Source organism: Paraburkholderia phymatum (genome assembly GCF_040965635.1).
In the GTDB taxonomy this organism is placed as follows: Bacteria; Pseudomonadota; Gammaproteobacteria; order Burkholderiales; family Burkholderiaceae; genus Paraburkholderia; species Paraburkholderia phymatum_B.
In genome coordinates, this window is the sequence record NZ_JBFRCH010000051.1 from 1 (window position 1) to 41,453 (window position 41,453).

Here is a 41,453-nt window from a genome sequence, read left to right on the forward strand (position 1 = left end):
CGCCGCACCGGCCGGCCGACGAGCCGTTCTGAAACGACAACGGGGGCATCATCGCCCCCGTTTTACTTGATTCCTTCAACATCATTTATCTTGATCATTGCCCCATCGATTTACGTGCTCACGCTCAAGTTGGTCGGGCGCGTCCCCATAGCCGGCGCACTGAAGGAACCACGCCATGTAAGTCGCGCGGGTGAGTTCGTTGACCATGCGGCGGTTGCCGTGGCCGCGACGCCAGCCGTCGAGCGCAACGTGATAGGAGAGTGACGAGTCACGCACCAGTGCCGCGTTCATTGGCAGCAGCTTCGTTTTGGTGAGCGGCTTGCGCGCCATCTTTTTGTCTCGTGCGCGCTTCCGGCTTGACGCCATCTTATCCATTAGCTCCGTTGAAAGGCCCGCCATCAAGGGACGGGCTTCGCGCAATGGTATCAGCATGGAGCATGCTGCCCCGGCGTGCTACCGGCGACGTGACGCAATCGTCGCGAGCTCTGCCTTGAGTTTAAGGTAACTCGACATGTTGCTTTTCCTATGCGCTCGTCTGCAGACGATGCTGGGCCTGCGCCGCTTCGAGGCTATTAAACTTGCCCCGGTGGTCGCGACCCTGCCACAGCATGAAGTGAGATCGTATCGCCCGATGGTCCAGCCGCTAGGGTGCGACCAGCCATAGGGCGAATCCTGCTTCCATTCGGTCTGTGAGGACTACGTCAGACATGGTTAGTTTCGCGGGCGGGTTGCTCGAATGATGAACTACCCGCGAGACGCGAGCGCGCGCTCAATCTTGCGGTCGGTTTTATACTGGCTCAGCGCATAGACCGACCATATCGCGGCCGGAATCCAGCCAATGATCGTAATCTGCAAAATCAGGCAGATGGTTCCTGCGAGGGGGCGGCCGATTGTGAAAAATTGAAGCCACGGAAAAACGAGAGCAAGCAACAGACGCATTTTGATCCTTGTTTGGTTGAGTAGAGTAAGCCGCCAGCGATTTGCTGACGATTGAGGCGAACGCTCGCCGCAAATTCGGTCATTGATGAAGGTTGTTGACATCCTCCCCTCCCTCGACGACCCTGCGGTCGCGCCTATCGGCGGAAAGTGAGGGGGTTCCTACGGCGCTACGCGATGATCAGCGTAGCCGCTTCAGAGGGTTCCTGCTTCGCCGAGTGGCCTGACTGCGCCTTCTCTCCACAGGCTAGAACGGCGTGCCCCGCCGCTAGAACATTGATCGCGCCGACGTGATCGGCGTTGGCCGTGTGCTCACATTTGATGCAGGTGAACAATGCCTGAGTCCTGCGATTTTCGACCGACACATGGCCGCAGCATGGACACGTGCGGCTCGTGTTGTGCGGCGGCACTGCGACGAAGTACCCGCCGCGCCACGCCGACTTATACTCCAGCTGCCGGCGAAACTCGCCCCACCCCTGGTCTAGAATCGCCTTGTTGAGGCCTGATTTCGCGTGGACATTACGACCGGGCGCAGCTGCCGTGCCCCTGGCAGACTTGCTCATGTTGCGTACCCGCAAGTCCTCGACGGCGATCATTGCGTGGTTTTTGCTGATCGTGTTCGATGCCTTGTGCAGGAAGTCTGCTCGCGCGTTTGCGATGCGCGCGTGAATGCGTTGGATGCCGGCCTTCGCCTTCTTCCAGTTGCTGCTGCCCTTGACCTTGCGAGCCATGCGGCGCTGATATTTCGCGAGCCGTTGCTCGTGCTTCCTGAAGCTGGCGAGCGGCGGGATGAATGTGCCGTCGCTCAGGGTCGCGAACCGCGCCACACCGACATCGATACCGACGGCTGGGCCTTGCGGAACCGGTTGGTCTACTTCGCGCGCTGTGAGAATGCTGACGTACCACCTGCCGGCGCGCAACGATACCGTCGCGCTGCGAACATCACCAAGCACCACACGACTGTTCCGGTAGCGCAGCCAGCCGAGCTTGGGCAGGAAGATGCGGCTATTGGCCTGATCGAGCTTGATCTGTTTCGGGTCGGGGTAGCGGAAGCTGTCGTGCTGGCCTCGCTTCTTGAACTTCGGGAAGTCCGCCCGCCTGGCGAAGAAGTTCGCGTAGGCCCGCTCGAGATCCTTGAGCGTCTGTTGCAGCGGATGAACCGGAGCCTCAGCCAGCCACGCGGTTTCAGTGCAGTTGCGCCATTCGGTGAGCAATTTGCACAGTCCGGCATAGCCGAGCTTCTTCTCGCCTAGCCCGTAGCTCGCCTTCTGCAACGCCAGCGCCTTGTTGAAGACGAACCGGCACGAGCCAGCGAAGCGATGCATGTTGCGCCGCTGTTCGCCGTTGGGCATCAGTTCGAATTTGAAGGCTTGGAGTCGCTGCATAGGAGAAAGCTTACCAGTGATCACGCGCTTTCAAGGACGCCTTCTGCGTCCGCGCTTTCCTTCCCCGCCATGAATGACTGATCTTTACCCACAAGTGCAGTCATTCGTCTTGCCTGAAGATGCGATACATCTCGGTGATTTCATACAAGGCAAGAAAGCCGCGCCACATGACGGTGGGACCGGGCGGAGGATCATTCCGGCGATTCAGGTAACCGCCGAGGCTCGCGATCCAGAGCGCGGCCTGAGCCAACGATGGCACTCTGTCCGGTGGTCTCGTCGAGCGATGCACGCGGCAATACAACGCCCGCCATTCGACAGCTTGAAGTACTACTTCGCAAGGCAGCTCGCCATCGAGGCGAGCCAGCAGCGTCGTGTAGAGGATGCGCCAGGCGACTACGGCAAACAGCGCTGTAGCTCTCACGAACCGGTCGAGGGTACCGAACTGGCGTGCCTCGATACTGCAGCCGCTTTTTAGGACGCGGTGCCACGTTTCGATCGTCCAGCGCCGCGCATACCACGCCAGCCTCTCGAAGGCTTGCTGGGGTGATGTCGTGGGCACGGAACTCAGGAGCATCCATTCGAGCGCCTCGACACCGGCAGGAGGATCTTCCTCGATGACGTGAATCGCAAAGACATCCAGCTCGCATAGCTGGCTAGCCCGTGCCTTCGGTGGGCGCAGACGCACCGGCGCGTATCGCAGCGTCAGCCGCGCCGTACGTTGCACACGGGCACCTCTGGCCGGCACTTGCAGCTCGGTATGGCCCGCTGGTGACGTAGCCAGCACGACCTGCCACAGATACCCCTGCGGGTGGCGCGCGCGGCGATTCCACGCTGCCCGGATCAGCCAGTCCACTCCGGCTGGACGCTCAGCCGCAAAAAACTCATATACGTCGCTTTCGCGATCACCGATGCCGACCAGCTGGGTCCCGGGACAACGCGATTTGAGCGCCGCCAGATGCTCAATGCCTTCGATCCACTTGATGCTTTCCTTGTCGTGAATCGCCCGGGATTTGCGCTGGTACTTGCTGCCGAGCTTCTCATTGGGCCGCGCCCAGGTCTTCATCCCAAGCACACCCAGCGGCAAACCCTCAGGTGTCACCGCTAGCAGGCTATGCATCAGGAAGCCACGCCCGTTATCACCCGTCACGTAACCCAATCCTTCTGTGGCGCGCAGATGCGACAGGTTGAATTCGGTCGTGTCCTGTATCGCCAGCACCACCGGTACCTGGTTCATGCGCCCCAAGGTTTGCGTGATATGCGGCGCAAGCACGCTGTTGGTGTCAATCTGCTCGTTATCGAAGAAGCGGTACGCCGCTTTCAGCTCGGCCGGACGCAACGACTGAGGCAACGACACCTGCGGGCTGCTCGCCAGCCGGCGAGCCAGCACGACCAGGCGCCGCGACAGACGCGCATCACCCAGATTTGCGTCGCCGAATTCGTCACTCGCCCAGTCGTCTGCATCGTGCTCGCTGCCCAATCCCGGCCGCCGTCACATGTACAGGATGGACCAAAGTTAACACCGCCCTGGCGCGTTTACAACCGCAACCTACCTTCTTATTTCAAAAGATGTGGGTAATCCTGAGCCATGAATGACGGGGCTTGACGCGCATCCCGGTCAACTCGGCGCGCCATTGTTGTCGCGTACAAAGCGGAAATGCTGTGGATCGTCATTTTCAAGCCGCTCCAGTTTTCCGGTAGCGGCAAGTACGGTCTGTAGCGGCACCTGGTGCATCATTCGGTCATACTCGTTGACGATCGCCATAAGGGCATCGCGCAACGCGTCGGGTAACGCCCATTCGTGTTTGACCCGGGCTTGTTCGCGAAAAATTGCGACGCCCCGGCCGGTGTCGCGGACCATATCTAACGGCAAGGTGCCGCGACCTTCCTCAGTCAGTAGTTCGGTGAGCATGACCACCGAATGCAGAAGTAGCAACGCTGTGCCGTCGCTGCGTCCGGAACGGATTGCTTCGAGGGCGACCCGGATTTGCAGAATGATCCGGTCTGCCTCTGCCCGTGCGAGGGGCGATGTCAGCAGACGTTTCCTGGTGGCCTGTTCTGCGCTTGCGTTGGCCAACTTCCTGCGCTTTTTTGATACGGGCATTGTGTTGCGTGGTGGACTTAAATACTGTTCTCGCAGGTGCCAGCCGCCGGCGCCGGCGAAGCGAGCGTAGCGATCAACGTATAGCCAGGATACTGTTTCCGCGCCGTGCCCGTAAACATCGCGATGGCGGCGTTCTCATCGTCGGCAGTGACGATCGCGTGGATTGGCTTGATGACATCCTTGGTCCCGTCCTGCCGCAAGACGCCCGAGACAATGAACCGGGCAGGCTGCCGGACGTGCCAGCCGATGTGCGCGCCGCGCTCTCCTGCCGAGGCCGGTGCTGCGACTTCCAGGCAGGCGGTACCGATGAAAGAGCCAATGATCAGCGCTTTGATTGCTGTGATTTTTAGTTGCTTGCTCATGCTTCCAGATGTGATGCGGTCGTGTCGCGCCATATTTGCCCCGATAGATTTGCTTCCATCGTACTTGCGCGGACGGGTTGTCAAGCTCGCTCCGCGGTTCCGCCGGGGGTGCGGCACAGATTGTGGCTCACTGGTTATCGGCGTAAAGCGCGTGGAACTGAACGGTGACCGGGCGCACAGGGAACGGAACTGACCTTGGGCGCCAGCGGGGGCGGGGGCAGCGGGGACTGAGGAAAATCCACCTCAATTGGAACGGTCATGCCCGGTGCGTCTCGACTACCCGCTTCCCATATACCGTCCGCGTGAACTATAAAGACAGCTGACGCGCGGAGGCCGCCATGTGGATATGCACCGGCTGTCGGATGATGGTGACGCTGCAGGTCGCCTTGCCAGAGATGGACGAGGAGGGCGTTTATTTCATCTGTCCGGTCTGTCGCCGCCGCAATCCCTTGGCAGCCCTTCCTCGCAAGGATCCAGACGATCCCCTGGAACTTCGAGCCCGCGCCAGTACGGCGCTGACCGCGCCTGGTATCAGCGCGGACGCCAGATACGCGGCGAGACGTCCCGTCACGCTGCGCGCCGGGGCGCTCTGTCACTTGTCGCCGCTGCCGAGTTCGCTGTGCTTGTGCGAATGCGTCGCACCGTGCACAAGCTCATAGACCGCGCCTTTGCCGGTACGTGTCGGCGGGAAATGTTCACCCTCGACGCATGTCACTTCGAACGCTGCCTTGCTGTCGCCTTCGTGAACGACCTTGTAGATCCCGGACGTTTTCACGATCTCGCCGGGTTTGTGCTGCTCTGCCATAACTTGCCTCACTGGTCAAATCGGACGCAAAAAGGGGACAGCAAGCCTGATGCCCGACGGGCTCGGGGAGCCCCTCAACCGTCGCGGTTCAATGTCCGGTAGGCGTTGTAGTGGCGGATCGCATGTGTCTGCTGGCCCAGTTCCTCATGGATGCGCGCCGCGTTGAAATGCGCGTCCGCGAAGTCGTGTTTCAGTTCGATGCTGCGTCGGTATGCGATGAGGGCTTGTTCGAGGCGGCCAGAGTCTTCCAGCGCCACGCCGAGATTGAAGTGAAGCAGGTGATGGTCCGGGTTTTCCAGCAGGGCGTTACGCCATACCTCGATAGCATCATCGTAGCGGCCGCACTCCGATAGCAGGCATCCAAGGTTCAGGTACGCGTCGAGATAGGTCCGGTCCGATTCAATGGCGCGCCGGTAGCCGGCTTCGGCGCCGTCCACATCGCCCTCAGCCTCCCTTGCGGCAGCGTCAGCGAATTCGTCGGGCGCGCGGCGCTTTTGAATCTCCGTGACGATGCCGGTACCGCCGCATGCGGGCGTCGGCTCAAAATCCAGCAGTAGCTGGCCAGTTTGGGCGTCCCACGGTCCGTCGCGGTCCTGCACGGCCACGTCGGCGCCGACGGCAGTGATCCGGATCGCCGTGAGGTCCTTGTCGGGCGACCAGGTCGCGCGCAGGTTTTCCAGTGCTCGCACGATCTTGCGCGGCGGGATGCCCGCCTTTCTCAACGAATGGGCGGTGCGCAGCATGACGACGTCGCGAAACGAAAACAGTGTCTCTCTGCCGTGGCCGCGCGCCGGCTGGACGAAGCCGCCTGCGACGAGCTGGGTGATCACGGTTCGCGAGACGCCCAGCATCCGCTGCACGTCACGCATGCGAAAGCGTTCTTCGCGGGTCATGCTATTTGCGGGTTCCTGTCTTTCGGGCCGGTGCGGGGGCGGCGGGTACTTCTGGAGTTGCAGCACGGCGCGCCGACTTGCGCTGCTTCGGCGCGGCCGGCTCGGCGATAGGTGCGGCGGCCTCGGGTTTTTGCTTCACGGCCGCCGTACCTTGTCCCTTCAGGCTCGCCCGCAGAGCCTCGACGAGGTCGATGATCTCCGCGCCCTCGGGCTGCGCGGCGGGCTGCAAGGTGATCTTCTTGCCCGCGATTTTCTGGTCGATGGCGGCGAGCAGGCGCTCCTTTTCCTCGTCCTTGAACTGCGTCGGGTCGTACGAATCGACGCGGTACTGCTCGATAAGCTGTTCGGCGAGCTTCAGTTCCGCCAGCTGCACCTCCGGCTTGTCAATGCCGATCGCCGACTGCGCCCGTACCTCATCGGCGTAAAGAAGCTGCTGGAGGATGAGCCCGTCCGGTCCGGCACGCACCTGCGCGACGTTCTGCTTTCCCTTCATCACGAACTTGGCGAGCGCGCAGGTGCCGGTCTCGGTCATCGCCTGCGCGAGTAGCTGGTAGGGCTTCGCACCGCGCTTGTCGGGGCCGAGATAGTAAGCCTTGTCGAAATAGATCGGATCGATTGCGTCGGCCGGAAGGAAGGCGACGATGTCGATGCTGTGGCTGGCGGTCGCCTCGAACGCCTCGAGCTCGGACGGCTCGAAAACGACGTACTTGTCCTTCTCGAACTCGTATCCTTTGACGGTATCAGAACGCTCAATGACGGCCTGATGGGCGGGGCAGTAGAGCTGCTGACGCACACGGGCGCCGCAATCCTTGTGCAGCATGTTAAAGCTGACGGCAGACTTGGATTCCGTTGCCGAGAACATGCGGCATGGAATCGACACAAGCCCGAAGCTGATCGTCATCGAAGCGATCGAACGCGGAGCGGCCATGACATTCTCCCGTTGGCAGGCGCTCACGGAAGCAGCAATTTCCCGGCCAGCGCGCCCGCCGGGAATGGTCAGTGCGACGCCGGTAGATTTCTGGAGGTGCAACAGGTGGCGCGTAGAACGAGAGTAGCCGATCGGGCGGGCGAGGGCCAGTTGGACCGCCTGCCGGAGATCATCCGGCCGCAGCTCGCAACGCTGGTCGATCGCCCGCCAGTGGGTCCGAACTGGTCGTACGAAATCAAGTTCGACGGCTATCGCATGCTGTGCCGTATCGACAACGGCTCGGTGACACTGTTCACGCGCAACGGCCACGACTGGACAGGGAAGATGCCTGTCCTGGCGGAAGCATTCGCCCGCTTGCCAGTCAGCCAGGCGTGGATCGATGGCGAGGTGGTGGCGCTCAATAAAGCCGACGTCCCCGACTTCTCGGCTTTGCAAAATGCCTTCTCCACGTGCCGCACGGCAGGCCTGACGTTTTTCGCTTTCGACATGATGTTTCTGGATGGTGTCGACCTGCGCCAGGCCCCACTCCGCGACCGGCAGGCCGCACTGCGGCAGTTGCTTTCCGGCGTCGACGACGCACGCATACGGCTTAGCAACACATTCAACGAGGGCGTCGAATCGTTGCTCGACTCCGCCTGTCGTATGGGTCTTGAAGGGCTCATCGGCAAGCGGATGGATCGTCCCCATACGGAAGGCCGCTCGCCCGACTGGGCCAAGGTCAAATGCCTGCAACGGCAAGAGTTCGTCGTCGGCGGTATCAGCCGCAGCGCGGGAGCGACAGCAGGCATTCGCTCGTTGCTGCTCGGCGTGTATGAACGCGACGGCGGTTTTCGCTTCGCCGGTTCGGTTAAGGCGACGTTGCGGCCCGCACAGATGCGCGCGCTGCGCGAGCGTCTGGAACCGGGCGCCGAATCGCCATTCTTTAACCCGCCGAAGCCTGAGCGGGGACGGGAGCTCGTCTGGATGCGGCCACATGTAGTTGTCGAAGTGTCGTTCCTCGAATGGACTTCGTCTGGGGAGATCCGACACGGCGTCCTGAAGGCGCTGCGCGACGATAAGGAGGCAGACGAAGTCCATGAAGAAAAGCCGGTTGCTCCGCCCGCGACGAGTAGTCGTCGCGGTGCGAGTTCGAGCGTGGCCGGAACGACAATCACCAACGCTTCCCGCATCGTTGATCCATCGGCGGGCCTCACCAAGGCGGACGTCGCACGGTACTTTGACGCGGTCGCCGATTACCTCTTGCCGTACATCAAGGACAGGCCCCTAATGATCGTACGCGCGCCTGATGGTATCGATGGCGAGATGTTCTATCAGAAGCACGCAGAAGGGCAGCGCTTCAAAGCAGTTGCCCAGTTGCCACCGTCGATGCACCCCGGCCATGCGCCGCTGCTCGTTGCGAACACACGGGAAGCACTGCTGGAACTCGCTCAGCTCAACACGGTCGAGATCCATGCTTGGAACGCGATCGCTCCTGATCTCGACCATCCCGACCGCTTCATTCTGGACCTCGACCCCGACCCGCAGCTCGACTGGAGCGTGATGGTTGAGGCCGCAACGCTTACGCGGGTCGTGCTGGACGAACTCGGGCTACAGTCGTTTTGCAAGACCAGCGGAGGGAAGGGTGTTCACATCATTGTGCCGCTCGCGCCAGTCCATACGTGGCGGGACGTCAAGGGATTCAGTCACGCGATCGCGCGCCATCTCGCAAAGGTAATCCCGCAACGCTTTTCGGCCGTGTCTGGGCCTCGAAATCGCATCGGAAAAATATTTGTGGATTACCTTCGAAACGGCAAAGGCGCAACGACGGCCGTCGCTCTGTCTCCGCGCGCCAGGCGCGGCCTCCCAGTATCGATGCCGGTCGCGTGGAATCGACTGCACGGACTCGGCGGTGCCGCCGATTGGAATGTGCTGACGGGGATCGCCGAAGCACGGTCGCGGTTGGAAGGCGGCGCTGCTTATGCGGTCGAGCAGCAAATCACCGACAGAATGCGGCGAGCCGTTCGCGCGACGGACTGACGACACAGATTGAGCGTCGGCGACCGGCCACAATCGGCCGTTCGGCAAACTCTGAAACCTGTCGTTTGATTGGCTGCATTACCTCTGGAACCCGACGGACGAGCTACCCGCCAACGAGGTGCCCTTCGGGACGGGCTGATTGCATCCGCTAATTAAAGTGAGGCGACCACGGGGCGGTTCGACCTCGGACTCGATACATCGACTGGACGCCGTGATTATCACGCCGTGGGCCACGCGCAGGAATACAGGCGCACTCGTCGGGCATGCCGTGACAGCAGGACGGCGCCGCAGACGGATAGATAGGTGCTGCACCGGCCACGCGGGCGTTTGTCTGCGTTACCGCTCGACGCCAGTTGGATCGCAGATGGCACAGACCTTCGAGAACGAACGACCCGGCTTGCCATGTTTAGAAGCGTGCTGACGCGCATAACCCGCGAGCGTTTCAACATCCGAAGCGCAGATCTTTATGTATCCGCGCTCAGTGAATCCGCCCGCGCGCGCATTTCCCGATAACTGACTAACGAGACGACAGGTTGCCCGGTGTAGGACCAGGTACGACGCCGAGTTTTCGTTTCGATAGCGATTGAGGACGAAACCTTGGGGGTTCGCCGCCAACCATGCAAGGTAGCCGCGTTCATCCTTGCGGAAAGTTTCTGCGATCATTTGGCACCTATGGCGGTAAGTCTCAATTCGATCCTGCTCCCGTGTCGGCATTCAGAATGGCATTAGAAAGCAGCTTGCAATGGTGCTTACCGAAAAAGGTCGGCCGCTTTCGCATGACTCGTAGCGCCAAAGTTGCCGCTGCTCTCATGACACAGGAATCAGCCATCAATTGGAAAAAGTCCTGATCATCAGCCTCAAGACGGATCTGGAATTGTCCGGCATCCCGGTAAGGTCTTGCAGTGGAAAACCTGATACCTGGAAACGCTGCTATTAGCTCTCGCGCATTACCGTATTTTTCTGCCAGGGCATCGGTAGCCACGTTGACGAATCCCCAAAGCTTCCAGGGGGCATCCTTGTAATGGCCTAGCACGAACACTTCCATACCGCCGACATTAATACACGCAAGCCGCGGCCACGTAGCCGCATTGGTGCTGGGCATACAGCTAAGGGACCAGAACGAGTATTCAGTTCGTTGTGGCGCAGGAAGGCATTCGTGAATGTACGTCGTCAGGAGTCGGATTACGTTGGCACTCTGAGGCTGGTCCAAAAACCGTCTGTAGTGGTGGCGGAATTTTTCAACCTGCCCTGACGGCAGTTCCATGAGCGATGCTGGATCCCGTTTGTTAAACTGCTTCGGCGATGCCAGCCATGCGTCCTGCTCTTCCGGGGCCAGGATCAGATCAAGGTCAGTGTCCCCAACAACGATTGATGTGTGCAGCCTGTTGCGAATGACCATGCCGAGTTCCTCGGCGTCGCGAATGAGGCGCTCTTCAACGTCGTTGAGCTGCGATTGCCTGACCGGCAGAAATGAAAACCCGACTAGGTCGTCCCATTCTTGTCTATGCTGAGAGAATCTGCTGACGACGTTAACGGACTGACCGATATAGAACTGGTGATCCCGGAATGCCAACAGATAAATGCCGCAGCGGCTTTTGCTGGATCCAAACAGGTGTGCGATTGATCGCAGGGTTTCAACAGGCTCTGGTGGTTGGAAACCAAGCTTTTCGCAGTTTGATGTCGTGTGCCGAAGTGCCTCCATTTCGGAGCGTGTTCTGGCTTGATTTGCTGATTTACGAAGCATTGCTCGTCCCCGTCAGCGATCTCAATATGTCAATCTTTCAAATAAATGCAACTTGATGTCGCCCCGCATTATTGATTGAACACGCGCCGAGAACTGCGGCCTAGCCAACGTTACTGCTGTGCGTTCGGCGAGATTAGGACAAGTTGGCTCAGTGCGGGATGGACGGCAAGTCGCCCCATGAGCGAACGACTGTTAAGGTATTCAGAGCTGTCATTGCCTGGCGACCGCCCGTATGGCTGAAATGGGTCGCGTGTTGCCGTTCGCGCAATGATTTCGTTGATTGCGCACCGATTGGCAATTAACGGCCAATTGCTGCCGCTCGCCCATCGCACAAACTCGTCATTCGAACGGCTGGTCCACTCCGGTTAGGTAAAAGCCGCGATTTGGACTTTCGTCGCAAGGGCCCCTTTGCCCAAAGTTGCGCGCTTATTTCAACTTCGCTCGAATGTGTGGTGCGCAACATAGCACCGCCGCGAATTAACCTAGGCTTTTTGAGTGATCTTCTCTGCGAAGTTGCCAGTATGCCGTCAGATCACGCCCAAGACTCGACCGGGTTGCATTCTATCCATGTCCCTTTATTGCAACGCAATTAAATAAATTTTGCGGTTTTGTCTGACGTTATCGGAGGGAGCTGTCACATGCCGAGGATTTATTATTTTGCGACCTCCGAACTATTTCTCTCTAATTTTCGCGCTCTTGCTATAAAACGAGCCGATACGACCCTCGTAGTGTCGGAACGACTGTACCAACGTGAGCGCGCTAAACTTTTAATCGGCAAAAAATTGTTCGACCGTCTGATCGAACGTACGCAAGCGATGGGTTACGTTCGCGTGTTGAAAGTAACGCAGTCTGTCACGGATTTGGCTCTGGAGCAGGAGGTCTATCGGTTGTTGATTGAAGCATCAGGGCCGCCGATTATTGATAAATTATTCAGAGGGAAAATCCTTGCCGGTTGTCAGACGATACATAAACGCATTCTCGATGACATATATGAAATTCGCGGCGGGGCACAATCCCTTAACGTTTCACCTAACGGATTGTTAAGGAAGTTGAGTTTGAATCACCCTCTCCGCTCAATGTATTCATCCGCGGTCGACATCAAATGGGAGGACGAAGAGAATTATGAAAAGGACGCGACGATTGTGAGGTCAATTGCCTGGCGGGCCGTATTGCTAAAAGAATTGAATGACGGCCTGTATCTAGGACTAGCTCTCGTAACAGGAATCGGCGGTGCGTACCCTATAGCCATTTTTGTTCGCTGGGTGGCGCCAACGGTTCCGAAGCTAGGAGACTTTCTTGCGAATTATTTGCTTACCTTCCCCGTATTGGGGATAGCGGCCATCTTGGCTGTGGCGGGCGTTGCTCTGTATGCGATTCGCAGTCGCTTCCGCTTGTTTTACGGCTTGGTGGAGACTTGGATTGGCATTTACGTGACCTGGCTTGCGATACCGCATGTCGATGCTGGCCGAGCACTGTCCGCTGTTGGCGGCCCAGGATTGGACTGGGTTAAGGTTGTCACAGGTTTGTACGTAATTGTCCGCGGTCTCGATAACATTGGAAAACAGATCAAGGAGCGGCACAGCGCCAAGTTTTTGGGCCAGGTATGGGGACGGCTGTTTGGCGAACGATATTGACGCACCATTTGATGCCCGCAGTCGCCCGACAGCCACTACTTACTACAGCAAGTTTCGTCGCAGGTTCTACACTAGCGAAGCGTAGCCTCGGTGCACCCACGGTGAATGGCGATGTCATGAGCAATGGGCGGGCGGTCAGCCCCGGATTTGACCGTCGCCATCCTGCTGATGGTCACCGACGCGCCGGGCTAGAACGATTGTTTGACCAGTCGCCGTTTGAACTCGGGCGGCAAGTTCGGCCGCAGGTACACGCCGCCCGGCAGTCGGCCGGCGTGGTCAGATGTCCGCTAGACTCTGATACCTGTCGTTGCACCGCTGACGGCTTGACCGGCGGAAGTGGGTCGATCTCGCCTTTCGATCTCTATCGTGGCCGTTGATTAATCCTTGCGGGTTCCCACTGCGCCGAAATCCGCGTTGGCTAAATGGCCGATCGGGCACTATCGCATTTCGTGAAGCGATGGTGCCTGGTCTCCAGCGATGCGACGCTCGCAGCCAACCCGAGCGCCACTTCGGCCATGCGCTCATAGTCGAGCGTTGTCGGGACATCCTGCGCGGTGTGGTAGTGCGGATTGCGCAGGTACGCGGTGTCCGTCACCATGACGGCGGGATAACCGTAGCGCCAGAAAGACGAGTGATCGCTCAATGCGACACCCGGCACCCACCACGGCAGCGCCGCTCTTTGCAGCGGAAAACTGGACGAGGCCTCGAACGCGTCCACGATCCACCGCAGCTGACGCGCAGAGCGAAGATTCGATACAAAGCCGATAAAGTTGCCTTGCGCCGGATAGAAATAACGCAGCAGAGGAGGATACCTTTGTGTGCCCGGCTCGTCCCGGTAGTAGCCAAGCATCTCGAGCGAGAGCATCAGACGAATGCGATCCCCGCGCTTGCGCGCCGCGCCCGCGTATCTGAGGCTGCCCATGTCGCCGCGGAAGAAAAACGGCGCCTCTTCGTTCACGAACGCCACGCAGCGCACGGTATATCGGGGCAGGAGCGTCCGCAGTATCCCGGCGATCTCGAGCAGCGCAGCGATGCCGCTGGCGTTATCGTCGGCTCCGGGGCTATGTCGCACGGTATCGTAATGCGCCCCCAGCACAATTAGTTCGTCCGACTGCACGCGGCCCGCGACCTCAACTTCGATATTGGCGCAGAGGACTCCGTAGACCTGATAGTCCTGACGCGTCACTGTGCAGCCGTGCGCCATCCATTGCCGCTCGATATAGTCGGCTGCCGCGTGCAGCGCACCCGGCCGGAACACATTGCGTTCGCCGATTTCGCCGGCCAGTACCCTTACGTGGCGCTCCAGTGCCGCAGGCAAGTCGGAGACAGTCGAAGTCCGCATGCGTCTCACTCCACCCGTTCACGCATGAATTTCGCCACTGAAGCATCGGGCGTTCCCACTGGGAGTAACCCTCAAGCCCGGATCGAACCCGGCATTCGGATGAACGGGCCTCGGATGCCGGCTTTGTTGACGATGCTGCCGCGCTCGTATCGCTTGGCGACGACACCTCTGGTCGCCGCCGGCCGGCGAGCTGCCGGGTTCGGCCAATAGTTGCCGTTCGCGCAACACTCGAAGCCGTCATTCCAACGACCGGTTCACTTCGGCACCTGCCGGATGCACGATGGAAGCAAGTCGGCCGATCCGGTCGTCGGCATCGTACCGACCATCACGCTGCGCGAATGACCGCTTCGTGTGGATTCTGTTGAAAAACTCGCTCATCGCCGCAGCGTGACCGTGTCGCGAAAAATCGGCCTCTCAGATCGCTCTACAAGCCGCTCGTGAGCATCGGTTAGGGGTAAGCGGACCCGGCAGAGCACCCGATCAGAGTTTTTCAACACTATCTGTGACGCTCACGCCCTTGAGTCAAAAGCTCCCCGGCCCGGAACCGCATAACCGCTTCTAAAAGGCGGTAGCCGTTCTAGGCGGGGAGCGGGTTTGCAGTCGTTACGAAGGCAGCGCGGAACGCAAACGAGACTCTAGGAGCGTAGAAAGGCGCCCGCCGCTCCGTTTTCGTTCCGTTCGTGGCCCGCTCGGCGCGACGGCTAAAAGTATTGTGCCTCGCCCGCCTAGTTCACCGCCTAAGACGTCTCATCGGGCAGTCTACGTTTGCTCTAGCAACCTTGCGCGCATCGGGTTTATGTTCCGTCCCTAGCAGTTGTGCTCAGGATGTACTAAAAATTCGAAAGGCAGGTCCTCGCTCGCAGGGCACTACTCCGCTGAATAAGGAATACGCAATGAAACGCGAAGCAACGGCCTCGAGCTCCACGAACAGTGACTCCGTCTACACCACCATCCTAGCCAATTCGAAACGGCGGGTACTCGCACTTGGAGCAATTCTTTTTGGTGTTCTTTTTATTTTTGGGCTAATTCTTTCGAATTCGGAAGGCGGCTCCAATGTTTGGTTTTCAATATTTGATAATGCTCACAAAGCTCGATTGGCGAGTTCGATAGTTTTTGTAGCGTCACTATTTTCACTTCTCGTTTCGTTCGGCTTAGGCGCTCTTCTGTACCTTCAAACGGGTTTTAGAAGACCTTCGATATCAATCCTTGGAACCACAGTTGAAATCCCTTCATCAATTGAATCTGAAACCTATAACCGTTCTTTAGGGCAAGCTTATGCTGCGGACGTAATCGACGATTTTGGGAACGTAGTCTCCACGCCTATCGCAGGATCCGATCGAAGCCTTGACTCGCACTTGGCGGTTGACCAGCCGCAGGTTTCAACACTGAAAGATAAGGTCGTAGAGCGGCAATTTGAGCAATCCCGTGCGAGACTATCACGAGAAATAGCTAGTCTACAGTGGCGCGGGAATCTGAACTTAGTGCTCGGAATCCTTGTATCAGTTTCGGGGATGAGCATCCTAGGAATATTTCTGTTATCAAGTAATCTCCAAATAGGTAGTATTTCCGCTGGCGGAAACGTCACTATTGCGCCAAACGGCGCAAAAGCGTTTGATGAGGCCATATCCTTCCTCATTCATTTCCTTCCTCGTCTGACCTTTGTACTTTTAATAGAACTGTTCGCCTACTTTTTTCTAAAGCTTTATAAAAATTCACTGTCGGAGATCAAGTATTTTCAAAATGAGATAACCAATATCGAAGCGAAGCACTTGGCATTGCGCGCGGCGTTTCTCGCGAGTTCGGCAACCCTCAGCAATAAGGTCATTAGCTCTCTGGTTGATACCGAACGCAACTACATTTTGGAAAAGGGGCAGACCACCGTCGATCTGGAACGCTCGCGGATAGATCGCGAGCAGTGGACCGATGTTTGCGAAGACTTTTTCTTCGATACTTGACCTAGTAAAGAAGGGCGGCAAAAACAAATAAGGGCGTGCGCGGGACGCACACGGGGCCGTGCGTCCCGGATTGCGTCCCACGCGGCGGGCTTCTGGTCCGGAGCGCCGCGCCTAGGCAGCGTACCGCCTTCCTAGGGCGGTAGCGCGGAGGGAAGGTAGGAGCATCCGCGCGGCGTTCAAGTCCGGCAGAGCGAATGACTGGACCGGCCGATGACATGTCGGGCGCCAAGAGTGACAGGGGACCGTTGTTCTCTCATACCTGCCGTTAGACAGCAATCAGATTGAGCGTCGGCAAAGGGTCGGGAGTACGCGCTGCCGACTGGCCGCTTCCCGGCCGCTGAATTCCAGTGACCGCTTTCGAGCGATGAGTTCGAAGATCGGACTGACGCAGCGCGACCCTGAGCCGCCGGCGGATACAGCGCACGGAACGGCGGTTGATGCTCGGACTTAGGCCACTAGCGTCAGGACTCGTATCCCAATGGATCTCGCCGAGTTTGCAGTGTCGCGCGACTGTCATTCGAAGGCAGGGGTGTTGGTTCGATCCCAGCCGGACGCGCAAATAAATAAACAAAGTCAGAGAGTTGTTGGCGACGCACTCATCGAGACGGCTTGCGTACGGAAAATGTATAGAAATCTCTCTTGAAGAGGGGACGTGGAAAGCTGAGACCGCGCGCCTTGCCGCAAAGTAACAACGTCGTGATGTTTGCCTCAGGTTTCGCCTGCAATATGACAAGAGCAGGCTTCATTAGCGCGAACCCTGATCGCAATTTATTCACCGGATGGCTTCTCGAATGCGCCTCTTCGGAAGGTCTGAGGCCAACGTGTTTCTTTGGACAAAACCAAAACGACCAGCTATAAGGTGGGCTCATCCATAGCAAAAATTTAATCGCCACTGAAAGGGAAAACGAAGGCTTTCGGTCAGGCGCTCTCCTAAGCTTCTTCTCATCCGTGTGTCAATCCAGCCAAGCAAAAGGAGAATGAGATGAGTACACCGGAAAGTCGGTCCAAGTTTGCGATTCCATTGTTTGCAATACATCTTTCCGATCTTCGCGCATATGCGGAAGATGGGAACGATTTTGGTTCTGTTCCTTCGTTGCCCGGTGGCTACGAACTGGTAAAGAACAAGACGATTCCCGTGCCTGATTACACGTATTCGAAACCAGACGGCCAACCAAGACTGACCCTTTCGGATATCAAAGTCACAGTCAATCGCTACCAGGTAACGGTAGATGGTAATCAGCTTTTTTGGACAGGCGCGCAAGCGGCTTTCACGCAATACAACCATACACAGAACAACCGCGGATCGCACGATTGCCGGTTGTCGATGGTTTTCTTAAACGCGTCGGGAGGCCCACAGGGCATCATCTACCAGAACGTGCCGATAATCCGCGATCAATGCTACCTCGTCGGCAGGGCCAATTTGCCGGAAGTGTATTCCGGCAAGGATGTATTCGACATAGTTCAAGCGGTTGAAATCGACATGACGATGACGTGGGAGCAAGAGGGGGCATGCGACTGAAAGGGTACGGGATAGGCGCCCAAACATGTGAAGGGGTATTGAGAGCAGGTGTTTGGGCGTCTTCGCAGACTTCCTTCGCAACTGAAGGGGTGTGGCGAGCAAGCCCCTGCGATGCAGACCTGCGCCGCAACGTCTGAAGTTGGCCAGTCTTGGGCCGCTACGCGCCCCATCGCGAACGTCCCTTCATGGTCGGTTTGAGTCGGTCCGGCATCCGAGACGTGCGTTCGGCGAACACCTCACCGCGCTGGCTGTCGTAGCGGCCTGCCGCGGATTTGCCGGGACGGCAATCCCCGGCAGTCTCATCAATTCGGTCTTTCCAGTCTCACGAACTCGCCACCAGTCTCACGAATTCCGTTTACCTGCACTTCTTCTGCAGGGAAACGGAATTCCCTAGACTGCGGTTCCTTGAGAATCAACGACTTGCTAGCTAATTGCGTCGCTTCGGCCCGGTTCGCGAACCGAAATCGATAGACTGACCGGATTGCCGGTGCGAATTGGCTAGACCAGCGCGAATGTCCCCGACCGGCCATCAATCGTCATTTGCCTGGGGTACCACAAGACATTCGTGCGACAACTTCCCCCATCAACTGCCGTTCAAGCGGCGACGATGCGCGTCGCATCATCCGCCCATCGCTATTCATGCCTCCGCATGTGCAGCAATTCCCCGTAAAGTCTGCTTCCTAGAAATGCAAAACAAAAAATATTGACGCATCTGAGCAGATGAACATTGGGGTCGAGGCTCGCGTCGGTGCGTTTAACCCTGTGACGCCGTGAGCGCTGATCTCTTGAGAGTTGCCCGTGGGGTCACAGGGTTAAACGGACCGGGGCGCTAGATGCGACCTGTAGTGCGCGCCGGTCGTGAGAAGCTATCGAAACCTAACAACGCATGCGCGTTGGGTCACAGGGCGATGGCAAAGGACATGAATTCATCACGGGTGAAGTAGCATTTGCTACCAACGCTCCTGTACTGTCGTACAAAGCAGCGCCAATCGAAGAAGGAATAGTGTAAGGGGGGTTCGTGAAAAAGAGAATGCCGAAAGTCGAATTCTCGTACAACATATTTGTATCGGACTGTCCGACCATGCGCTGGCATTCACCATTTTGATTAAGGGTCCACCGAGAACAACTAGGGCCGCCAACAAAATCATTGGTCAGCACCAGTCTCGAACCCACAGGACCCGTCGCAGTCACGGCGATCGTAAGGCTAATAGTGGTCGTCGTTATTGGGTCTGCAAACGCTTTACATGATGCAATTTGAATATTAATCGGACTACAGTTCACGATGCTTCCGTTGTTCTTACATACTTGGAAAGTGTCACTCTCATTCCAGTAATAGAAAGTCTGGGCGACGGCACCCACTGTGTTGGCGAGATTGCGAGCAAATTGGAGTCTTCTCCAAATGGAACCAATAACGTTTCCAAAGATTTGACTGACAGAAGGTAGGAGCCCGCATGTCGAAAATTTCTGATAGACCACGTCACCGGTGGCGCTGATTGGAAGGAGTTTCGCAATATATGCTCCGGCGGTCGTTCCATCAGGTTGCGTAACGAAATTCGGAAATTGATCGTTGAAAACTGAGGATGCGACGGCCGTTATACACCTTGTTGTGTCTGGGTTCGGATAGAGCCCAGCGACGCTTGAGTATGTGAATAACATGTACTTAACAAATGCAGTTATCCCATTTATTTGCCTGGTTTTTGCGCTTTGCGAAAGGACTAACGTGAAGTTAGGTGAGGTTCCGTTTACTGGTGTCACAGATGCACTACCCTTATACGCTCCGATCAGTTGCGCACTAGTCGTTTGCAACGGTGGAAGGCTTTTAGTATCGATCCCCTTTCCGGTCGGATCCTTCGTGTCAACTTGCCACGTTATGAAGGTTTGGTTGCTGGTATTGACACTGTTCCCGGCAAGATCAGTTAGCCAGATCCTGTTAAAAGGTTCGATTCCGTTGAGCAGATAGAAAGGTAACGGGAGAGTGACCGTCGTCGTCTGAGCCGCAGCGACTGCGCCACTCGATGTGTTACCGATTGATGCACTTGCGTCTTGGGCAACGGTCCATGCGGCGTCTACGGTCGTGGTATCAGATAACGGAGAGTTGCCGGCCGCGAGGTCCTTATCCGCAGCGGATAGCAGCGCTTGGTAACTGGATGAAGAATGTATCGCTTGTACCAACTGATCGCTGGTTAGTCCGGAAGGCAGCTGCACCAGATCGAGACAGACACGCACCATGGCAACCACGGTGCTTTCAGCATCGAGTACGCCAGTAGTACTACCTATTGCAAGCAAGTAGGGGTTACCAGATTCATCGCTGCCAACAAGGAAAGGTATCGTCCCGTCTGCCTGCATCGGCAAAGTCTTGCCGGGAGCAGCTTCCGCGCCCGATGAGGAGATCGTTGTTATCTTGCTGGCGGATACAGGCGGCACGGATGGGCTGACCGACACGGTCAAAGCGGAACCGGCAGACGTACTCCCCGGACCACCGCTGCCACTGTTGCCTCCGCCACAGCTCGAGACTGAAAGTATGATTGATGCGGCGATGACGAGAAGGAAGAATCGAGCTTTCATGATCGACCTCGTTCGGCGCGCAGCTAACGCGTACCGGAACCTGCTCGAATGTCTGCTGCGGGTCGGTGGGTCGATCGCCGCCAGTCCGCATCAAGCCATCGATTTTTTCCGAATTCTGAAGCCACCCCTGGTAAGAAGTGAAGACTATTGCCCAAAAGCGATTCGCCAAAACAGAGTGCTGATCAGCCATTAGAAGCTTAGAAGCGCGTCTTATGGTCTGTTGATATGGCATTACAATTCCTCGCCAATTGCGCGTTCGCCGCTTGGTGAGCATCTGCGGGCCGGTTGAGCGAGCCCCCGGAGCGGCTTGCGCAACGTCGCTGGCGTAATCGAAAGCGACACGACCAACTGCTTCGCGTCATGGCAACAGGAGGAACCGAGGAACGACCGCTGCGACTCGGAAGCTGCCGTTACTCCGTCATCAGATTGTTTGTCCGTAGTGGGTCGCGTGTTGCCGCTCGCGCAACGATTTCGTTGATTGCACATCGATTGGCAATTAACGGCGGCCACCTAGAGACAGCCACCATGCAGCTTCGAACGACCCAGACGCCGCCGAGTCCAGTCATTCGATGGAGATGCGCTACTGTGCTCCGGCCTCCTGCCCTGAACTAGTACCTTCGATCGCGTTTGCGTCCGTGCTTTATACGGGCCGCACAAACGCCATTGAAGGCCAGTGGTGAGACTTTGCCGCTGATTCAGGCGGCACGGGAAATCGGACGACCACCAGCCCGCCACGTAGGGCTCCCGGCGGGAACCGGCAAGACCTCCAGGCTAATTGCGCAGCCCGCACTGCTCATTACGGCCTACATAGACCTTTCAATCACGAAACGCTGCTCAAGAATTAAGCACCCACTGGCGACCGCATGTCGCACTGCACACATGGGTAAAACCTTTATAGTGGCTGGGTTTGGGTCGCCCTATTTTTGCAGTGCGGTCTAGATCGCCAGGCGCGATCGGACACCGTGTGCGGCCTTGCCGGTTGTCGACAGAAGGGCGCCGAAGTGATTCGGCCCCCTGTCAGCTTCGCCAGTTTCTGCCTACACCTCAAAAGGAAGTCCCTGTGAAATACATTCCCCGCATCGCCGCATCTGCTGCCCTCGTCGTCGTCGCTTTGGCGGCTGTCACGTTTGCCCAGATCAAGTTCGCTCCGGATTCCGCCGACAACAACCCGGTCGCCCGGATCGTCCTCAACGTCGAGTCGCAACTGAACGGCTGATCCCCGCCGTCAAAGACAGGCGTCGTCGTCCTCGGCGCTCTCGCGCCAGTTGCCACCCCGTACCGCGTACCACGCGCACTGCTGGCAGGCAGTGCCAAACTCATGTTTGAGCGTTTCCAATCCCTCCTCGCACGCCGGATTGCTGCACGGAAAGAACGTCTGCATTTCTCCCCCTGAGCGTGCACCACAGCGCCAGCGCACACGATTGAAAAGCCCGTCGCTATCCACATGGGATGTGCAGCGGGCTGCACGGATCGTCCTGAACGTCGAGTCGTGGAACGGCTAACACGCCGATCGAAGGCGCCGCGCATGGCGCAAATCGGATCCTCTGCGTCATAGCTCCGCAACACCTGGAGCACGATCCAGCGATGTCCCTCGCTGCGCTTCCGCGCGCGGAGCACCGTCACGAGCGGTCGCGGTTGGAGTGGCTGCGCTGTCAGTGGCAGTTGCGCTTGGCAGGTGCCCATGCGATACCGAAGCCGCCACCCATAGTCGGGCCCATTGTGATCATTGGCCGTGACAAGGTGATCCGGGAATCTCTAGCCGTTCTGCTTAACGTGACGGGTTATGGGAGAAGGCATGTAGCTCCGACATCGACGTTTCGGAATTTGTCGCGGCGCCTCCGCGTGGTTCGTGGAGAGCTTTGATACGACCATCGGAAGGCAACGCATCATTGCGCTCGTATGGCCGCAGGACGCACAGAATTTCAAAGGCAAAGTTGAAGAGGTGGTTACCAAGCCACTCGTGCTCAAGGAGCTGCTTCGCACGATCGATAAAATCAATTCGGAGGCCGTGGCGCTGAGCGCATTACGAATGAATACGCACCCGAGACAGCCTATAGCAGACGCGTCATAGTCATCGTCAACACGACTTTCCCCTAACGAACGGCTGGCAGGTTTCCCAGCAAGAGCGGACACAATCTTGCCGACGGCGGATGGCGGCAACGGGTCGATCGGAGGCGTTGAGGAGGTCGCGCACGAAAGCGCGCTAGAAGGCGACCACGACTCATCGCGGTCGCCAGATGCGGGGCCCGACAAGCGGCGTCACCCGCCAGAATTCGCCATCGCGCGATGCGGTCGCGTAGGGCGTGCGGCACGCGCCAAGCTTGACGAGAGTTGAGCCGCTCGTACTGGTGTACTTAAACCCCATGCTGATGAGAGCCTCAGTGCAATAACGGCGGCGGAGCGTTGCGTAAATCTTCGGTTGGCGTCGGCGCATTTGAGAGGAGTGCTGAAAAGGGGATTCGCCCACCTTTTTACAGCATGCTGCGCCATGTCAAGCCTGACGCCGCCGACGTTTGTCTCTGCGCCTCGTCGTCGTTATCGTCGATCGCGTTGTCTCGACACCCATTCTCGTACCTCGGCTCACGAGCCGTACTTCGGATCCTTCAGCCATGCCTCGAAAGCCTCCCGGCGCTCTCGCCACTCGCAATCGTCTAGATCGAACTCCTCTTCCACTCTCCTGGTGTCGTCGTCGCGCAAATGGGCGAAGACGATATCATTGCCGTTCCACCACGCCACGCACAGATCATCGAGCTCCGCCGTTACTCCGGGCGGCTGATCACGGAGCAGCATGCCCAGCTGTATTCTGAATGCGGGGACCTCGACCGCCTCTTGGTCGTGCTGGCTTGGCGAGCCAACGGCGAGGTCCCGCTGGCTATCTTCGGCAGATCTCCAGGCCGACAGATAGCCATATTTCGCCCAAAGGAAGGGAAGGCGGCCGGCCTCTTTCTCGGACAGGCCTGAGTAGGCGCAAAAGTGCTCAAAATCATCCAACGCTGTGTGGCCGTGCACGCTCTTCAGATCACCCATTACTTCGAGCAACAGCGCAATGCCTTTCTCCGGATCGTTGTAACACATGGGGTGCCTCCTTCGTGATGAAGAGCGGGCAGCATTCGACGTTCCACTAATGTACCAGTCGCCAGGCACGGTCGATCGCCGAGAAGACGATCGGCACGAAGTCATGGCCTTCGAACGAAACGGGCCGGTCGTCGTTCGGGTAGGAGAGGGCGGCCGGCGCGCAGATCATCTGCAGCAGGTGATTGCTGAACCGTCCCTCCGCGCGGACCGCGGACAACACCTCTTCCTCAATCTGGTGGATCAGTTTCCACGTCAGGACGCCTTTGGAGCGATGCCGCGCAACTACATCCGGGAGCACCGCCTCGACGGCGGCCTGCGCATCAAACAGCACATTGAAGTTTTCCATCGATCTTTCTTCTCCGTAGAGTTCAGTGAAAATTCCGGCTTGCCGTCGGCAGTTCGCCGAGCAGGTGCGAGACGTCGACGAGCCGTTGGGCGACGAGATGCTTCACATCGCCCTGGCGTTGCCATACGCCGTAGACCGCAAGCAGTGACGAGCTGAGCGCTTCGCGCCGCTGCCGTTCTAGCACCGACTGCCAGACGATGACGTTGACGGACCCCGTCTCGTCCTCGAGCGTCATGAACATCACGCCGTTCGCCGTGCCGGGGCGCTGGCGTACGGTGACGATCCCGCAGGCCCGCGCGAGCTGTCCGTCGCGATAGCGCGCGAGCGCTTCGGCGGGCATCAGGCGCATCGATAGCAGCTTCTTGCGCAGCACCGCGAGGGGATGGCGGCCTAGCGTCAGGCCGGTCGAACGGTAGTCGGCGATGAGGTCCTGGCCTTCCGTTGGTGCCGACAGCGCCGGCGCTTCCTCACCGCGCGACGTGGCGCGCAACAGATCCTTGTCCGGAACAGCTGCAACGGCTTCCCATAGCGCCTGCCGCCGATCGCCCGCGAGTGGCTTCATCGCGTTTGCGGCCGCGAGTACCTGCAGGTCATGGCGATCCAGTTGTGCGCGGTTCGCGAGATCCGCGACGTCACGGAACGGCCTCACCGCCCGCGCCGCTTCAATACGCCGCGCTGTTTCCTCGCGCATGCTGCGGATCATGGACATGCCGAGACGCACAGGCGCCATGCTCCCGTCGCCTTCCATCGTTGAATCCCAGTCACTGACAGTCACGTCAACGGGCAGCACGCCGACGCCGTGACGCTTCGCATCCTGAACCAGTTGCGACGGTGAATAGAAGCCCATTGGCTGGCTGTTGAGCATGGCGCACAGGAACGCGGCTGGCTCGTGGCGTTTCAGCCAGCAGCTCGCGTACACAAGCAGCGCGAAGCTCGCCGCGTGGCTCTCGGGAAAACCGTATTCGCCGAAGCCCTGGATCTGCGCGAAGATCGATTCGGCAAACTCGCGGTCGTAACCGCGCTGGAGCATCCCTTCAACGATGCGGTCGTGATAGTGCTGGAGGCCACCCTTGCGCTTCCATGCGGCCATCGCACGGCGCAACTGATCCGCCTCGCCAGCACTGAAGCCTGCCGCGAGCATCGCAACCTGCATCACCTGCTCCTGGAAGATCGGCACGCCAAGCGTGCGCTTGAGCGCCTGTTCGACGTCGGGACTCGGGTAGCTGACGGGTTCCAGTCCCTGCCGACGGCGAAGGTACGGATGAACCATACCCCCTTGCACAGGTCCTGGTCGAACAATAGCGACTTCGATAACGAGATCGTAGAACTCGCGCGGCTTAAGGCGCGGCAGCATGCTCATCTGTGCGCGCGACTCGATCTGGAACACGCCGACGGTATCGGCCGCGCAGATCATGTCGTATGTCGCCTCATCCTCGGCGGGGATGTCCTGCATCTCGAACGGCTCGCCGCGCTGCTGCGAGACGAGTTCGAGCGTGCGGCGGATCGCCGACAGCATGCCGAGCGCGAGCACGTCGATTTTCAGCAGGCCTAGCGCTTCGAGGTCGTCCTTGTCCCACTGGATCACGGTACGATCCGGCATCGAAGCGTTCTCGACTGGTACAAGCCGCGAAAGCTTGCCGCGTGCGATTACGAAGCCGCCCACGTGCTGCGACAGGTGACGCGGAAAGCCGAGCAGCGTCGCGGCGAGCGTCGCCCACTGCTGGATGATCGGCGTCTCCGGGTCCAGTCCGCTATCAACGAAGCGACGCATCAGGTCAGCGCTCGAATCAAACCAGTGATGCTCCTTCGCGACGCGATCAACAATCACCGGGTCAATGCCGAGCGCCTTGCCCGAATCGCGAATCGCCGATCGTGGGCGGTAGGTTGTGACGGCAGCCGCCAGTGCCGCGCGCGTGCGCGTGTACTTCCTGTAGATGTACTGGATCACTTCCTCGCGCCGCTGGTGCTCGAAGTCGGTGTCGATGTCGGGCACGTCCCCGGCTGCGGCCCGCTCTTTCGAGATGAACCGTTCGAACAACAGAGTGCCGCGAGCAGGGTCCACCTCGGTGATCCCGAGGCAGTAGCAGATGGCCGAGTTCGCAGCCGAGCCGCGCCCCTGACAGAGGATGCCTTCGTTGCGCGCGAAACGGACGATGTCGTATACCGTCAGGAAATACGGCTCATACTTCAGGTCCGCGATCAGTGACAGTTCGTGCTCGATCTGCGTCTGCACGTTGTGCGGGATGCCGCGCGGGTACCGGCGATGTGCCCCAAGATAGGTTTCGCGCCGCAGGTACGCGGTTGGGGTGATGCCGGGCGGCACGAGTTCGTCGGGATACTCGTAACGAAGCTCGTCGAGTTTAAACGTGCAGCGCGACGCGATGCTCAGCGTCTGCGCGAGCGCGTCCGGCGGATAAACGTTGGCCAGCCGCAACCGCGAGCGGAGATGCTGCTCGGCGTTCGGCGCCAGCTCGAACCCGCATTCGGTCACGGGCCGGTTGAGGCGGATTGCCGTCAGTGTGTCCTGCAGTGGCTTCCGTGAGCGCACATGCATCAGCACCTGGCCGGTGGCGACCACGTTCAGTCCGTGCCTTTCTGCGACGTCGTAGACGGCATTGCGATGCAGGTCATCGAGCGCGCGAGCGTGCAGGGTCAGTCCCATCCAGCAGCGATCGGTGCCGAACGTCTGCGCCGCCCATTGTGCCTGCGCGTCGAGGCGCGCGTCCTTCGCCGGAAAATCGGGCGTCAGGATGATCAGACAGTCGGGTAGCGCGCGCAGATGCGTGTACGGCGGATCGGGATGATCGAGATCGTGCGGATACACGACATACGTGCCCTTGGCCGTGCGTGTGCGGGCGAGCGTAATCAGTTCGGACAGGTTGCCGTAGCCATCGCGGTTCTGGACGATCGCGGTGAAGGCGAGGGCGGGTGAGCCGTCCGCGTTCGTGACGCGGAAGTGCGCGCCAACGAGCAGTTTGACGCCCGCTTCCTTTGCCGCGACGTGCGCGCGCACGATGCCCGCGAGCGAGCATTCGTCGGTGATTGCAATCGCCTCGTACCCAAGCTGCGCCGCGCGCGTCGCCAGTTCCTCGGCATGCGAAGCACCCTGCAGGAAGGTGAAGTTGGAAGCGCACTGCAACTCGGCATAGCCGGGCAGGCCGAACGAAGCGGGCAGCATGACTTATCCGAACAGACCATGCAGGTACCAGCGCGGCTCGTCTTCGTCGACCGCGCCAATCCGCTCGCGATAGATCCAGTAGGAGATGTGGTCGTCGGCCTCGGCAACGAAGTAGTCGCGCGTTACCGGCTCGCCCTGGAACCAGCCCGCCTCGACACGCTCGCCGGATGACACCGTGCGCAGTGGCGAGCCGTAAAACGGTCTCTCGCCGCGCATCAGCAGCTTGATAGGCGACTCCAGCAGCCAGGCGGGGCGGGGCGTGTCCGTCGCCGGCGCGACGTATTTCGTCTTGTCCGTAACCGGCACCCAGCGCGCGGCGACTTCCGGGCGGTGGTCGGCAACGGGCGCGGGCTTCAGCACGTTCTCCGCGCCCAGGCGGGCGACCAGCAGTTCAAGCAGTCGCGCGTGATCGGCAGCGGTGCCGCCCGGCTCCGGAAACAACGAGTCCGACGCGGGCTCTGCCTCCTTCACTTCCTGCACGACGAGCTGCAACGCAATGACGGCCGCGGCGAGTTCGGCGCGGCCCAGCCGTTCTTTCAACAGGCGCATCAGATGGTCTTCGCGCCACGTCGGCTCGGCGAGCGCCACCTCGATCGTTGTCGGGGCGATCGAATCGCGCCCGCGCTCATGTTCGAGCAGCAGCGCGATGCGCGTGACGGCAAGTTGCTTCTGCGACAGCCAGCCCGTTAGCTGGACAATGAGCCGGCGGGCCGCAAAGAGACACGCTTCTGCGTGCTCGATGCGATCGGGCAGTTCGACGCGCGCCTGGAAAGTCGGCGGCGTTTCATACCATTCGTACACTTCGGGTGCCACTCCGTTGGCGCGGTCCAGCACATCGAGGAGTGCCGTGCCGCAGCGTTTTTTCAGTCCCGCACGGGGCAGGCGCATCAGCTGGCCGACCGTCTCGCAGCCGATGCCCGTCAGCCAGTCGAGATGACGTCGGGCGGGCGTCGGCAGGCTGACCGGCAGTCCGGCGAGGGCGCGCGAGAGCGAAGCGTGCGACAGCGCGACGCTACCGCGGTACCGCGCGAGCAGCCATGCCGCCTGACCGGTGGGTGCGACGCTGATCGTGGCCGTTACACCCATTGCGTAGGCGACCCGGCGCGCCATGCGACGCATCGACCGAATGCCGCCAAAGAGCCGCAGACTTGCTGACACGTCGACGAGCACTGTGCTTTCCTCGGCAATCACGACCTGCGGTGACAGGTTCAGCAGTCCGGTCGCGATCTCCCGCACCGCGTTGACTTCGGCCGCACAGTCGCGCTCCTGCATGACGGTCGCCGGAGCAAGCGTCAGGACGCCGCCGCGCCGCATGCCGATGCAGACCCCGGCCGCGCGCGCGCAGGGGTCAGCGGCAATGACGCGCTCTTTTTCGAGCACGGCAAGGCCTGCGCCGTCATCGGGCTCATGCGACCACTTCGGCCGGAACACTTCGAGGCACAACAAAGGGAGATGGACGCCTATCCACAGTTGCATTGCGTTTTACGTTAAGGATCGCGGAGGGCGTCAGGGCGACGAACAACGGTTCATCGCGGGCGGGGCCACGGCGCTTCAGAAACTGGACATCGACGCCGCCTTTTGCCGCGCGGATCGCGAGCCGTAGCGGGGCAGGCGAGGCGTCTCGCGTCGTCGCCAGCGGCCGCACCATGAAAAAGAGCGACTCGGACGTCTGCGCGGCCAGATGCAATCGGCGTACCGCTTCGGGCCGTACGTGCTGTTGCCAGAATACGAGCGCGCCACAGGTGCCCGCACGCAGAATCTGCTCGGCGGCCCACAGCGCATCGGCCGTCTTCGGCGCTTTCACCGTCAGCAGACCGGATGGATCGAGCCCCCACCAGGCAAACGCGGTCGGCTGGATGTTGTGCGGCGGCTGCAGGAGCACAACCGGCTTCAACCCAAGGCGCTCGAAGGCGGGTCGCAGCAGACGCAGTTCGCCGCAGCCGGTCTGCTGGACGAGCAGATCGGTCAGCGCGCCGCGCGGCCAACCACCGCCCGGCAGTTCGGCCGCAAGGGCTTCGTCGCCGCAAGGAATGACCCTTGAGGCGGCGTGGGCAAGCTGGTTGCCCTTCCAGAGGTCCGGGTGGATCGCCTCGGGTAGCAGTACGGCGCTCATCGCTCCCCCTTAAAGTACTGTATATATAAACAGTATAGCTGGAAGCGGACGGCGGTAAAAGCGGGCACGGACACCCGAACGGAACGCTCGGCGTCGGTTTCTTACCCTCGTCGGTCAAACTGAAAATCGCTTTGCTGCGGAAGTCTCGCGCACCAGGATTCTCTTTTTTCTACGTAGAAACTTAGTCGCGACTCTCGGTCGTGGTCCGGTAACAAAAGGGCTTAAAATGGGTTGCTGAGGTCAGTACGGCCCATAACAACAGAAACTATGAGAAGACCACAAGCAGCGCGGCAGAAAATCGTGCAACGCATCGGGGCGCGCCGCACGGCCGACGAGCGAGCCCGGCGACTATCCTACCTAGGCGAGAAGCGCGCCGCTTCGCGCGCGCCCTCGTTGCGCGGAGCGTTTGATCCGAAGCAGCAGCGAGAAATTGTCCCTGTACCGGCGACCCTTGACCTCGGCCAAAATCGGGAGGCTACTTTGGCAGTCGCTCGAACCTGCCGGGAAAACTGCTTCAAACGCCGCCGCAGCACGGTTCTCGATTTCACGCACACCAAGAAGATCAGTTCCGGGGCGGTTTTGTTACTGGTCGCGGAAATTGATCGGTGTCGCAGATTGGCTGGTCCAAAAATGCTGACCGGCACCTACCCCAAGGACAAGAAGCTTCATGGCCAGATGCGAGACTCCGGATTCTTCGAGGCGTTACACGTAAACTCTCGCCTCGATGGGGAAGAAAGAACGTATCCGATGGAATATATAAAGGTTGTGTCGGGTTCGGAGGCCGACGGTCACCTTGCACGCGAGCTTCGCCTGAAGCTGCTGGGGCCACTGGACGTCCAGGTGGCACAGGAGGCGAAAACCTCATTCTTCCGGAGCTTGTCGGAAGCGATGACAAATGTGTCGCAGCATGCCTACCCAGATGAGTCGTTGCGGGGCAAAATCCATGTAATACCCAAGGGGTGGTGGATGCTTGGTCATATTAATAAGCTACGGTCCGAACTTAAGGTCATGATCGTTGACCAAGGTATCGGTATTCCACGAAGCCTGCCGAAGAAGCACCCGATGGAACTGATTAATGAGGTGCTGTCGAAGTCGCTTTCGCTGCTGGGGATAGTTAAACCAACCGACGGGCAGATGATCAAGGCAGCAATGGAAGTCGGCCGCTCTAGAATGGGACAAGACAACCGGGGAAAGGGTCTCAACGATCTAAAAAAGCTGATCCAAGCTTGCGGCAGTGGCCGTTTGAGGATCTTGAGCAACCATGGCGAATACACATATACAGAGGGCGGTAGTGAGAGACTCCATGCCTATGATGACAGCATCAACGGAACGTTCATCGAGTGGACAGTCCCACTCAAGGCAATCCTGCCATTCCTTGAGGAAGGTCGAGATGAAAAGCATTAGCGTTGCAAGACAATTTTCTGAAGTGCCCGTCGGGCGCTTCTACAGCGACGGCCCGGATAGTGGCGAACGGTTCCGCGACACGTTGCTTGAGCCCGCCCTAAAAGAGCATGACGTCGTCCAGATCGATCTTGACGGAACCGATGGCTACGGCTCATCGTTTCTCGAAGAAGCTTTCGGTGGCATCGTGCGGAAGCTGCACTTGAGCGAGCAAGAGGCGAAGCGCAGGATTCAATTTCACTCGACCGACCCGTCATACGTCATCGAAATAAACGACTACATGAGAGATGCCGCAAAACGAACCGCTGAACAACATTGAATGGTGGAAACTTGGGATTCAGGCGGGAGCTTATGCTGTTACCTGGATTATCGTGTTTGTCGGCTGGCGAGTCAGCAGCAACCAAAATGATAGACGAGATGCTCGTAAGGAACTGCGCGAACATGTTGACGCGGTTGAGGAGCTCATTCGAGAGGCCGAAACCAACGGGGTGAACTTTCTCAGTCAAGACGAAGCGAACGTCGCGCTGTATTGGTCCACATACTTCGCCGTTCAGCGAATCGACGTGAGTAACCTGCCCCTTCCTAACCTGGGCGACATTACGAGGCAACTCGTGCTTTTTCGTCGCCTCATGACCAACAAGGTGACGATTGGGCCGGATACTCCGCTGCCGTCGGCCGCAGAGCGCCGTCAGCTCATGCTCGAGGTCAGCCGCGGGGCGAATCGATTTATCGCCACCCTAGAAGACGGCTATCGGAGCCGCTACCCTCTCCGCTAAAACGAAGCGACGCAAGGGAAAAATGAAGAAGATCGGAGCGTCGTGAGTGATTCGCCGTCGTTTGATTTGACCGTCAAGATACCTGCGGCGAAGATTTGCGCGCCCGTGTTGCCCCAGTCGGAGACGTAGCGCCCGGCGATCACTTTTCGCGCCGAAAGATCGATGAGGATCCGGTGCGACATATACGGATCGCTCGCCCACAGCGATTCCCACCGACCCACGGCGTATTGAGGAAGCCGGGGGCTGTTCATCGCAGCATTCTCGCAACAACGTCGCTTGCAGGCTTTCCGCCGTCGCGGTCGACGTAAAACGCGACCGAGCCGCCAACCACGTCGATAGAGCGGATGTGGATCGGCTGGTCGGAGGTGCCCGGGGGGCGCGGTGCGCGACCGCCGTGGCTCTTCAACTCCAGCGCGTTATAGGTGATGGGGTAGTCGGTCAATTGCGCGCCGCTTTGAACCACGAGCCGGATGCAGTCGTGACGCACGCCCGTCAGTTCGCCGTCGATGATCCTGTTCAGGATCACGTCGATTGCCGTGGGAAGGTCTGTGCTTTCCGGCTGGGTCGGCTCATCAGCAACGAGATGAACAAACGCGCGCACAAGTCGCGAGGCCTTTGCGAGCACGATGCGGTAGCGCGTGGCGCGCGGCTCCCGGTTCTGCGCTGGATAGATGATGTCTCTGAAGGCGCTTTTGTAGATCATGACTGAAACCCGTATGTGTGGCCGCACCCGTGTACGGCTCACTCACCAGGCTACGCGTCGCTGGCCAAAGTCAAGGCGACGGATCGCGCGACAGCTAGGCAGTGTCGGCAGTCCGGTCGTCATCATCGCGGGGGTCAAGGATGGTTTCCCGTAACCGCGTAGCCGTCCTGCGGCTCGACAGGCCCAACAGGTTGCTCACCTGTTCGTTGGTCTTGCCTTCCAGCAGGTGCCTGCGTCCATACGTGTTGCGTAGCAGTCGCGGGCTCTCGTCGTCGGCCGTCGCGCCGACGAGTCGCAGTGCCGCCTGCACACACTGTCCGAGGGTGCCTGGCTTCATCGACTTCCCGCTCGCCGTCGCGATGAACAACAGACCATCGCTGATGGACTGTCCCGTACGCGCCTTCGCGTAGGCACGGAGCAGATCCACTGCGAACGCGTCAATGGGCACGCGGCGCGCGATACGTGGCCCGCGTTTTTTAACGAACACGCTGGGTCGCGTGCCTACTTCAAGATCGCCAACGGTGAGCGCGGTCAGTTCAGCGGCAGTGATGCCGGTGCCAAGCAGCGCAGCGACGATTGCACGGTTGCGCATCTCCTTGAACGACTCGAAGTCCACTGCGCGGCAAAGTTCCTGCAACCGCGCGTCCTCATCCGGCCACAGGAAAACCGGCACCGGCTCGTCTTCCGGCCAGTGTTCTTGCGGAAGCAGGCTTGCGGCCGGATTGTCGGTGCGCAGGCCGAGCATAGAGAGGTGGCGCGAGAGCCGGTCTAGCAGTTTGAGGTAGCGCAGGCGCGTCGATGTTCCCGGCGCGCAGTCGCGATCCAGATCGGTGAAAAAGCCGTCGATATGGTCAGTGCCGAACTCCGTCACCGCGACGCCGTGGCTTGTCAGATAGCGATGGAAGCGCGCAAACATCGCGCGGTGCTGAACGATGGAGCGCTCGGCAAACGCCCGCCTGTCCGCACCGGTGGCTTCTGCATGCTGCCATTCAGCGTAGGCTGTTTCGGGATCGGACCGCCACAGGTCTGCATTCATAAAATGTATATACTGAATTGGCGCGCTCCCCATCATAACGAAGCTGCCGCTTCGCCAAAACCCCGCCATCAAGGGCATGGGGTCGCTGCAAGGCGGGTGAGGGGAGACGGTTATTCATCTGCGGGCATTGCCGAGAAAGGCATATGCGGCCTATCGTACAGATCGCCACGCAATGTCAAGGCGCGGTGGTGCGCCAGAAACATGAGACCTCTATGAGCGAGCTATCACAGCGGTGCCGCAAGCTGCTTTACCGAATGATGTGGCAGACGCCTGATGGAATTGTCGACGCGTTCGCGCTGTGCGCGACGCGCGAGGATGCGCGGCGATTTTTCTGCTCGGCGATATCGTTGATATCGGGCATCCATCAGGACGAGCTTGAACTGTTCAACCTCGAGTCGTTTGACGATCTCGTGAACGCGGGCGTGAGCGAGGACGAAGACATGCGCATCTTCGAGACGCAATGGAACGGCGGCCATGTCGTCGGTTGGACAACGCGGCCGCTCTTCCTGACGCCAGATCCAACGTTGATCGCCAGGTGGGCAGACCTGCGGGCCGAACTGGCAGCCGCTCAGACTAGCTCGGTCATCTCACGCATCAGCGGGCGTGGATACGAGGGGGCATAAAGGGCGATTGGCGGCAAGCCAGTGGACAATGAAATCGTTGTCGCAGCGAGTCCAACGCATTAGCGGAACAGATGTTCCGGACGTAGGAACTACCGCGAGGGGTTCACAACCCAGCCGTCGTTTGTCAGTTCGACGTATAGCTCGCTGTGGTACTGATCGTTTTCTGTCTCAATCAGATCGGGGTGCAGTGTTCGAAGCACTGCCTCATCGTCCCAACGCGGCCGATCAACAAGCTTCGCCTCATACTTGATATTAACCCTGTCGCCCACGTGAGGGTTTTCGGCCGACGACGCGAAGGTGATTGCGAGAAGCTTGGCTTTGCCCCCACAAATTTTCGAGTTCTTTGCTGGATCTGCTCGACGGTAAGCTTTTTTTCCTTCGTCGGTCAGCGCATAGTGGAAGCCAGGGAGTAGCATGTGCGCCGAGCCGTCATCCTGCACATGGGTCGATTCTTTGGTGAGAAGACCGGTTTTCACGAGCGGCTCGGCAAACAGCGCCTCACTCGAATGTTCGGCTGCATCGAACGGCACTGCGCCGACCAACATGCACACCGCGTCCTTGCCGTCGAAGTAGGTCTGCACGGCCTTCGCGTAGTTCTCTTTCGTTGGCGACGACTTGCCGTCACAGGCGGCTAGCGAAAAACTTAAAAGCAAGGCGGCACAGGTGCCGGCGATTTCTGACGACTTTATACGTTGCATATTCGACATTGAATTGTAGGGGGCTGATACCTGCGCTTAGTCAGCGTCCGGCAGCATGCGGCGATGTTCCGGCGTGACCCGCGCGGCCTTGCCGGGCCGCTGTGACGAGCGTTGGGCAATTCGAGCAGTCCCGATCGTACGAACATCGAAGCCTATCTCGCCAGCTGCTCTGACGGCGGCATCGAGAGTCTTGAAGTGACGCACCTTGTGAGTATCGAGTTCGCGAGCGGTGCGCAACTGGATCTGCATCTGGCGACCTTGCCGACCGACGACGAGCAGAGTAAGCACCCACTGATCGTCGCCAAAATTAGTAGCGAAGAAATCATCTACCATCCCGGCGCGAAAGAACGACTTGGCCTGAGCCGGTGTCCACGTCTCAAAATCCTGCTCGAACAGTTCGCCTGAACTCGCCATGCAATCAACTCCTGTCGGCCGCGTGTCCGTCATCGACATGATCCAGCACGCTCTCGCTTCCTGCATCCGAGTCAGACAATCGCACCAAACATGCGAGGATATCCCGTTGCGCGTCGGCCGCGGAATCCGCGCACCCTTCGGAAACAGTCACTATCCGAGGCTCAACGCGTGATTTGCCGTCGATGACGTGGATTCTGGTCAGCGCAACTTTTTTGATGCTCCAAGTCCAGTCAAGCTTCCAGTCTGATTCTCCGCGCACAGGCCTCAGGAACGCGTTATATCCACCACTTCGGAAAGTGAACGTATTATCGCCGCAGATTTCGAACTGTTGCTTCATTTGCTTTTCCTAGTTCTCTGTGCTGCCGTTGCGCTGCTCAGGAGCGATTTGAACGGCGGCATTGTATCAAGACGTTTTCGAAAAATGTCGCCACGAAACTCGATGAGCGTAGACGTCGCCCCGCCATCTTTCTTTTATCGGTGTGGCCTGTGTCGGCCCCTTTCGCATTCATTGATCGCGTTTAGCCATGCTCAATCAGATGACGATGCACAGTGATTCGGTCATTCCGCTAGGTCCGCCCAACTCTACTTGGCAAAAGAAGGGCTGACAGAAGAGAAATCTCTTGCGACCAGTCGCGCCCATCGTGCCGGTTGCCTTGATCCCTGCCCATGCGTTAGGGTGTGCGCTTGTCCGCAAGGGGCGGACATTGGACAAAGGGAGTTTGTAGATGAACAAGCAGGAACTGATCGACGCAGTCGCAGCCAGCACGGGCGAAAGCAAGTCGAGCACGGGCGAGGCACTGGACGCGATTATCGCGGCCGTCACGGCAGCCCTCACGCGTGGCGAGACCGTGCAGCTCGTTGGCTTCGGCTCGTTTTCGACGGGAGCCCGGGCTGAGCGCACCGGCCGCAATCCTGCAACGGGCGAAACCATCACTATCGCCGCAGCGAAAACCGTCAAGTTCACCGCCGGGAAGGCGTTCAAGGACGCGGTTAACGCCTAACGCTCAGCCGGGTCCGATTTCCGGAGCGTCTCACGCCGCGTTGCCAGCCAGGCGAGGGTCTTTGCTGAGGCAACGCGGCGCCGGTTGACTCACGGCGGTTGTTTCGAGCCATCGGATCGCTGATCCAGTCAATATTTGTCAAGTTGCTTCGATGCGTCCAGCGACCTCTATACGCATTCCTACCAAAGATTGATAATTCGGTTTATGTCAAATAGTTAGGATATCAACGTGATATTACGTGCATCAATGGTCGTAATAGATTTTTGTCTATTGACACAGATACGACGCTTAGTATTCCTTCGGTTCATCCCCTCACAGCCATGGACGCGGTCCAAGACTACCGGGATTGGAAGCTGGCGCGGGGCCTGGTGCCGTGCGGACTGTGTCAATGGATCTCACCGTCATTGCTCTCCAGCCACGCCGGAATATCACGCTTGCCGTTGAGCATGCGCCAGACCTCGACATGAGCCTTGCGCTCGATGTAGAAGATCAAGTGCGGATAGCAATCAAGCGGCCACGAACGCAGGCCCGGGATGTCCAGCTCGTACGCGTAACGCGGAGACCCGATGTTGGGGTGCCTGGAAAGACGCTCGTATGCCTGCTCGATCTCCGCGATGAATCCGAGCGCTGCCTGCTCCGAGCCTTCGTCCACGAGGTAGTGCGTCACCTCGTCCTCTACGTCCTGCCTGGCCAGCCGTGTCGGGATGACGGGCTTGGCCGTCATTTGCGAGAAGTACGCACGCGAGCGCGCAACGATTCGAAGTAGCTGGCGTCGACAGGCGTTGCGAGGCCGGACGTCGCGCCCTGCAAGATCATCGCGCGCAGACGCTTGCGATCCTGGTCCTTTCGGATCAGTTCGCGGACGTACTCGCTGTTCGTGCCGTAGCCGCCCTCGCCGACCTGTTCATCGACGTAGTCCTTCAGCGAATCCGGCAGGGAAATGTTCATCGTGCTCATGCAAACCACTCTATCACTCTTGGCAAATTTTGCCAAACTGCACCGACGGTAGCCTTTGAATCGCATGTGCAGCCTATGGACGGTGTCCGTTGTCATATCGTGATGCATCGGAGCAATCCCGCGTGCAATCAAACGTTTGCAGGGTTCCCGGACAGATTATCCACAGGCTCTTCCACTTTTTCTGTGCACAACTTTCACCAAGGTGTCATGTGATAGGAAGAGATCGCCATCAGGTGCGGCCCGGGCGTCAATTGTTCACATGGCGCTCAGGTGTCGGACCATGGTGCGGCCCTGACGTCAGGCGAGAATTGTGCCGAAGGTCTTGTTCCGCCCGCCGGCCTTCGCGCTGTACAGCGCGTCGTCGGCGGCCCGGATGACTGACGCCACGGTATCGGCGACCTGCCCCCGCCAGGTCGCGGCGCCAATGCTCACCGTGACATGCCCCAGGGCGGCTGGCGTGTGTTCAATACCCAGCCGCGCCACGGCCTTGCGGATCGCTTCGGCGACCGCCAGCGCGCCCGCTGCGTCCGTATGTGGCAGCACAATCACGAATTCCTCACCGCCATAGCGGGCCGCGCTGTCACCCGGGCGCCGGATGTTTTCGGAGATGCAACGGGCCACCGTGGCGAGCGCGTCGTCCCCCGCCTGGTGACCATAGGTGTCGTTGTAGAGCTTGAAGTGATCGATATCGACAAAGAGGATCGACAGCGACCCGCCCAGGCGCCTGGCCCGGCGCCATTCATGATCCAGCAACTCGTCGAGCGCGCGGCGGTTGTTCAGGCCGGTCAGGCTGTCGGTGCGCGAGAGCATCGTCAGCATCAGTTCTGCTTTCGCCCTGCGCGACAGTGACGAGGCGAGCAGCACGGATACGCCGACAAAGCTCAGGGCAAACGCTGCCATGAGCGAGCCGAGCCGGATTGCCCGCTCCCGCCAGGCGGCGTAGATGTCCGGTTCGGCTGGTGCGACCTCGACAATCAGAGGCAGGCCCGGCAGGTGGCGGAATTCATAGACGCGGCGGATGCCATCAATGGAGGCCCGGTCCTCAAACGAGCCCTCGGGCTGGGCCATCATTTTCGAGAACGGTCCGGTGCCCGTCAGGTCTCGCCCGATGACCTGCAGGTTGTAGGGTGCACGCATGATCAGGTGCCCGTCCGTATGGATCAGCGCCATCGTGCCGTGGGGCCCGAGCTTCAGCCCCGACTGCAGCCTGCGGAAGTATTCGAGCTTCAGGGTGCCGACCGCCACGCCCCGAAAGGAACCGTCGGGATTGTTGATGCGCCGGCTTAACACGATGATCGGGTCGCCCTTGCGGATCCGCGACACCAGCGGGGCACTGACATAGAGACCCGCGGCCGGGTTGTCCCGATGCACCGTGAAATAGCGCCGGTCGGCCAGATTCACGTGGGACGGCACCTCGGAACGGGAATCGATCAGCACGTTTCCGGCCGCGTCCAGGACCAGCATGGAACCGAGATCCTTCGCGGTGGTGGCGCGGTCGAACAGTAGCGCATTGCGTAACCGCGCCGGCAGTGCCATCACCTCTGGCTGTCCGACGCCATCGACAACGGCCTGCAGCGACAGGTCATAGAGTTCAACGTTGCGCAGGATGTCCCGCTCGATGACTAACAGCGTATTGCGTGACGCGTCGAGGGCGTGCTCGAGGGCGTCCTGCCGCCCGTCATACAGGAGCACCGCACACACTGTCAGCATGGCGAACGCGATCACCAGAGCGCCGCCAATCACCGCACGGGGTGAACCAAGGCGTGCCAGCAGGCGGCCAGACAGGGAGTGGACCGGAATCACGCGCTTTGCCTTCTTGATGTTTTTTGACAGAAACCGGCCATGCGTCGACGACATTGATGGTCCAGCCGGCCAGCCCGTCTGGCTTCAGTGCCGGCCTGTCCTTCAATGGCTGCGGGCCCGGTCGGCAATGTATCAAAAAAATTGTCGGTGCGGCCGGCGACCAGGTTCCTGAATATCGGGCCCGTTCAGGGAGCGCGACGGTCAATGACGTGGTCGACCGCAGCCGCCGGAGAGTGTCGCTGAATCGGCGCGCGCCGTCAAAACCGCGAACTCCCTGCCATTCCTGCCTCAATTCGCTGCATTGAGCACCAGTGAGCGAGATGAATGAAGAATCGGTACGTCCGGGCCGCCGTGCGTCACGCAGTGCAGCCGGCGCGCTGCTGTTGTATGTTCAGAATGTTCAGCCGCGAATTAGGAGGAGCCCATGACTCAGAAGGCGCGAGAGCTTTACAGGAGTGCGAACGGAGACCGTTGGTCGCTCGTCCACGACTACGACTCTGGCCTGGTGTTTGTCCGCCATGAGCCGAACCTTTCCTCAGGTGGCCGCCCGTCCGACATTTCAGTTGGTGACTTCCTTGTTCGAGATGGCAAAGGGCCGGAACATACCGAACTGCTGCGCCTGATCGGAACATTGGTAGAGACGCCAGTCGCTAAATAGTGCTTACCGAGGACGAGGTGCTCTCGAATTGCGATGGCAGCGGATGGATCAGGAAGTCTCCATTACGCGGCCTTCAGATCACGAGATAGCCGCCTGCGGAAGCTAACGCGGCTATCACCGGCGCCTGGAACCACCATCTCTGTCAGGCTTATTTCCCATAGTGCAAGCAGCCCAATGCAGTCAACTCATTGCACCGAGGCGACCGGGTCGGGCGGGCGAAAAACTGGCCCAAACCCCACTGATCGAGCGCGACCCGGATCCAGGCACCACCTCGCCACACGACGCCCACGGAACGCCAATCGCGGCAATCCTGACTGGCGCAATTCTTAACGAGGTGACGCAACTGGCTTCGCTGATTGAGGCCATCGTACCGGTGGGCGAAATGCGTGAGCGACCTCTGAGCCGCCCTGAACGCGTCTATGGTGTTCGAGATTACGACCGCGACAAGTAGCGACACATTCGATCGTGTCCATGATTCTTGCCGATATGGACCGCGTCGTTGCCGGCGAACTGCGTATCGACGTACTCGTTGATGGCATCAGCGACGACACACGAAAGCGAGACGACACCGAAGTCCGACGAAGATGGCGTGGAAGCGCACGCTTCCAGCGACGACCGCGAACGACACCTCGGCGGTCACCACATTCCACGGCCCGGTCTTTCCCTTCCGCGGGCCCGTTCTACTTGGAGACCGCGCCAAAGCATCACACGGCCGACGCTTTGCGGCGCTTCGCTCATTGTCGCGCCGGCTTCCTGCACGAGCCTGTTGCCGTTGTCCACAGCGTGAATGACTCGGGCATTGCTACGAGGACCGCCGTGCCAAAGCAGAAGTTGCTCGATAATTTCCGCATCAACCGATTGCCCTGCCGCCCTGCATGCACCCCCGATCTTCTTCTGCGCGGCAGTGTCATCCTGAACATCAGGCAAATCCTGTAGCAGGCGATCGTAGAAAGCCTGTTCGCGTGGCGAGAGATAGCTTTCGCCATTCGACAACTTTGCACAGGCGCTGGCGATCAACGTCTGGCACGGGCAATGTCTCGAACGCATCCAGTTCGTCGTCATGCGCCTAAACGAAGAATGCGCCATCGTGCCGAACAATGGGACGAGGCCGGTCAGGGTCAAGGTGCTGCGGAAGTCTCTGGACCTTTCCCGAGCGCTTCCGCTGGTACTACGAACGAATATGGCGCTGTGACGCAGTCCGGATCAGGCGCAGACTAGAGCGCTTTTGACGCCTGTTCCTTTGCCAGAAGCCGCTTTGCCTGAAGGTCACCGCGATTCGCTTCCTGCGCGGTTTGAACCGACGTCTCGGTGGCTTCAAGCAACGCCGCACGCGCCGCGCCGCTGATACTGACGGTATACGAGGAAGGGGAAGACGTCGACGTCGTCTTACTGGTTGAGGGTGTACCCCCTGCAGATTGTGATGGAGGTGTGGTGACAGACTGGGTCGAGTTCTGGCCGACTGCCTGGATTGACATGGTTCTCTCCAAAAGTTACGCCGTATTTCGGCAGCAGGTCTATCGGCAAACTGACCGGATCACTTGAGAACTATATTTTTCAGAAATCCCCATCCGGTTAAGGCAACCTTAATGTTTGACGGGTTCTCGTCTGAATACCCGACCATTCGCGTTGCGGATTACGCTCACACCACCTTACACACATCGAATGTTTATTGCCCGCCCATAGCCGGGACGTCGGGCACCATGCATCGGCGAACAACGACTTTCGCGCTACGTCAATCAGACCACGCATCAAACGCACACTCAACGTAAGCATTCGATAAGGTTCGCGCCGTCATAGTATGGCGCAACAGAACGGACTTCATATTGGACTCAATGAAGCCGAACGCGGTAAATCAACGCCTTTGAACAAAGGAGTGGGGAGAATGTCTGACGCGCACGTCACACCAATGCAAAACAAGGTGCCTGAAGTTACGGCCGCATTCTGGACGATCAAGATCCTGTCCACGACGGTCGGTGAAACAGGTGCCGACTATCTTGCCGTCCATGTCGGGCTCGGCACCACCACCACGATTGCCATCACGTTGTCGCTGCTTGCGGCTTCGCTGGTCACGCAATTGCGCAAACGCGCTTATGTGCCATGGATCTACTAGATACTATGGAAGGGCCGCGGAAGTAAGCCTCCTGGAGTAAAACGAGGATTCCGACACCCGTTTTCCCCGAGAGGAGTACGCAAATGAATGCGCCTCGCACGGCCCTTCACGGGCAGGATACAACCATCACCGGATCGCTGTATGTCGCCTTTGAACTGGGTGACAAGAGCTGGAAGCTCTCGCTCGGCGATGGGGTGCGCTCGCCGAGCCGCTGCACAGTGGCCGCTGGCGATACGGCCGCAGTCTTCACGGCGATTGCAAAGGCCAAAGCGCGCTGTCATCTGGCCACCGATGCCCCGGTGCGCAGCTGCTATGAAGCCGGGCGTGACGGCTTCTGGCTGCACCGCTGCCTGGAAGCACATCAGATCACGAACCT

At 59.2% G+C, this 41,453-nt stretch carries 41 protein-coding genes and 3 pseudogenes; 15 read left to right on the forward strand and 29 right to left on the reverse strand.

Going from position 1 to position 41,453, the window contains the following annotated elements; translation table 11 throughout:
- Positions 1 to 81: 81 nt before the first annotated feature.
- The 9 genes from AB4Y32_RS37595 to AB4Y32_RS37635 form a co-directional block, all read right to left on the reverse strand.
- Complete coding sequence (locus tag AB4Y32_RS37595; RefSeq protein ID WP_368726133.1) at positions 82 to 432, reverse strand: hypothetical protein; 351 nt, start codon at positions 430 to 432, stop codon at positions 82 to 84.
- Between the two features lie 312 nt (positions 433 to 744).
- Positions 745 to 939, reverse strand: a complete 195-nt coding sequence (locus tag AB4Y32_RS37600) for a YqaE/Pmp3 family membrane protein (protein ID WP_368726169.1) — start codon at positions 937 to 939, stop codon at positions 745 to 747.
- Positions 940 to 1,106: 167 nt separating this feature from the next.
- Positions 1,107 to 2,321 (reverse strand): RNA-guided endonuclease InsQ/TnpB family protein, encoded by a 1,215-nt coding sequence (locus AB4Y32_RS37605; protein ID WP_368726134.1) that lies wholly within the window; start codon positions 2,319 to 2,321, stop codon positions 1,107 to 1,109.
- Between the two features lie 100 nt (positions 2,322 to 2,421).
- Positions 2,422 to 3,798, reverse strand: coding sequence for an IS4 family transposase (locus tag AB4Y32_RS37610; protein WP_368726135.1), 1,377 nt, complete (start codon positions 3,796 to 3,798; stop codon positions 2,422 to 2,424).
- Between the two features lie 138 nt (positions 3,799 to 3,936).
- Positions 3,937 to 4,422 carry a hypothetical protein gene (locus tag AB4Y32_RS37615; RefSeq protein ID WP_368726136.1) on the reverse strand — a complete coding sequence of 162 codons (486 nt, stop codon included), beginning with the start codon at positions 4,420 to 4,422 and terminating at the stop codon, positions 3,937 to 3,939.
- 17 nt (positions 4,423 to 4,439) lie between these two features.
- Entirely contained in the window at positions 4,440 to 4,784 is a 345-nt protein-coding gene (locus AB4Y32_RS37620) for a hypothetical protein (protein ID WP_368726137.1), read from the reverse strand.
- Positions 4,785 to 5,376: 592 nt separating this feature from the next.
- Positions 5,377 to 5,589 carry a hypothetical protein gene (locus AB4Y32_RS37625; protein ID WP_176112754.1) on the reverse strand — a complete coding sequence of 71 codons (213 nt, stop codon included), beginning with the start codon at positions 5,587 to 5,589 and terminating at the stop codon, positions 5,377 to 5,379.
- A gap of 74 nt (positions 5,590 to 5,663) precedes the next feature.
- On the reverse strand, positions 5,664 to 6,482 hold the full coding sequence (locus AB4Y32_RS37630; RefSeq protein ID WP_368726138.1) for a tetratricopeptide repeat protein: 819 nt from the start codon (positions 6,480 to 6,482) through the stop codon (positions 5,664 to 5,666).
- A gap of 1 nt (position 6,483) precedes the next feature.
- Complete coding sequence (locus AB4Y32_RS37635; protein ID WP_368726139.1) at positions 6,484 to 7,410, reverse strand: non-homologous end joining protein Ku; 927 nt, start codon at positions 7,408 to 7,410, stop codon at positions 6,484 to 6,486.
- Positions 7,411 to 7,560: 150 nt separating this feature from the next.
- Between AB4Y32_RS37635 and ligD the strand changes: the two genes are divergently transcribed.
- The gene (gene ligD, locus AB4Y32_RS37640; protein WP_368726140.1) at positions 7,561 to 9,426 is read left to right on the forward strand and encodes a DNA ligase D; all 1,866 of its coding nucleotides are present in this window, start codon (positions 7,561 to 7,563) and stop codon (positions 9,424 to 9,426) included.
- Between the two features lie 336 nt (positions 9,427 to 9,762).
- On the opposite strand, the gene AB4Y32_RS37645 is transcribed toward ligD, so the two are convergent.
- Positions 9,763 to 10,089 (reverse strand): hypothetical protein, encoded by a 327-nt coding sequence (locus AB4Y32_RS37645; RefSeq protein WP_368726141.1) that lies wholly within the window; start codon positions 10,087 to 10,089, stop codon positions 9,763 to 9,765.
- A gap of 22 nt (positions 10,090 to 10,111) precedes the next feature.
- On the reverse strand, positions 10,112 to 11,170 hold the full coding sequence (locus tag AB4Y32_RS37650; RefSeq protein ID WP_368726142.1) for a GIY-YIG nuclease family protein: 1,059 nt from the start codon (positions 11,168 to 11,170) through the stop codon (positions 10,112 to 10,114).
- A 638-nt stretch (positions 11,171 to 11,808) separates the two neighbouring features.
- On the opposite strand from AB4Y32_RS37650, the gene AB4Y32_RS37655 reads away from it, so the two are divergent.
- Entirely contained in the window at positions 11,809 to 12,804 is a 996-nt protein-coding gene (locus AB4Y32_RS37655) for a hypothetical protein (protein ID WP_368726143.1), read from the forward strand.
- A gap of 418 nt (positions 12,805 to 13,222) precedes the next feature.
- Here AB4Y32_RS37655 and AB4Y32_RS37660 read toward each other — a convergent pair whose 3' ends face one another.
- Positions 13,223 to 14,122 (reverse strand): M28 family peptidase, encoded by a 900-nt coding sequence (locus tag AB4Y32_RS37660; RefSeq protein WP_368726144.1) that lies wholly within the window; start codon positions 14,120 to 14,122, stop codon positions 13,223 to 13,225.
- Positions 14,123 to 15,039: 917 nt separating this feature from the next.
- On the opposite strand from AB4Y32_RS37660, the gene AB4Y32_RS37665 reads away from it, so the two are divergent.
- Positions 15,040 to 16,101, forward strand: coding sequence for a hypothetical protein (locus AB4Y32_RS37665; RefSeq protein ID WP_368726145.1), 1,062 nt, complete (start codon positions 15,040 to 15,042; stop codon positions 16,099 to 16,101).
- Positions 16,102 to 17,083: 982 nt separating this feature from the next.
- Positions 17,084 to 17,620, forward strand: a complete 537-nt coding sequence (locus tag AB4Y32_RS37670; RefSeq protein WP_368726146.1) for a hypothetical protein — start codon at positions 17,084 to 17,086, stop codon at positions 17,618 to 17,620.
- Positions 17,621 to 18,496: 876 nt separating this feature from the next.
- On the opposite strand, the gene AB4Y32_RS37675 is transcribed toward AB4Y32_RS37670, so the two are convergent.
- Entirely contained in the window at positions 18,497 to 20,185 is a 1,689-nt protein-coding gene (locus AB4Y32_RS37675; protein ID WP_368726147.1) for a hypothetical protein, read from the reverse strand.
- On the opposite strand from AB4Y32_RS37675, the gene AB4Y32_RS37680 reads away from it, so the two are divergent.
- Positions 20,184 to 20,378 (forward strand): hypothetical protein, encoded by a 195-nt coding sequence (locus AB4Y32_RS37680; protein ID WP_368726148.1) that lies wholly within the window; start codon positions 20,184 to 20,186, stop codon positions 20,376 to 20,378. The two genes, AB4Y32_RS37675 and AB4Y32_RS37680, sit on opposite strands and share 2 nt — an antisense overlap.
- Positions 20,379 to 21,245: 867 nt before the next feature.
- Complete coding sequence (locus AB4Y32_RS37685) at positions 21,246 to 21,401, forward strand: hypothetical protein (RefSeq protein ID WP_167330908.1); 156 nt, start codon at positions 21,246 to 21,248, stop codon at positions 21,399 to 21,401.
- Between the two features lie 1,364 nt (positions 21,402 to 22,765).
- Here the strand turns inward: AB4Y32_RS37685 and AB4Y32_RS37690 are convergent.
- From AB4Y32_RS37690 to imuA, 5 genes are read right to left on the reverse strand one after another with little or no spacing between them, the layout of a single operon-like run.
- Positions 22,766 to 23,260 carry a hypothetical protein gene (locus AB4Y32_RS37690; RefSeq protein WP_368726149.1) on the reverse strand — a complete coding sequence of 165 codons (495 nt, stop codon included), beginning with the start codon at positions 23,258 to 23,260 and terminating at the stop codon, positions 22,766 to 22,768.
- A 46-nt stretch (positions 23,261 to 23,306) separates the two neighbouring features.
- Positions 23,307 to 23,606, reverse strand: a complete 300-nt coding sequence (locus tag AB4Y32_RS37695) for a DUF2471 family protein (RefSeq protein WP_368726150.1) — start codon at positions 23,604 to 23,606, stop codon at positions 23,307 to 23,309.
- Between the two features lie 22 nt (positions 23,607 to 23,628).
- Positions 23,629 to 26,784 (reverse strand): error-prone DNA polymerase, encoded by a 3,156-nt coding sequence (locus tag AB4Y32_RS37700; protein ID WP_368726151.1) that lies wholly within the window; start codon positions 26,782 to 26,784, stop codon positions 23,629 to 23,631.
- Positions 26,785 to 26,787: 3 nt separating this feature from the next.
- Positions 26,788 to 28,260: a DNA polymerase Y family protein gene (locus AB4Y32_RS37705; RefSeq protein ID WP_368726152.1), complete on the reverse strand. Its 1,473-nt coding sequence runs from the start codon at positions 28,258 to 28,260 to the stop codon at positions 26,788 to 26,790.
- Positions 28,190 to 28,897, reverse strand: coding sequence for a translesion DNA synthesis-associated protein ImuA (gene imuA, locus AB4Y32_RS37710; RefSeq protein WP_368726153.1), 708 nt, complete (start codon positions 28,895 to 28,897; stop codon positions 28,190 to 28,192). The genes AB4Y32_RS37705 and imuA overlap by 71 nt, the downstream gene beginning before the upstream one ends.
- Positions 28,898 to 29,164: 267 nt before the next feature.
- Here imuA and AB4Y32_RS37715 point away from each other — a divergent pair, with 267 nt between their 5' ends.
- Genes AB4Y32_RS37715 through AB4Y32_RS37725 form a run of 3 tightly spaced genes read left to right on the forward strand, consistent with a single transcriptional unit; the run spans position 29,165 to position 31,074 of the window.
- Positions 29,165 to 30,301, forward strand: a complete 1,137-nt coding sequence (locus tag AB4Y32_RS37715) for a hypothetical protein (RefSeq protein WP_368726154.1) — start codon at positions 29,165 to 29,167, stop codon at positions 30,299 to 30,301.
- On the forward strand, positions 30,288 to 30,617 hold the full coding sequence (locus tag AB4Y32_RS37720; RefSeq protein WP_368726155.1) for an STAS-like domain-containing protein: 330 nt from the start codon (positions 30,288 to 30,290) through the stop codon (positions 30,615 to 30,617). The genes AB4Y32_RS37715 and AB4Y32_RS37720 overlap by 14 nt, the downstream gene beginning before the upstream one ends.
- On the forward strand, positions 30,586 to 31,074 hold the full coding sequence (locus AB4Y32_RS37725) for a hypothetical protein (protein ID WP_368726156.1): 489 nt from the start codon (positions 30,586 to 30,588) through the stop codon (positions 31,072 to 31,074). Before AB4Y32_RS37720 ends, AB4Y32_RS37725 begins: the two co-directional genes overlap by 32 nt.
- Here AB4Y32_RS37725 and AB4Y32_RS37730 read toward each other — a convergent pair.
- The 3 genes from AB4Y32_RS37730 to AB4Y32_RS37740 form a co-directional block, all read right to left on the reverse strand.
- Positions 31,071 to 31,325 (reverse strand): hypothetical protein, encoded by a 255-nt coding sequence (locus AB4Y32_RS37730; protein ID WP_368726157.1) that lies wholly within the window; start codon positions 31,323 to 31,325, stop codon positions 31,071 to 31,073. The two genes, AB4Y32_RS37725 and AB4Y32_RS37730, sit on opposite strands and share 4 nt — an antisense overlap.
- Positions 31,322 to 31,777: a hypothetical protein gene (locus AB4Y32_RS37735; protein ID WP_028366918.1), complete on the reverse strand. Its 456-nt coding sequence runs from the start codon at positions 31,775 to 31,777 to the stop codon at positions 31,322 to 31,324. Before AB4Y32_RS37735 ends, AB4Y32_RS37730 begins: the two co-directional genes overlap by 4 nt.
- Positions 31,778 to 31,871: 94 nt before the next feature.
- Positions 31,872 to 32,813, reverse strand: coding sequence for a tyrosine-type recombinase/integrase (locus AB4Y32_RS37740; protein WP_368726158.1), 942 nt, complete (start codon positions 32,811 to 32,813; stop codon positions 31,872 to 31,874).
- 188 nt (positions 32,814 to 33,001) lie between these two features.
- Here AB4Y32_RS37740 and AB4Y32_RS37745 point away from each other — a divergent pair, with 188 nt between their 5' ends.
- Positions 33,002 to 33,436 carry a hypothetical protein gene (locus tag AB4Y32_RS37745; RefSeq protein ID WP_368726159.1) on the forward strand — a complete coding sequence of 145 codons (435 nt, stop codon included), beginning with the start codon at positions 33,002 to 33,004 and terminating at the stop codon, positions 33,434 to 33,436.
- An 89-nt stretch (positions 33,437 to 33,525) separates the two neighbouring features.
- Here the strand turns inward: AB4Y32_RS37745 and AB4Y32_RS37750 are convergent, their stop codons facing one another.
- Genes AB4Y32_RS37750 through AB4Y32_RS37760 form a run of 3 tightly spaced genes read right to left on the reverse strand, consistent with a single transcriptional unit; the run spans position 33,526 to position 34,885 of the window.
- Positions 33,526 to 34,143 (reverse strand): hypothetical protein, encoded by a 618-nt coding sequence (locus AB4Y32_RS37750; RefSeq protein ID WP_368726160.1) that lies wholly within the window; start codon positions 34,141 to 34,143, stop codon positions 33,526 to 33,528.
- Between the two features lie 27 nt (positions 34,144 to 34,170).
- Complete coding sequence (locus AB4Y32_RS37755; RefSeq protein WP_368726161.1) at positions 34,171 to 34,548, reverse strand: hypothetical protein; 378 nt, start codon at positions 34,546 to 34,548, stop codon at positions 34,171 to 34,173.
- 4 nt (positions 34,549 to 34,552) lie between these two features.
- Entirely contained in the window at positions 34,553 to 34,885 is a 333-nt protein-coding gene (locus tag AB4Y32_RS37760) for a hypothetical protein (protein WP_368726162.1), read from the reverse strand.
- A gap of 388 nt (positions 34,886 to 35,273) precedes the next feature.
- On the opposite strand from AB4Y32_RS37760, the gene AB4Y32_RS37765 reads away from it, so the two are divergent.
- Entirely contained in the window at positions 35,274 to 35,549 is a 276-nt protein-coding gene (locus AB4Y32_RS37765; RefSeq protein WP_368726163.1) for an HU family DNA-binding protein, read from the forward strand.
- A gap of 385 nt (positions 35,550 to 35,934) precedes the next feature.
- On the opposite strand, the gene AB4Y32_RS37770 is transcribed toward AB4Y32_RS37765, so the two are convergent.
- The 3 genes from AB4Y32_RS37770 to AB4Y32_RS37780 all read right to left on the reverse strand — a co-directional run bounded on the left by AB4Y32_RS37770 (position 35,935) and on the right by AB4Y32_RS37780 (position 38,363).
- A complete protein-coding gene (locus AB4Y32_RS37770; protein ID WP_368726164.1) occupies positions 35,935 to 36,273 on the reverse strand; it encodes a type II toxin-antitoxin system RelE/ParE family toxin in 339 nt (112 codons plus the stop codon).
- Complete coding sequence (locus tag AB4Y32_RS37775; protein ID WP_368726165.1) at positions 36,270 to 36,506, reverse strand: type II toxin-antitoxin system ParD family antitoxin; 237 nt, start codon at positions 36,504 to 36,506, stop codon at positions 36,270 to 36,272. Before AB4Y32_RS37775 ends, AB4Y32_RS37770 begins: the two co-directional genes overlap by 4 nt.
- Before the next feature lie 297 nt (positions 36,507 to 36,803).
- Positions 36,804 to 38,363, reverse strand: a complete 1,560-nt coding sequence (locus AB4Y32_RS37780; RefSeq protein WP_368726166.1) for a diguanylate cyclase — start codon at positions 38,361 to 38,363, stop codon at positions 36,804 to 36,806.
- Positions 38,364 to 38,733: 370 nt separating this feature from the next.
- Between AB4Y32_RS37780 and AB4Y32_RS37785 the strand changes: the two genes are divergently transcribed.
- Both AB4Y32_RS37785 and AB4Y32_RS37790 read left to right on the forward strand, forming a co-directional pair.
- Positions 38,734 to 38,967 carry a hypothetical protein gene (locus tag AB4Y32_RS37785; RefSeq protein ID WP_342943272.1) on the forward strand — a complete coding sequence of 78 codons (234 nt, stop codon included), beginning with the start codon at positions 38,734 to 38,736 and terminating at the stop codon, positions 38,965 to 38,967.
- 213 nt (positions 38,968 to 39,180) lie between these two features.
- A pseudogene (locus tag AB4Y32_RS37790) lies at positions 39,181 to 39,415 on the forward strand (IS5/IS1182 family transposase); the annotation flags it as partial.
- 188 nt (positions 39,416 to 39,603) lie between these two features.
- On the opposite strand, the gene AB4Y32_RS37795 reads toward AB4Y32_RS37790, so the two are convergent.
- The gene (locus AB4Y32_RS37795; RefSeq protein WP_368726167.1) at positions 39,604 to 40,089 is read right to left on the reverse strand and encodes a hypothetical protein; all 486 of its coding nucleotides are present in this window, start codon (positions 40,087 to 40,089) and stop codon (positions 39,604 to 39,606) included.
- 92 nt (positions 40,090 to 40,181) lie between these two features.
- On the reverse strand, positions 40,182 to 40,442 hold the full coding sequence (locus AB4Y32_RS37800) for a hypothetical protein (RefSeq protein WP_368726168.1): 261 nt from the start codon (positions 40,440 to 40,442) through the stop codon (positions 40,182 to 40,184).
- Positions 40,443 to 40,873: 431 nt separating this feature from the next.
- On the opposite strand from AB4Y32_RS37800, the pseudogene AB4Y32_RS37805 reads away from it, so the two are divergent.
- Positions 40,874 to 41,074, forward strand: a pseudogene (locus AB4Y32_RS37805) (hypothetical protein); the annotation flags it as partial.
- Between the two features lie 86 nt (positions 41,075 to 41,160).
- A pseudogene (locus AB4Y32_RS37810) lies at positions 41,161 to 41,453 on the forward strand (IS110 family transposase); the annotation flags it as partial.

Excerpts from the sequence above, each read along its gene's own strand:
- AB4Y32_RS37620 (WP_368726137.1), bottom strand. The coding sequence starts at position 4,784 with ATGAGCAAGCAACTAAAAATCACAGCAATCAAAGCGCTGATCATTGGC.
- AB4Y32_RS37670 (WP_368726146.1), top strand. The coding sequence starts at position 17,084 with ATGAGTACACCGGAAAGTCGGTCCAAGTTTGCGATTCCATTGTTTGCA.
- AB4Y32_RS37715 (WP_368726154.1), top strand. The coding sequence starts at position 29,165 with ATGAGAAGACCACAAGCAGCGCGGCAGAAAATCGTGCAACGCATCGGG.
- AB4Y32_RS37615 (WP_368726136.1), bottom strand. The coding sequence starts at position 4,422 with ATGCCCGTATCAAAAAAGCGCAGGAAGTTGGCCAACGCAAGCGCAGAA.
- AB4Y32_RS37690 (WP_368726149.1), bottom strand. The coding sequence starts at position 23,260 with ATGTGTTACAACGATCCGGAGAAAGGCATTGCGCTGTTGCTCGAAGTA.
- imuA (WP_368726153.1), bottom strand. The coding sequence starts at position 28,897 with ATGAGCGCCGTACTGCTACCCGAGGCGATCCACCCGGACCTCTGGAAG.
- AB4Y32_RS37700 (WP_368726151.1), bottom strand. The coding sequence starts at position 26,784 with ATGCTGCCCGCTTCGTTCGGCCTGCCCGGCTATGCCGAGTTGCAGTGC.
- AB4Y32_RS37800 (WP_368726168.1), bottom strand. The coding sequence starts at position 40,442 with ATGTCAATCCAGGCAGTCGGCCAGAACTCGACCCAGTCTGTCACCACA.
- AB4Y32_RS37725 (WP_368726156.1), top strand. The coding sequence starts at position 30,586 with ATGCCGCAAAACGAACCGCTGAACAACATTGAATGGTGGAAACTTGGG.
- AB4Y32_RS37775 (WP_368726165.1), bottom strand. The coding sequence starts at position 36,506 with ATGAGCACGATGAACATTTCCCTGCCGGATTCGCTGAAGGACTACGTC.
- AB4Y32_RS37755 (WP_368726161.1), bottom strand. The coding sequence starts at position 34,548 with ATGGCGAGTTCAGGCGAACTGTTCGAGCAGGATTTTGAGACGTGGACA.
- AB4Y32_RS37765 (WP_368726163.1), top strand. The coding sequence starts at position 35,274 with ATGAACAAGCAGGAACTGATCGACGCAGTCGCAGCCAGCACGGGCGAA.
- AB4Y32_RS37785 (WP_342943272.1), top strand. The coding sequence starts at position 38,734 with ATGACTCAGAAGGCGCGAGAGCTTTACAGGAGTGCGAACGGAGACCGT.
- AB4Y32_RS37630 (WP_368726138.1), bottom strand. The coding sequence starts at position 6,482 with ATGACCCGCGAAGAACGCTTTCGCATGCGTGACGTGCAGCGGATGCTG.
- AB4Y32_RS37735 (WP_028366918.1), bottom strand. The coding sequence starts at position 31,777 with ATGATCTACAAAAGCGCCTTCAGAGACATCATCTATCCAGCGCAGAAC.
- AB4Y32_RS37750 (WP_368726160.1), bottom strand. The coding sequence starts at position 34,143 with ATGTCGAATATGCAACGTATAAAGTCGTCAGAAATCGCCGGCACCTGT.
- AB4Y32_RS37770 (WP_368726164.1), bottom strand. The coding sequence starts at position 36,273 with ATGACGGCCAAGCCCGTCATCCCGACACGGCTGGCCAGGCAGGACGTA.
- AB4Y32_RS37680 (WP_368726148.1), top strand. The coding sequence starts at position 20,184 with ATGATCGACCTCGTTCGGCGCGCAGCTAACGCGTACCGGAACCTGCTC.
- AB4Y32_RS37665 (WP_368726145.1), top strand. The coding sequence starts at position 15,040 with ATGAAACGCGAAGCAACGGCCTCGAGCTCCACGAACAGTGACTCCGTC.
- AB4Y32_RS37720 (WP_368726155.1), top strand. The coding sequence starts at position 30,288 with ATGAAAAGCATTAGCGTTGCAAGACAATTTTCTGAAGTGCCCGTCGGG.
- AB4Y32_RS37605 (WP_368726134.1), bottom strand. The coding sequence starts at position 2,321 with ATGCAGCGACTCCAAGCCTTCAAATTCGAACTGATGCCCAACGGCGAA.
- AB4Y32_RS37760 (WP_368726162.1), bottom strand. The coding sequence starts at position 34,885 with ATGAAGCAACAGTTCGAAATCTGCGGCGATAATACGTTCACTTTCCGA.
- AB4Y32_RS37600 (WP_368726169.1), bottom strand. The coding sequence starts at position 939 with ATGCGTCTGTTGCTTGCTCTCGTTTTTCCGTGGCTTCAATTTTTCACA.
- AB4Y32_RS37705 (WP_368726152.1), bottom strand. The coding sequence starts at position 28,260 with ATGCAACTGTGGATAGGCGTCCATCTCCCTTTGTTGTGCCTCGAAGTG.
- AB4Y32_RS37730 (WP_368726157.1), bottom strand. The coding sequence starts at position 31,325 with ATGAACAGCCCCCGGCTTCCTCAATACGCCGTGGGTCGGTGGGAATCG.
- AB4Y32_RS37780 (WP_368726166.1), bottom strand. The coding sequence starts at position 38,363 with ATGTCGTCGACGCATGGCCGGTTTCTGTCAAAAAACATCAAGAAGGCA.
- AB4Y32_RS37595 (WP_368726133.1), bottom strand. The coding sequence starts at position 432 with ATGCTGATACCATTGCGCGAAGCCCGTCCCTTGATGGCGGGCCTTTCA.
- AB4Y32_RS37675 (WP_368726147.1), bottom strand. The coding sequence starts at position 20,185 with ATGAAAGCTCGATTCTTCCTTCTCGTCATCGCCGCATCAATCATACTT.
- AB4Y32_RS37625 (WP_176112754.1), bottom strand. The coding sequence starts at position 5,589 with ATGGCAGAGCAGCACAAACCCGGCGAGATCGTGAAAACGTCCGGGATC.
- AB4Y32_RS37695 (WP_368726150.1), bottom strand. The coding sequence starts at position 23,606 with ATGGAAAACTTCAATGTGCTGTTTGATGCGCAGGCCGCCGTCGAGGCG.
- AB4Y32_RS37655 (WP_368726143.1), top strand. The coding sequence starts at position 11,809 with ATGCCGAGGATTTATTATTTTGCGACCTCCGAACTATTTCTCTCTAAT.
- AB4Y32_RS37635 (WP_368726139.1), bottom strand. The coding sequence starts at position 7,410 with ATGGCCGCTCCGCGTTCGATCGCTTCGATGACGATCAGCTTCGGGCTT.
- AB4Y32_RS37740 (WP_368726158.1), bottom strand. The coding sequence starts at position 32,813 with ATGAATGCAGACCTGTGGCGGTCCGATCCCGAAACAGCCTACGCTGAA.
- AB4Y32_RS37645 (WP_368726141.1), bottom strand. The coding sequence starts at position 10,089 with ATGATCGCAGAAACTTTCCGCAAGGATGAACGCGGCTACCTTGCATGG.
- AB4Y32_RS37650 (WP_368726142.1), bottom strand. The coding sequence starts at position 11,170 with ATGCTTCGTAAATCAGCAAATCAAGCCAGAACACGCTCCGAAATGGAG.